At 67.7% G+C, this 56,043-nt stretch carries 54 protein-coding genes and 2 pseudogenes (2 of these 56 running past the window's edge); 25 read left to right on the top strand and 31 right to left on the bottom strand.

Translation table 11 applies throughout. From position 1 onward, the window contains the following. Positions 1-119 carry the 3' portion of a cation diffusion facilitator family transporter gene (locus ABD882_RS08510; protein ID WP_345186068.1) on the top strand. 916 nt of this gene lie to the left of the window's left edge, so 119 of the gene's 1,035 nt are visible here — the last part of the coding sequence; its start codon lies beyond the left edge, outside the window; its stop codon occupies positions 117-119. Positions 120-132: 13 nt separating this feature from the next. Here the strand turns inward: ABD882_RS08510 and ABD882_RS08505 are convergent, their stop codons facing one another. The 4 genes from ABD882_RS08505 to ABD882_RS08490 form a co-directional block, all read right to left on the bottom strand. Beyond that, complete coding sequence (locus ABD882_RS08505) at positions 133-699, bottom strand: hypothetical protein (protein WP_345186066.1); 567 nt, start codon at positions 697-699, stop codon at positions 133-135. A gap of 4 nt (positions 700-703) precedes the next feature. Further along, complete coding sequence (locus tag ABD882_RS08500; protein WP_345186065.1) at positions 704-1,972, bottom strand: ammonium transporter; 1,269 nt, start codon at positions 1,970-1,972, stop codon at positions 704-706. A gap of 189 nt (positions 1,973-2,161) precedes the next feature. Further along, complete coding sequence (locus tag ABD882_RS08495) at positions 2,162-2,599, bottom strand: VOC family protein (protein WP_345186063.1); 438 nt, start codon at positions 2,597-2,599, stop codon at positions 2,162-2,164. Between the two features lie 10 nt (positions 2,600-2,609). After that, the gene (locus tag ABD882_RS08490; RefSeq protein WP_345186061.1) at positions 2,610-3,911 is read right to left on the bottom strand and encodes an MFS transporter; all 1,302 of its coding nucleotides are present in this window, start codon (positions 3,909-3,911) and stop codon (positions 2,610-2,612) included. Between the two features lie 102 nt (positions 3,912-4,013). Between ABD882_RS08490 and ABD882_RS08485 the strand changes: the two genes are divergently transcribed. Next, positions 4,014-4,892, top strand: a complete 879-nt coding sequence (locus ABD882_RS08485; protein ID WP_345186059.1) for a LysR substrate-binding domain-containing protein — start codon at positions 4,014-4,016, stop codon at positions 4,890-4,892. A gap of 24 nt (positions 4,893-4,916) precedes the next feature. Here the strand turns inward: ABD882_RS08485 and ABD882_RS08480 are convergent, their stop codons facing one another. Next, positions 4,917-5,825 (bottom strand): CPBP family intramembrane glutamic endopeptidase, encoded by a 909-nt coding sequence (locus tag ABD882_RS08480; RefSeq protein WP_345186058.1) that lies wholly within the window; start codon positions 5,823-5,825, stop codon positions 4,917-4,919. 467 nt (positions 5,826-6,292) lie between these two features. Continuing rightward, a complete protein-coding gene (locus tag ABD882_RS08475) occupies positions 6,293-6,868 on the bottom strand; it encodes a TetR/AcrR family transcriptional regulator (RefSeq protein ID WP_345186056.1) in 576 nt (191 codons plus the stop codon). A gap of 81 nt (positions 6,869-6,949) precedes the next feature. On the opposite strand from ABD882_RS08475, the gene ABD882_RS08470 reads away from it, so the two are divergent. After that, positions 6,950-9,442, top strand: a complete 2,493-nt coding sequence (locus ABD882_RS08470) for an MMPL family transporter (protein ID WP_345186054.1) — start codon at positions 6,950-6,952, stop codon at positions 9,440-9,442. A gap of 27 nt (positions 9,443-9,469) precedes the next feature. Then, positions 9,470-10,300 (top strand): SDR family NAD(P)-dependent oxidoreductase, encoded by an 831-nt coding sequence (locus ABD882_RS08465; RefSeq protein ID WP_345186053.1) that lies wholly within the window; start codon positions 9,470-9,472, stop codon positions 10,298-10,300. A 72-nt stretch (positions 10,301-10,372) separates the two neighbouring features. On the opposite strand, the gene ABD882_RS08460 is transcribed toward ABD882_RS08465, so the two are convergent. Genes ABD882_RS08460 through ABD882_RS08435 form a run of 6 tightly spaced genes read right to left on the bottom strand, consistent with a single transcriptional unit; the run spans position 10,373 to position 16,229 of the window. Then, the gene (locus tag ABD882_RS08460; RefSeq protein WP_345186051.1) at positions 10,373-10,933 is read right to left on the bottom strand and encodes a HutD/Ves family protein; all 561 of its coding nucleotides are present in this window, start codon (positions 10,931-10,933) and stop codon (positions 10,373-10,375) included. A 10-nt stretch (positions 10,934-10,943) separates the two neighbouring features. Continuing rightward, a complete protein-coding gene (locus ABD882_RS08455) occupies positions 10,944-11,285 on the bottom strand; it encodes a P-II family nitrogen regulator (RefSeq protein WP_345186049.1) in 342 nt (113 codons plus the stop codon). 28 nt (positions 11,286-11,313) lie between these two features. Next, positions 11,314-12,585, bottom strand: a complete 1,272-nt coding sequence (locus ABD882_RS08450; RefSeq protein WP_345186047.1) for an ammonium transporter — start codon at positions 12,583-12,585, stop codon at positions 11,314-11,316. A 50-nt stretch (positions 12,586-12,635) separates the two neighbouring features. Beyond that, the gene (locus ABD882_RS08445; RefSeq protein WP_345186046.1) at positions 12,636-13,877 is read right to left on the bottom strand and encodes an allantoate amidohydrolase; all 1,242 of its coding nucleotides are present in this window, start codon (positions 13,875-13,877) and stop codon (positions 12,636-12,638) included. 1 nt (position 13,878) lies between these two features. After that, on the bottom strand, positions 13,879-15,072 hold the full coding sequence (locus tag ABD882_RS08440; RefSeq protein WP_345186044.1) for an FAD-dependent oxidoreductase: 1,194 nt from the start codon (positions 15,070-15,072) through the stop codon (positions 13,879-13,881). Between the two features lie 2 nt (positions 15,073-15,074). Next, entirely contained in the window at positions 15,075-16,229 is a 1,155-nt protein-coding gene (locus tag ABD882_RS08435; RefSeq protein WP_345186042.1) for a tyramine oxidase subunit B, read from the bottom strand. Between the two features lie 148 nt (positions 16,230-16,377). Here ABD882_RS08435 and ABD882_RS08430 point away from each other — a divergent pair, with 148 nt between their 5' ends. After that, positions 16,378-17,316, top strand: coding sequence for a LysR family transcriptional regulator (locus ABD882_RS08430; RefSeq protein ID WP_345186041.1), 939 nt, complete (start codon positions 16,378-16,380; stop codon positions 17,314-17,316). Here ABD882_RS08430 and ABD882_RS08425 read toward each other — a convergent pair. After that, entirely contained in the window at positions 17,288-17,878 is a 591-nt protein-coding gene (locus ABD882_RS08425; protein WP_345186039.1) for a TetR/AcrR family transcriptional regulator, read from the bottom strand. The genes ABD882_RS08430 and ABD882_RS08425 overlap by 29 nt on opposite strands. Positions 17,879-17,995: 117 nt before the next feature. On the opposite strand from ABD882_RS08425, the gene ABD882_RS08420 reads away from it, so the two are divergent. From ABD882_RS08420 to ABD882_RS08390, 7 genes are read left to right on the top strand one after another with little or no spacing between them, the layout of a single operon-like run. After that, positions 17,996-19,423, top strand: coding sequence for an APC family permease (locus tag ABD882_RS08420; RefSeq protein WP_345186037.1), 1,428 nt, complete (start codon positions 17,996-17,998; stop codon positions 19,421-19,423). A gap of 43 nt (positions 19,424-19,466) precedes the next feature. Beyond that, positions 19,467-20,279: a MoaF C-terminal domain-containing protein gene (locus ABD882_RS08415; protein WP_345186035.1), complete on the top strand. Its 813-nt coding sequence runs from the start codon at positions 19,467-19,469 to the stop codon at positions 20,277-20,279. A gap of 25 nt (positions 20,280-20,304) precedes the next feature. Next, positions 20,305-20,643 carry a cupin domain-containing protein gene (locus ABD882_RS08410; protein ID WP_345186034.1) on the top strand — a complete coding sequence of 113 codons (339 nt, stop codon included), beginning with the start codon at positions 20,305-20,307 and terminating at the stop codon, positions 20,641-20,643. A gap of 10 nt (positions 20,644-20,653) precedes the next feature. Then, complete coding sequence (locus tag ABD882_RS08405) at positions 20,654-22,006, top strand: flavin monoamine oxidase family protein (RefSeq protein WP_345186032.1); 1,353 nt, start codon at positions 20,654-20,656, stop codon at positions 22,004-22,006. Further along, positions 22,003-23,412, top strand: coding sequence for an aldehyde dehydrogenase family protein (locus ABD882_RS08400; protein WP_345186031.1), 1,410 nt, complete (start codon positions 22,003-22,005; stop codon positions 23,410-23,412). The genes ABD882_RS08405 and ABD882_RS08400 overlap by 4 nt, the downstream gene beginning before the upstream one ends. After that, positions 23,409-24,221 carry an SDR family NAD(P)-dependent oxidoreductase gene (locus ABD882_RS08395; protein ID WP_345186029.1) on the top strand — a complete coding sequence of 271 codons (813 nt, stop codon included), beginning with the start codon at positions 23,409-23,411 and terminating at the stop codon, positions 24,219-24,221. The genes ABD882_RS08400 and ABD882_RS08395 overlap by 4 nt, the downstream gene beginning before the upstream one ends. Beyond that, entirely contained in the window at positions 24,221-24,880 is a 660-nt protein-coding gene (locus ABD882_RS08390; protein ID WP_345186028.1) for an SDR family NAD(P)-dependent oxidoreductase, read from the top strand. Before ABD882_RS08395 ends, ABD882_RS08390 begins: the two co-directional genes overlap by 1 nt. 172 nt (positions 24,881-25,052) lie before the next feature. Here ABD882_RS08390 and ABD882_RS08385 read toward each other — a convergent pair whose 3' ends face one another. The 4 genes from ABD882_RS08385 to ABD882_RS08370 form a co-directional block, all read right to left on the bottom strand. Next, positions 25,053-26,447, bottom strand: a complete 1,395-nt coding sequence (locus ABD882_RS08385; RefSeq protein ID WP_345186026.1) for an IS1380 family transposase — start codon at positions 26,445-26,447, stop codon at positions 25,053-25,055. 121 nt (positions 26,448-26,568) lie between these two features. Continuing rightward, complete coding sequence (locus ABD882_RS08380) at positions 26,569-27,381, bottom strand: AAA family ATPase (protein ID WP_345186025.1); 813 nt, start codon at positions 27,379-27,381, stop codon at positions 26,569-26,571. Further along, the gene (locus ABD882_RS08375) at positions 27,381-28,514 is read right to left on the bottom strand and encodes a Mu transposase C-terminal domain-containing protein (protein ID WP_345186023.1); all 1,134 of its coding nucleotides are present in this window, start codon (positions 28,512-28,514) and stop codon (positions 27,381-27,383) included. Before ABD882_RS08375 ends, ABD882_RS08380 begins: the two co-directional genes overlap by 1 nt. A gap of 258 nt (positions 28,515-28,772) precedes the next feature. Next, positions 28,773-29,369 (bottom strand): recombinase family protein, encoded by a 597-nt coding sequence (locus ABD882_RS08370; RefSeq protein ID WP_345186021.1) that lies wholly within the window; start codon positions 29,367-29,369, stop codon positions 28,773-28,775. A gap of 208 nt (positions 29,370-29,577) precedes the next feature. Between ABD882_RS08370 and ABD882_RS08365 the strand changes: the two genes are divergently transcribed. From ABD882_RS08365 to ABD882_RS08335, 7 genes are all read left to right on the top strand, one after another. Further along, positions 29,578-30,495, top strand: a complete 918-nt coding sequence (locus ABD882_RS08365; protein ID WP_345186020.1) for an SPFH domain-containing protein — start codon at positions 29,578-29,580, stop codon at positions 30,493-30,495. Next, on the top strand, positions 30,492-30,689 hold the full coding sequence (locus tag ABD882_RS08360; RefSeq protein ID WP_345186018.1) for a type II toxin-antitoxin system antitoxin: 198 nt from the start codon (positions 30,492-30,494) through the stop codon (positions 30,687-30,689). The genes ABD882_RS08365 and ABD882_RS08360 overlap by 4 nt, the downstream gene beginning before the upstream one ends. 72 nt (positions 30,690-30,761) lie before the next feature. Next, positions 30,762-31,550 (top strand): ABC transporter ATP-binding protein, encoded by a 789-nt coding sequence (locus ABD882_RS08355; RefSeq protein WP_345186016.1) that lies wholly within the window; start codon positions 30,762-30,764, stop codon positions 31,548-31,550. Next, positions 31,543-32,343: an ABC transporter permease gene (locus ABD882_RS08350; RefSeq protein ID WP_345186015.1), complete on the top strand. Its 801-nt coding sequence runs from the start codon at positions 31,543-31,545 to the stop codon at positions 32,341-32,343. The genes ABD882_RS08355 and ABD882_RS08350 overlap by 8 nt, the downstream gene beginning before the upstream one ends. A gap of 20 nt (positions 32,344-32,363) precedes the next feature. After that, on the top strand, positions 32,364-32,555 hold the full coding sequence (locus tag ABD882_RS08345; RefSeq protein WP_345186013.1) for a hypothetical protein: 192 nt from the start codon (positions 32,364-32,366) through the stop codon (positions 32,553-32,555). A 13-nt stretch (positions 32,556-32,568) separates the two neighbouring features. Beyond that, positions 32,569-33,177 carry a DUF1214 domain-containing protein gene (locus tag ABD882_RS08340; RefSeq protein WP_345186012.1) on the top strand — a complete coding sequence of 203 codons (609 nt, stop codon included), beginning with the start codon at positions 32,569-32,571 and terminating at the stop codon, positions 33,175-33,177. Next, on the top strand, positions 33,174-33,860 hold the full coding sequence (locus ABD882_RS08335; protein WP_345186011.1) for a DUF1254 domain-containing protein: 687 nt from the start codon (positions 33,174-33,176) through the stop codon (positions 33,858-33,860). The genes ABD882_RS08340 and ABD882_RS08335 overlap by 4 nt, the downstream gene beginning before the upstream one ends. A gap of 176 nt (positions 33,861-34,036) precedes the next feature. Here ABD882_RS08335 and ABD882_RS08330 read toward each other — a convergent pair whose 3' ends face one another. After that, positions 34,037-35,272 (bottom strand): epoxide hydrolase family protein, encoded by a 1,236-nt coding sequence (locus tag ABD882_RS08330; RefSeq protein ID WP_345186010.1) that lies wholly within the window; start codon positions 35,270-35,272, stop codon positions 34,037-34,039. 88 nt (positions 35,273-35,360) lie between these two features. Here ABD882_RS08330 and ABD882_RS08325 point away from each other — a divergent pair, with 88 nt between their 5' ends. Both ABD882_RS08325 and ABD882_RS08320 read left to right on the top strand, forming a co-directional pair. Beyond that, entirely contained in the window at positions 35,361-35,807 is a 447-nt protein-coding gene (locus tag ABD882_RS08325) for a MarR family winged helix-turn-helix transcriptional regulator (RefSeq protein WP_345186008.1), read from the top strand. Positions 35,808-35,815: 8 nt separating this feature from the next. Next, positions 35,816-35,974: pseudogene (locus ABD882_RS08320) on the top strand (AAA family ATPase); the annotation flags it as partial. A 533-nt stretch (positions 35,975-36,507) separates the two neighbouring features. Here the strand turns inward: ABD882_RS08320 and ABD882_RS08315 are convergent. Both ABD882_RS08315 and ABD882_RS08310 read right to left on the bottom strand, forming a co-directional pair. Further along, positions 36,508-37,266: pseudogene (locus ABD882_RS08315) on the bottom strand (TniB family NTP-binding protein); the annotation flags it as partial. A 31-nt stretch (positions 37,267-37,297) separates the two neighbouring features. Next, entirely contained in the window at positions 37,298-38,041 is a 744-nt protein-coding gene (locus tag ABD882_RS08310; RefSeq protein WP_345186007.1) for a TnsA-like heteromeric transposase endonuclease subunit, read from the bottom strand. Between the two features lie 410 nt (positions 38,042-38,451). On the opposite strand from ABD882_RS08310, the gene ABD882_RS08305 reads away from it, so the two are divergent. Together ABD882_RS08305 and hrpB are read left to right on the top strand one after the other, a co-directional pair. Beyond that, entirely contained in the window at positions 38,452-38,880 is a 429-nt protein-coding gene (locus ABD882_RS08305; protein ID WP_345186006.1) for a MarR family winged helix-turn-helix transcriptional regulator, read from the top strand. 77 nt (positions 38,881-38,957) lie between these two features. Next, on the top strand, positions 38,958-41,525 hold the full coding sequence (gene hrpB / locus ABD882_RS08300; RefSeq protein WP_345186004.1) for an ATP-dependent helicase HrpB: 2,568 nt from the start codon (positions 38,958-38,960) through the stop codon (positions 41,523-41,525). Here hrpB and ABD882_RS08295 read toward each other — a convergent pair. From ABD882_RS08295 to mmuM, 9 genes are all read right to left on the bottom strand, one after another. Beyond that, entirely contained in the window at positions 41,522-42,256 is a 735-nt protein-coding gene (locus ABD882_RS08295) for an ABC transporter permease (RefSeq protein WP_345186003.1), read from the bottom strand. The two genes, hrpB and ABD882_RS08295, sit on opposite strands and share 4 nt — an antisense overlap. Then, positions 42,253-43,026: an ABC transporter ATP-binding protein gene (locus ABD882_RS08290; RefSeq protein WP_345186002.1), complete on the bottom strand. Its 774-nt coding sequence runs from the start codon at positions 43,024-43,026 to the stop codon at positions 42,253-42,255. Before ABD882_RS08290 ends, ABD882_RS08295 begins: the two co-directional genes overlap by 4 nt. 64 nt (positions 43,027-43,090) lie before the next feature. Next, positions 43,091-43,678 carry a TetR/AcrR family transcriptional regulator gene (locus tag ABD882_RS08285; protein ID WP_345186000.1) on the bottom strand — a complete coding sequence of 196 codons (588 nt, stop codon included), beginning with the start codon at positions 43,676-43,678 and terminating at the stop codon, positions 43,091-43,093. A 62-nt stretch (positions 43,679-43,740) separates the two neighbouring features. Continuing rightward, on the bottom strand, positions 43,741-45,237 hold the full coding sequence (locus tag ABD882_RS08280; protein ID WP_345185999.1) for an L-serine ammonia-lyase, iron-sulfur-dependent, subunit alpha: 1,497 nt from the start codon (positions 45,235-45,237) through the stop codon (positions 43,741-43,743). Next, on the bottom strand, positions 45,234-46,850 hold the full coding sequence (locus ABD882_RS08275) for a sensor histidine kinase (protein ID WP_345185997.1): 1,617 nt from the start codon (positions 46,848-46,850) through the stop codon (positions 45,234-45,236). Before ABD882_RS08275 ends, ABD882_RS08280 begins: the two co-directional genes overlap by 4 nt. Then, positions 46,847-47,698 (bottom strand): response regulator transcription factor, encoded by an 852-nt coding sequence (locus ABD882_RS08270; RefSeq protein ID WP_345185995.1) that lies wholly within the window; start codon positions 47,696-47,698, stop codon positions 46,847-46,849. The genes ABD882_RS08275 and ABD882_RS08270 overlap by 4 nt, the downstream gene beginning before the upstream one ends. 25 nt (positions 47,699-47,723) lie before the next feature. Continuing rightward, on the bottom strand, positions 47,724-49,847 hold the full coding sequence (locus ABD882_RS08265) for a glycosyltransferase family 39 protein (RefSeq protein ID WP_345185994.1): 2,124 nt from the start codon (positions 49,845-49,847) through the stop codon (positions 47,724-47,726). Next, a complete protein-coding gene (locus tag ABD882_RS08260) occupies positions 49,844-51,106 on the bottom strand; it encodes a bifunctional glycosyltransferase family 2/GtrA family protein (protein ID WP_345185993.1) in 1,263 nt (420 codons plus the stop codon). The genes ABD882_RS08265 and ABD882_RS08260 overlap by 4 nt, the downstream gene beginning before the upstream one ends. A gap of 44 nt (positions 51,107-51,150) precedes the next feature. Next, complete coding sequence (gene mmuM, locus ABD882_RS08255; protein ID WP_345185990.1) at positions 51,151-52,098, bottom strand: homocysteine S-methyltransferase; 948 nt, start codon at positions 52,096-52,098, stop codon at positions 51,151-51,153. A gap of 65 nt (positions 52,099-52,163) precedes the next feature. Between mmuM and ABD882_RS08250 the strand changes: the two genes are divergently transcribed. After that, positions 52,164-52,973: an IclR family transcriptional regulator gene (locus ABD882_RS08250; RefSeq protein ID WP_345185988.1), complete on the top strand. Its 810-nt coding sequence runs from the start codon at positions 52,164-52,166 to the stop codon at positions 52,971-52,973. Here ABD882_RS08250 and ABD882_RS08245 read toward each other — a convergent pair. Further along, entirely contained in the window at positions 52,967-53,719 is a 753-nt protein-coding gene (locus tag ABD882_RS08245; protein ID WP_345185985.1) for an IclR family transcriptional regulator, read from the bottom strand. The genes ABD882_RS08250 and ABD882_RS08245 overlap by 7 nt on opposite strands. Positions 53,720-53,837: 118 nt before the next feature. Beyond that, complete coding sequence (locus tag ABD882_RS08240) at positions 53,838-55,361, bottom strand: amino acid permease (protein ID WP_425563349.1); 1,524 nt, start codon at positions 55,359-55,361, stop codon at positions 53,838-53,840. A 293-nt stretch (positions 55,362-55,654) separates the two neighbouring features. Here ABD882_RS08240 and ABD882_RS08235 point away from each other — a divergent pair, with 293 nt between their 5' ends. Further along, a protein-coding gene (locus tag ABD882_RS08235) for a homoserine dehydrogenase (RefSeq protein WP_345185984.1) crosses the window boundary here: on the top strand, positions 55,655-56,043 show its 5' portion. Its footprint extends 667 nt past the window's final position; the window shows 389 of its 1,056 coding nt (coding positions 1-389); it begins with the start codon at positions 55,655-55,657; its stop codon lies beyond the right edge, outside the window.

Raw genomic sequence — 56,043 nt, 5'->3', positions numbered from 1 at the left:
TCGTCAGCACCGCGGGCGATCCTGCGCTCGTCTCGGCCGCGGCCGAGGCGAGCGCCCGAGGACACCTGCACAACCTCGACGAGTTCCTCGTGGCGGTGCGTCCGATCACGGGAGGCTGAGCCGCGGCGTCCGTCACCCGACCAGCAGGAGCACGCGGGCATCCTCGGCTTCGGCCACCAGCTCGGTGGCGGTCGGCAGCACGAGCGCGTCCAGGGCCCCGGCGGTCTCGCCACCGACCCGCACGCGCCCCGAGCGCACCACCACCGCCCGCACCCGCCCCTCCTCGAGCGTCACCGAGCCGTGCAGATCCGCGAACACGAGGGACGGGGTCGCACCTGTCCCCGCGACCGAGAGCACCGCGATCCGGCTGAGCTCCGCCGCCCGCAGTCTCGGACGGCGGAACTCGATGTGGGACCCGGAGTAGGCGAGCACCCGTTCCTTGCGCAGGCCCGTCGACAGGCCCGGCCCCACCTCGACCTGCGGCCCGCCGATCCCCGCGATCGAATGCGCGGAGTCCGGGGGAAGAGTGAGCAGCCCGTTCGCGCCTCTCAGCTCGACGATCTGGAACACCCATTCCAGTTGGTTGCGTGCGCCCCAGGATCCGCAGATCTCGCGCACGTGCCCGCCTCCCGCGGCGAGGGCCCGCCGCGGGAGGTCGCGCACGTTCGAGAGCTGAGGCACCAGGGGCGCAGGGCGCATCCGCTCAGACCCTCGCACCGATGAGGACGTAGCCCTCTTCGCCGTGCACCACGGTGTCGAGCCCGGCGATCTCGTCCTCGTCCTTGACGCGGAACCCGATCGCCTTCTCGATGACGAAGCCGATCACGAACGCGAGCACGAACGAGTACACGAGCACCGACAGCGCCGCGATCGCCTGCGCCGCGAGCTGCGCGAGGCTGCCGCTGTAGATGAGGCCCGTGCCGTTGGCGAAGAAGCCCAGATAGAGCGTGCCGATGATGCCGCCGATGAGGTGGATGCCGACCACGTCGAGCGAGTCGTCGAAGCCGAGCTTGTACTTCAGGTCGACGGCCAGCTGGCAGACCGCACCGGCCAGCAGTCCGAGCACGACCGCCCAGATGGGCGTGAGAGCGGCACAGGCCGGGGTGATCGCGACGAGACCGGCGACCGCGCCGGACGCGGCGCCCACCGAGGTGGGCTTGCCGTTGCGGATCTTCTCCATGACCAGCCAGCTGAGCAGCGCCGCCGCGGGGGCGGCGAGGGTGTTGATGAACGCGACAGAGGCCGTGCCGTCGGCGCCGAGCTCGGAACCGGCGTTGAACCCGAACCAACCGAACCACAGCAGGCCCGCGCCGAGGAGCACGAACGGCGGGTTGTGCGGCACGTCAGCGCCCTTCTGGAACCCGATGCGGCGGCCGAGCACGAGAGCGAGGGCGAGACCTGCCGCGCCCGCGTTGATGTGCACGGCCGTGCCGCCCGCGAAGTCGATCGCACCGACCCCCAACAGGTCCTGCAGGCCCTTGGTGATCCAGCCGCCGTAGGCGTAGCTGCCGTCCTTGTTCAGGCCGAAGTTGAACACCCAGCTCGCGACCGGGAAATAGACGACGGTCGCCCAGATGCCGGCGAAGATCATCCAGGATCCGAACTTCGCCCGGTCGGCGATCGCGCCGGAGACGAGGGCGACGGTGATGATCGCGAACGTGGCCTGGAAGGCGACGAACGCGAGCGGCGGGTAGGCGGCGCCCTTGGGCACCTCGAGCAGGCTGTTCAGGCCGATGGCCGACCAGTCGATCGTCCACGGGGCGATGAGGCCCTTGCCGCTGGGGAACGCGATCGCATAGCCGTAGACGACCCACAGCACGCCGATCAGGCCGATCGCGCCGAAGCTCATCATCATCATGCTGATCACGCTCTTGGCCTTCACGAGGCCGCCGTAGAAGAAGGCCAGACCGGGCGTCATCAGCAGCACGAGGGCTGCCGAGATCAGCACGAAGGCCGTGTTTCCTTGATCCATGCTCGAACCGTTCTCTCGGGTGGGGACGCACCCACGGCGTCCGGTGCCGCTCAGCCTGGCACCGGCCGGTTGCGCGCCGGTTCGTCGTATGTTTCGGATCCGTTTCGCACGGCCCCGAGCCCGTGAACACGGTGTTACATCTGGCGCAGCGGCGCTTCGCGCGCCGGTCGACACCGACAATCGCGGCACTCAGCTCTTGCGCAGATCCTGGGCGAACATCACCAGGATCCCGCTGGGTCCGCGCAGATAGGTGAGCTTGTAGACGCCCTCGTAGTCGGCGACCCCGCGCAGCGGGTGGCAGCCGTGCTTCGCCGCGATCGCGAGGGACTCATCGATGTCGTCGACGGAGAACGCGACCCGGTGCATGCCGATGTCGTTCGGGCGGGCGGGCTCGGTCTCGATCGCGTCCGGATGGATGTACTCGAACAGCTCGAGCTGCCCGCGCCCGTCGGGGGTCTGCAGCACTGCGATTCTGGCGTGGTTGCCGTCGAGGCCCACCGCGGTGTCGGCCCACTCGCCACTGACCGTGTCGCGGCCGAGCACCGTCAGTCCGAGATCGGTGAAGAATGCGATCGTGGCCTCCAGGTCGCGGACGGCGATCCCGACGTTCTCGAGCGTGATGGGCATACCCCGGATGCTACGCGGGCCGGGCCGGGAGCACGATCCGCCGCCGCGCCCGCGCGCGCACCGTGAGCAACAGGGCGACGGCGAGCGCCACGAGCGCGGGCACCCCGCCGGCCAGGAGGAACGTGACCTCGCCGCCGAGCGCATGCACCGACCACCCCGCGGCGAGCGCGCCCAGCGCCTGGGCGCCGGTCATGCACATCACGTACAGCGACACCACGCGCCCGCGGATCGCGCCGTTGGCGGAGAGCTGCGTGAGGGAGTCGTTCCCGATGACGAAGCCGGTGCGCAGCAGCATCGATGCGACCAGCCCGATGATGAATACGAGCGGGATCGGCGCCAGGCCGGTGACGGCCCAGATCAGTCCGGATCCTGCCAGCAGCAGTGCACTGTCGCGCAGCCGCAGCTCGCGCCTCCGCGCGGCGAGCAGACTGCCGAGGAGCGCCCCGACCGAGCCCGCCATCTGGAAAAGGCTGTACCCAACGGTCCCCCAGCCGTACTTCTCGTTCGCGGCCCACGCCATCAGGATCGACGCGGTGAGCGCGAAGAACGCGAGCGTGGAGATCAGCAGCAGCGCGGTGCGGATCTCGGCCTTGCCGCGCACATATCGCAGCGCCTCGCGGATCTGCCCGCGCTGCGGCGGCACCTTGACCGCGGGATAGAGCGCGGCACGGCGGATGCCGATCAGCGCGGCGATGCCGATGAGCGGTCCGACCGGGGCGGCGACCAGCGCCCACCCGGATCCGATGACCGCGACCAGCGTTGCGGTCAGCAGGGCGCCGACGATCCCCGCGAGCTGTTGCACGGCGGCGTTGAGGCTCATCGCGTTCGGCAGCGCGCGGGTGCCGACCACCTGCACGAGCAGCACCGCTCGGGACGGGGCCTCGAAGGCCGCAGAGACGCCGAGCACGAGCGAGGAGGCGATGATCAGCGGCACGCCGGCCGTTCCGAGCAGCGCCGGGACGCCGAGGCCGAGCGCCGCCAGGATCGTGAGCACGTGCGTCACGAGCACCGTCCCGCGCGCCGCGAACCGATCGCTGATCACGCCGCCCCAGGGGCCGAGGACGATGGAGGGGATCAGCTGGAAGACGACCACCAGCGACACGAGTCCGACGTCGCCGGTGAGCTCGATCATCAGTGAATCCGTGGCGAGGCGGGCGAGCCACGCGGTCGCGGAAGCGGCGGCGAGTCCGGTGAAGTAGAGGCGATAGTTCGCCATGCGCAGCGTCGAGAACATGTCTTGGAAGGTCGGTCGGATCGTGAGTACCGGCAGCGGCTCTGTGACCGGATGGTCCACGCCCGACACGGATGACATACGTCCACCGTACGGAGGCATCGTCGATCCAGCGCAATAATGGCTGGCATAACTGCTATTGGATCTGTGAATGAATCGGGATCCGGGCCCGGAGGAGCGCACATGTACGAACCGGATCTGCTGCGCTGCTTCGTCGCGGTGGCCGAGACGCGCAGCTTCTCGGAGGCGGGCCGGCAGCTCGGGATCAGCCAGCCGACCGTGAGCCAGCGGGTGCGACGGCTCGAGGAGCAGACCGCCCGCTCGCTAATCGCCCGCGACACCCGCAACGTCGCGCTCACCGACGGCGGGGAGGCCATGCTCGCGTTCGCCCGACGGACGCTGGCCGTGCTGGACGAGGCGCAGGCGTACTTCTCCGGCCCGGCGGAACGCGCCACCGTGCGCTTCGGAACCGCCGACGACCTCGCCCTCACCCACCTGCCCGGCATCCTCCGCGACTTCCGCCGCAAGAACCCGCGCGTCGACGTCGAGATCACCGTCGGGCAGTCCGCGGCCGTCATGCGGCGGCTGCGCGCGGGCGCCCTCGATCTCGTCTACGTGCGCCAGGAGCCCGGCATCGCCGAGGGCCGGATCGTGCGCCGCGAACAGCTCATCTGGGGCGCGCACCCCACGCTCCGCCTCGACCCGGCCGAGATGGTCCCGCTGGTCACCTACCCGCGCCCCAGCCCTTCCCGGGCCGAGGCCGTGGCGGCGCTCGAGGCCGCGGGCCGCCGCTGGAAGGCGACCTGCACGGTCCGCGACATCACCGGGATCCTCGCGGGCGTGCGCGCCGGGCTCGGCGTCGCGGTGTTCGCCGGCGGGATGATGCCGCCGGACCTGGTCCGCGCGGACGCCTCACTCGGACTGCCCCCGCTCGGCACGCTGGACTTCGCCCTGATCGACGATCCCGCGGCTCCGCGCGCGCCGATCGCCGCCCTGAGCGCCGCCATCATCGACTCGCATACCCGCGAAGCCCGTCAGCTGCCCGGCACGCCGGAGGCGTGAGCGGGAAGACACCCGCATGGCCGATCACTGTCGGCAAGGATCCGCTCCCGCCGGAGTCGCGCGGACAGCGGCGCCGTAGCCCAGCCGTCCACGAGTGACGATAATCAGCACGATGGCAGTGCCGGTGAAGCCGATCAGGACGGGCAGCAGACCGTAGTCGTTGAAGATCGGGGCCGGGAAGAGCGGCGACGCCACCTTGTTCGCGAACGTGTTGAACGACGCGTGCATCAGCATCGTGATGAGCACGCTGCCCGCGGCGTGGTTGAACACCCAACTCATCATGATGGTCAGCGCCGTGATCATGATCACGAACATGACCATGTTCGAGATTGCGGGAGGCGTCCAGACGCCGCTCCAGAAGAGCGGGAAATGCCACAGCGCCCACAGCACGCCGAGGATCACACTGCCCAGCAGCGGCCCGTGACGCTCCTGTAGTCGCGGCAGTGCGAATCCTCGCCATCCCGGCTCCTCGCCCAGCGGTCCGCCGAGGAAGAAGGTCAGCAGGAACGCGAACGGATAGCCGAGCAGCAGCGTTCCGAGGATCGGCTGGTACGTCGCCAGCGCACCGGGGACGACGATCGTGCCCAGCACGATGATGAGCGGCACGCCGACCAGCAGGAACAGGTACCAGATGAGGCCCACGCGCCACTGCACGTACCGACGCAGCAGGTGGCGAACTCCGCCCTTGCCCTCCGTCACGCCGGTCATCACGAACGCTCCCACGGTGGGGCCGAAGGTCGCCAACGGGATGAGGATCGCCACCACCACCTTGGGCATCGCCGGCAGCACGCCCTGCGCCGCGAGCACCACCGGCAGCTCGACGAGCCAGGCGAAGAGATAGGCGATCACGAAGAAAGCGGTGAGCGGGTGTCTGGCGAGCAGGCCGCCGCGTGCCGCACGGGAAGAACGACGGGCTCCGTCTGTGGCAGTCATGCGTCCAGCCTTTCCGGCCCCCGACATCCCCACGACGATGTGGATCAGGTGCGCGTCATGGCTCAGTGTTCCACTCGACCGGTCCCGCCACCATAGGAGCGACAGGGGCGCCGTGGCCGCGACACTGATCGAGCAGCTCGAGGCGTGGGTGCGTGTGCGGATCCAGTACCCATGCCGTCTCAACGCTCGCCAGCGCCGAACTGTCCGATCTCACGAGAGTTGTCATCAGGTGAGACGTGGTTCCCGCGGAAATCCGCGGGAACCACGATCGTTCCGTGGAGCGATCTGTCTCACGAGAGGTGTCAGAATTTCGCGGAGTGCTTTTCTCGCGAGCCGTCGAGCGACCAAATTCTCGGCCTTGAGGACGTTCATCAACATGAAGATCGAGGGTGGGTCCAGTTTTCGCGAGCCCGCCATCACTGCCCCGATGCTTGCACCGTCCCACTGCGGTCTCGATCTGCCTGCGCTCATCCTGCCGGGCGGACCAGGTGGTCGAGGAGGCGCCGCAATTCGTCAGGACTAATGGGTCGACGGGCCAAGACCGGCACGATGATCGCCCCAACGATCGCGAGTCCGAGCAGATCGACCGGAGCATCCTCGGACAACTGGTCCATCCGGACGGCGCTGGCAAACCGGAGCGACAGCGCCTGATCCATTCCGAGCATCTCCGCAAGACGGTCACCCACCGCGCCGTCTTCTGCAGCAGCGGCGACCAGAGAGCGCAACAGCGCAGCGCCCCCCGGATCTGAGACGACCGCGATGACCGATTCGAGCCACACGTTCAGGTCAGCCCGCAAATGCCCCGTGTCGGGTATCTCGATCTCGATCGGCATGAGCCGACCTTCGCTCATGCAATCGGTGATCAGGGCGCCGCGAGACGGCCACCACCGATAGATGGTCTGCTTTCCGACGCCCGCTTCTTTCGCGATGCCCTCCATCGTGAGGTTGTCGTAGCCCTGCTTCGCGAGCAGGCGGGCCGTCGCGTCGAGGATCGCGTCTCGTGCCGCTGCGCTCCGTACCGGGCCATTTCGATGTTCCGACATGTTTCCAGCCTAGCGTCAGACTCTAGACGAGACGTACCGTATGCTCTACGTATTCCCACTCCTCGACCGGAAGTCTTCCTCGTGGCATCTCTGCTCTCTCGCTTGGCCTTGTTCGCAGCTCGACGCGCCTGGGCGGTGATCATCGCCTGGATCCTGATCCTCGGAGTCTCGATCGGAGCATTCCTCGCGGCATCAGCACCACTGACGAACAGCTTCGACATCCCGGGTACAGCTTCGGGTGCGGTCACGGATCAGCTGGCCAAGAAGCTTCCTGATGCCGCCGGCGGCACCGGCACCGTGGTCTACCGCACGGATGACGGTTCCGCTCTCACTGCCGATCAGCGGAAGCGGATCTCTGACCTCACGGCGTCTGCTGCGAACCTCGATGGTGTCGCCGCCGTCGTCGACCCGTTCGACGCGCAGCAATCCGTCGCAGACCAGAAGAAGAAGCTCGACGACGGCCGCGCGCAGCTCGCATCGGGCCGCGCAGACCTCACAACCGGTCAGGAACAGCTCGACGCCGGTCGCGCTCAGCTCGACGCAGCTCAGCAGCAGCTCACCTCGGCTCGCGAGGAGGCCGTCGCCGGCGGTGCTCCCGCGGACCAGATCGCGGCGATCGATGCCCAGCAGGCGCAGCTCGACGCACAGACCGCCGCCCTGCAGCAGCAGCAAGCCACCCTCGACTCGTCACGTGCCAAGCTCGAGTCCGGCGCCGAGCCCCTCGACCTCGGCGAGGAACTGCTCGGCTTCGCCGACGGGATCAGCGTCGTCTCGGAAGACGGCTCGACCGCGATCGTGAACATCTCCTTCACACAGCCGCGCCTCGAACTGAGCACGGAAGTCAAGCAGAGCGTCATCGACCACTTCGATAAGACGCCCGTCGACGGAACTGACGTCTCTTTCGCGACCGACATTGCCCAGGGCGCCCCCCAGCTCTTCGGCGTCGGCGAGGCTCTCGGTCTCGTCTTCGCCGCGATCGTTCTGATCGTCCTGCTCGGCTCCCTCGTCGCCGCATCGCTCCCGATCGTCACTGCGCTGGTCGGCGTTGGCGTCGGCGTCACCGCTTCACTCGCGTTCTCGGGCGTGATCAGCATGGCGTCCCCCACGCCGGTGCTCGGTCTGATGCTCGGGCTCGCGGTCGGCATCGACTACGCGCTGTTCATCATCAACCGGCACCGCAAGCAACTGCTCGCAGGAGTCGAAGTCCGCGAATCGATCGGCCTCGCCAACGGCACGGCCGGCACCGCGGTCGTCTTCGCAGGCTCGACCGTAATCGTCGCACTGCTGGCCCTGAACGTCACCGGCATCCCGTTCCTGGGTCTGATGGGAACCGTCGGTGCGGTCTGCGTCGCGGTCGCCGTCCTCATCGCGATCACGCTCGCCCCCGCCATGCTGGCCCTGCTGGGCGAACGACTGCTCCGCCGCAAAGCACGCACACGCATCGGTCGCCAAGTCGCCGTGAAGCCCGCACGGCCGATGTCGACCGTGCGCGCCATCGTGACGGTCGCCGTGTCAGTCATCGCTCTGCTGATCATCGCCCTCCCCGCCCTGTCAATGCGGCTCGGCCTGCCCGACGGCGCCAGCGAACCGGAAGGTTCCACCGCCGCACACGCGTTCCAGATCGTCGGCGACGAATTCGGCGCCGGCGCGAACGGCCCTCTCCTCGTCACCGCGTCCGTCCCTGGCGGCGTCTCGGACGACGATCTCCTCGCCACCCAGGTCGACATCGCCCGCACACTCGCTGATCAGGACGACGTCGTCGCCGTGGCCCCCATCGCCGCCTCCGATGACGGCACGCTCCTCGCGTTCCAGGTACTCCCGAAAGCGGGCCCGAACAGCGCGTCCACTGCGGAACTCGTTCAGGATCTCCGCTCACTGCCGCCCGTCGATGGAAACATAACGCTCGGCGTCGCCGGTCAGGCAGCCACCAACATCGACATCTCCGACGGACTCAGCGCGGTACTGCCGCTGTACCTCACCGTCGTCGTCGGGTTGTCCCTGCTCATCATGATCGTCGTCTTCCGCTCGATCCTGGTGCCGATCATCGCTACGGGCGGGTTCATCCTGTCGCTGTTCGCGACCTACGGGCTGGTCACCGCGGTGTTCCAGTTCGGGTGGGGTGCCGATCTGATCGGCCTGCATGCGGTCGGTCCGATCCTCAGTTTCCTTCCGGTCATCCTCGTCGGCATCCTGTTCGGACTCGCGATGGATTACCAGCTGTTCCTCACCTCGGGGATGCGGGAGGCGTACGCGCACGGCGCGAACGCCCGCCTCGCCGTCGCACAGGGCTTCCAGTCCGGGAAGTCGGTCGTCATCGCGGCGGCACTGATCATGATCGCCGTGTTCGGCGGGTTCGTCTTCTCGGAGTCCACGATCATCCGGGCGATCGGCTTCGGTCTTGCGTTCGGCGTGCTCCTCGACGCGTTCGTCGTGAGGATGCTGCTCATGCCCGCCCTGATGCACCTCCTCGGTCGCGCCGCGTGGTGGCTGCCGCGTAGGCTCGACCGCATCCTGCCTGACGTCGACATTGAGGGCGCAGCGCTCGAGCGCACGCACCCGCACCCGCACGCCTGATCCGCAAGACGAACGCAAGGAGCAACGATGAACACGGCAGTCATCACCGGCGGCGCCGGCGGAATGGGCCTGGCGACCGCGAAGCTGCTCGGCCACGACCACCGGATCGTGATCGCCGACCTCGGCCAGGACCGCATCGACGACGCGGTCAAAGAGTTGACCGGCCTCGGCATCGCAGTGTCCGGGGTTGTGTGCGACGTCACCGACGACCAGTCCGTCCGCGACCTCCTGACCGCGGCCGCGGCCAGCGGAAACCGCGTACGCACCGTCGTGCACACGGCCGGCGTCAGCCCGCAGATGGGCAAGCCCGACCTCATCGTGCGGATCAACGCGCTCGGCACAGTGAACATCGCGCGAGCCTTCCTCCCCCTCGCGCAGGAAGGCGACGTCCTCGTCAACGTCGCCTCCTACGCGGGTCACGCCCTTCCTGCGATCCTCATCCCTACCCGAACGTTCCCGCTCGCGGAGACCGACCCGGCACGGTTCGTGCGCAGCCTGGTCCGTCGAGCAGCTCTCGTCGGACGCAAGCAGCACGCCGGATTCGCGTACGCCCTGAGCAAGGCATACGTGATCTGGTACAGCGAACAACTCGCCGCGCGCTTCGGAGCGCGAGGAGCGCGGGTCGTCTCAGTATCACCCGGAAGCTTCGAAACGGCTATGGGCCGCCTCGAAGCCGACCACGGCGCCGCGGACCTCCTCAAAACTGCCGCCCTGAAACGCTTCGGCAAACCCGAGGAGATCGCCGCAGTCCTCGCCTTCTGCGCGAACGAGGCTCCCGGCTACCTCACCGGCACCGATGTCCTCGTCGACGGCGGAACACGCGCCGGCAAGCGCAAAGGGCAGAGGATCTCAGCGTGACCGATTTCACGATGCTCCTGGCTCCCGTACGCACTTCGGCTGCTCTGCCGCAGCGGGACGAGCCGTGTGTGTTTAGAACCTGCTCGTGAGGCCCCGTCGCGGCTCCACCCAGAGCAGAGCGACGATTCCGTCTCTGCCTACGGATACACGCGACGTCCCAGCGGAAAGAACCACAGCTCCCGGAGGCAGCCGCTCTGCGGCCGCTCGCACCTCTCCGCCGAGCACGACGACAGCATCCATCCCCGCTTCTATCTGGTCGGCGCCGCGACGGATCTCCCACCGCAAAAGCCCGCTCGACCGACGGGACATGAGGTTCACCACCGTGACGCGATGGCCACCGGTGTCGGCGGAGACGTGATCCTCGCCACGGAACGCAACCCCGGTGCGCGGCAGCACGCGCCGCTGGAGGCCGTCGATTTCGAGCGTCACCCCTTCGGAGCTGAGTGGAATAAGGACTCGGTCAGATCCGAGGAACGGTGAGAACGGCATGCGTCCTTCGATCTCGGCGAGGCTGATGCGCCACGCGGGTCGTGCGGCGAGCACCCGCGTGACCCCGAGTCCGTTGGCCCAGGGTTCGGGTTCGATGTCGCCAGGACGGACGATCTCGAGGTCAGCGCGGGTGCGGTGCAGCATGGCGTTCGTCTCAGCGGATCGCGGTGGGACCGGTTTCGCCGGTGCGGACGCGGATCACCTGGAGCACATCCGTCACCCAGATCTTGCCGTCGCCGATCGCGCCGGTGCGTGCCGCCTCCTGGATGGCATCGAGCGCGGTCTCGAGCTCGTCGTCGTTGACCACGGTCTCGATGTAGATCTTCGGGAGGAAGTCGACCTTGATGCGCTGGGAGCGGTAGACCTCGACCTTGCCGGTCTGGGCGCCGTGTCCTTTCGCGTCGAGGATCGTCATGCCCGCGATGCCGACCTCGGCGAGCGCTGTCTTGACGGGTTCGAGAGCACTGGGCTGCACGACGGCGGTGATGAGCTTCATGATGATGTCCTTTCTCGGTGGGCGGCGCTCAGGAGCGCACGTCGTCCAGGTCGTAGGCGGTCTCGGCGTGGAGGGTCGTGTCGAGGCCGGTGACCTCGGTGCCGTCGGCGACCCGCAGGCCGACCGTGACCTTCAGCAGCCACGAGATGAGTGCGGTCACGACGAACGTGTAGACGAACACCGCCACGATCGCGAGAGCCTGCGTGCCGAGCAGGCCCCAGTCCCCGCCGAAGAAGATGCCTGTGGCGCCCGCGGGCGAGGCGGGATCGGCGAGGAACCCGATCGCGAGAGTTCCGAAGATGCCGGGGAACATGTGGATAGCGACGGCGTCGAGCGCGTCGTCGTAGCCCACCTTTTCCTTCAGGCTCAGTGCGGCGAACGCGACGACACCGGCGAGAAGGCCGATGATGATCGCGCCGACGGGCGAGACCGAGTTTGCGGCGGGTGTGATGGCGACGAGTCCGGCGAGCACGCCCGATATCGCACCCAGGGAGGTCGCTGCCTTCCGCACGATCTGCTCGACGATCAGCCAGCCGAGCAGTCCGGCGCACGCGGCGATGAGGGTGTTTGTGACGGCGACGCCCGCGCTGTCGTTGATGCCGCCGGAGGATCCGCCGTTGAAGCCGTACCAGCCGACGAGCAGGAGCCCGCCGCCGACGATCGCGATCGGCAGGTTTCCGGGGCGGCCCACGTGCGGGAAGTCCCGGCGCTTGCCGAGGAAGAACGCGAGCACGAGGGCTGCGACGCCCGCGTTCATGTGCACGGCCGTGCCGCCAGCGAAGTCGATCGCGTGCAGCTGGTTGGCGATCCAGCCGCCGACGGTCGAGCCGTCAGCCGAGTCGAACGCGAACACCCAGTGAGCGACCGGGAAGTAGACGAACGTGGCCCACAGGCCGCTGAAGATCAGCCAGGTCGAGAACTTCATGCGACCCTCGACGGCGCCGCCGATGATGCCCACCGTGAGTCCGGCGAAGATCAGCTGGAACACGGCGATGAGGATCGCGGGCACGGTGCCCTCCGGCGTCTCCGCGCCGAGGAGCGACTGGATGCCGAACAGGCCGATCGGGTCGCCGATGATGCCGGCACCGCCGACGGAGTTCCCGAGGGTCAGACCGTAGCCGTACAGGACCCAGAGCACGGCCGTGACGGCGAAGCCGCCGAACACGATCATCATCGTGTTGAGGATGTTCTTCGTGCGCGACAGCCCGCCGTAGTACAGGGCGAGTCCGGGCAGCATGAGGGTGACGGCGACGGTGGCGGTCAGCATCCATCCCGTGTTCACCTGCGAGGTGATATCCATGTCGATCTCCTTTCGGGTAGGGGGTCTAGCGGGTGAGACGGTGGGGTCGGTCAGCGCGTGAGAAGGTCTTGGAGCACGTCCGCCAGTGCCTCCACTCCGGCGCTGACATCGTCGGATTCAGCTGTCTCGGCGGGAGTGTGCGAGGCCCCGGTGGGGTTGCGGACGAAGAGCATTCCGGTGGGGATGATGTCGGCGAGCACACCGGCGTCGTGACCCGCCCCCGTGTCGAGAACCGGAGCAGCTGGTAGCACGGCCTGCAGGCGATCACGCAACGACGCGTCGAACTCGACCGTCGGCGAGAACGACTGTTCGACCACGGTGACGCTGCATCCCTCTGCGTCCGCCGCCTTGTCGGTCATCGTCGTCACGACATCGACGATGCGGCGCACGGCATTGCCATCCCGATGCCGCACGTCCATCCACAGGTCGACCGAGGAGGCGATGACGTTCGTGCCCCCTGGAGTGACCTTCACTCGCCCGACGGTTCCGCGAGCGTCGTCGACTGCCAGTGTCTGCTCACGCAAGCTTCGGATCGTCTCAGCGGCGACGACCACGGGATCCTGTCTGTCGGCCATCCGTGTGGCACCGGCATGGTCCCCTCGTCCTTCGATCCGCACGTGCCACCGGCCGTGCGCGATGATCGCGCCTGCGAGCGCGACCGGCTGCGCAAGGTCGACGAGCCCGCGTCCCTGTTCGACATGCAGTTCAACGAATGCCGCAATGTCCGCGAGACGTGCAGGGTCAGGACCAATGAGTGCGGGATCGAGCCCGGCAGCTGAGGAAGCGTCGGCGAACGAGTGCCCTGCGTCGTCGACCAGTGCGCGAACCTGATCCGGATCCACGACGCCGGCGAGCAATCGGGAGCCCAGGCAGGCGATGCCGAACCGCGATCCCTCCTCCTCGGGGAACACGGCGACGGCGAGCGGACGCACCGGCGTCACGCCGCGGTCCCGAAGGACATCGACCGCAGCGAGAGCACTCGCGACACCAAGAGGGCCGTCGAAGTTGCCGCCGCCGGGGACGGAATCGAGGTGCGAGCCGGTGACGATCACGTCACGGCGCCGCCCGGCGTCCTGTGGGCGCTCCGCCTCCCACCAGGCCCAGATGATGCCGTTGCCGTCAGTCTCCACGGTCAGCCCGCGCTCCTCGGCGCGAGCTTTGAACCACGCGCGCAGTTCCATCTCGGCGGGTGAGAAGACCGGACGCGAGTACCCGCCGCGCTCCGTATCCACGCCGATGCCGAGGATTTCGGCCAGAAGGGCGTTGGCATCGGCGTAGGTCGTCGATCCCATGTCACACCCCCGCGAATCGCTGGCCAACGGCGCGGAACCGCTCGGATGCGCGCTGCGAACCCGCCACCAGGTCGAGGACGAGCTCACCGAGGAGAGGAGCGAACTTCGCGCCCTGTCCCGAGCATGGCGAGAGGACCGTGATGCCATCGACACGGTCGATGATCATGTCGTCGCGCGGCACGTTTGTGAACAGGCACGTGGATTCGGCATAGGGCGTCGTCAGCAGCCCCGGTGCGAAGCGTTCGACGAAGTCGACGACGCGGCCGCGGTTGCCGGGATCGATCTGGCCGTCTTGATCGCGCGCTGACGGGATCACGCGTCCGCCGTTGTACTCGGCAACCTTCTGGCCGCAGAACTGCGCATCGCGTCCGCCGGGCAGACTGTAGGTCTGGATGTCTTCGCCCTTGTAGATGAACGTCGGCCACGATGTGGCAGCCCCCAGAAGGCCCTCTCCGCAATCCCTGGCGTCACGGTAGAGGAAGTGGAACGCGTTCTCCTGCCGAACCTCGAACTGGGGGAGCGCATCCGCGAATCCGCTGGGCAGGTCAAGCTCGCCGAGCAGTGCCGGCAGCCAGCCGCCGGCGGCGACGACGACCTGCTCGGCATGCACCGTGTCGCCGTTCGTCGAGGTGACCAGGTAGCCGGATCTCGCGTGGTGCACCGATACGGCCTCCCAGCCCAGGCGCACCTCGGCGCCGGCGGCTCGGGCGAGGGCTACCATCGCCTCGACGGCGGACTCAGCGTCGATGACTCCGGCCGAGGGGTGCCACAGCACGTCACTGTCGAAGTTCAGCTGCGGCCATCGTGCCTTGGCGCTTCCGGCGGCGAGGAGCTCGTGTTCGATGTCGTTCGTCTCGAGGGCGTTGGCGAGTCCGCGCGGGTCGCGCACGATGCCGCAGTCGAGTGCCCCGCTCGGGGTGATCAACTGAGCCCCACTCGATGCCTCGAGCTCTGCCCAGCCACGCTGCGCCTGCACGACCAGATCGACGTAGAACGGGTCATGGTAGGCGTAGCGGAAGATCCGCGCCGACCCGTGAGAGCTGCCGAGATGGGATGCCGGCACATCACGTTCCAGCAGGACCACCTCAGCGCCCGACTGAGCCAGGCGCCACGCGGCGGATGCTCCGCTCAGACCGGCGCCGATGATCGCATATCTCGCAGATTCGGCGACTGCTTCCGCGCCTCTCTCTCCCATGGTCAGGCCAGGTCCGGCGCGTCCCAGAGGTTCAGCTTCGTGCCGATCCCCTGCGCGACGGCGTTCTCGTAGACGGTCTTCGCCCAGGCGACGTCTTCGACACCCATACCGCCGACGCTGAACAGCACCGGCTGCTCGTCGAACTCGCGCCCGGGCACCGTGCCCTCGAACACGTCACCGATGTTCACGACGCGGGACTCGTCGAGCTCGCCCGCCTCGATCAGGTCTTGCCAGTAGAGGCCGATCATGCCGAACGCGGTCTCGTGCGAGGGAGCCGGGTACTCCTCGGCCCACGCCTCATAGATCTTCTTGGCGTCGGCGATCAGTCGCGCCTTGCCCGACAGTGTGTATTCCTTGTCCATGCGCAGGTTCGCGGGAAGGCTCAGGAACGCGCCGGGCTTGATCCAGTCCCCGTCGATGTAGGGATAATTCTCCGAGCCGACGAGTCCGGTCACGGCCTCGGAGACGATGTCGGAGTCGCGCACCGCGGCCTCGACGGTCTCGGCGATCTCGATGGTCGTGAACTGGGGGTAGTGCTCGCGCACGTAGTCGGCGAATGCCTCCGAGGTCGAGCGGCGGCGGCCGTTGATCCGGATCGTGTCGAGGGTGGGCCTCGCCGTCGTCATGGCGTGCAGGGCGCTCTTGTTCATCGCGCCAGGGCCGATGATGCCCAGAGACTTCGCGTTCACCGGCGCGAGCTTCTTCGCGGCCGCGCCGGGAACAGCGGCCGTTCGGTACGCGCTCTCGAGGTTGCCGGACATGATCGCGAAAGGGGCGCCAGTCTCCTTGTCGTTCAACACGATGAGGTGGATCGAACGGGGCAGGCCCTTCTCGCGGTTGTCGATGTTCGACCCGTACCATTTGACCCCGGCTGTGTCGAAGCGCCCACCGAGGTACCCCGGCATCGCCATGAAGCGGCGATCGGCCGCATCGAGCGGCATGGCCGGGAAGGGCGAGTTCGCAGGGAACCCGATCTGTGCGCCGTGCGAGTTCGCCGAGCTGCCCGCCATCCGGTAGTCGCCCTTGGCGACCAGGATCAGCACCTCCTCCATCACCTCCATGCAGCGGGCCATGTCCTTCATGCCCGCTGCGATCACCTCGGGCTCGCTCAGGTAGAGCATGTCGATGCGGGTGCGGGGCTCGCTGTCAGCAGTCATGGTGAATCCTCCGGGTCGGGGTGCGTGCTGACCAGAGAACAGCTGTTCACAACCCCAGGTCAAATACCGTTTCTGAGCCGGATTGATAGCATTTCGCTCGCAATCCCCCGGAAACGACGCGGTAATACGAAACCCGTATCGTGCCTGCATGGAACTCCGTCAATTGCGCTACTTCATGGCTGTGGCCGACGAGCTCCACTTCGGCCGAGCAGCACAGAAGCTGCACATGTCGCAGCCGCCGCTCAGCGTTCAGATCGGGCGCCTCGAGCGCGAATTCGGCACCACTCTCTTCGACCGCAGCACCCGGCGCGTGCAGCTCACACCGGCCGGACGTCACCTCCAGGAGTCGGCACGCAGGATCCTCGCCGAGGTCGACTCCGCGCGAGCCGACATGCGCGATTACGTGGACGGCCTGACGGGCCAGCTCAGCGTGGGATTCGTCAGCTCGGCGAACTACACCGTGCTCCCCGATGTCGTCCGGCTGTTCCGTGCGAGAAGTGCGAAGGTCGCGCTCACTCTGGTACCTCTCACCTCGGGTGAGCAGATGGAGCGTTTGAGGGACGGAAGACTAGACGTGGGCATCGTGCGCGACGAGAACCCGGCGGCCGACCACGTTTCGTCCGTTCCCCTCACCGCGGAAGTGGTGTTCGAAGAGCGTCTCGTCGCCTGCCTGCCGATCGGACATCCGCTTGCTCAGCGAATCGAGGTGACCGTCGACGAGATCGTCGCAGTGCCGATGATCTCCTATCCTCGATTGCTCATGCCCGGCTTCGTCGATCGCGTGACAGAGGTGCTCTCCGCTGCCCCTCACGCTGCGAACGTGATCCAAGAGGTCGTGCATCAGGAGACCGCGCTGGGCTTCGTCGCCGCCGGCGTCGGCGCGAGCATCCTGCCCGCGTCCGTCCGTCAGCTCATTCCGGCATCCATCGCCGTCGTCCCCCTCGCCGGCGCCCCGACGACGCGACTGCTGGCCGTGCGCCAGACGAGAACGATGGACGATGTGCGGGGCACCGCCTTCATCGAGTGCCTGCGCGACGCGGCAGCATCGTCACGGGTGCTCACTGGCTCGCAGACCTCGAAGCGGTAGCCAGGGCCGCAAGATTCCACAGGGCAGCGACAGACGAGTCGACCTGCTCGCGACCGATGGCGCCGCTCACGAACTGCAGCACGAGTCCGTCAAGCGCTGCGAAGACGGCGCGCGCAAGGGCGTTGTCCTCATCGTTGGCCGAATCCCCGAACATGCTGCGCGAGACTTCGGAGGTGTACTGGTCGTACATCGCCATGATGTGATCGCGGATCGCCTCGTCGCGACTGGCTTCGAGGATCATCTCGAACTGATAGACGTGCAGGTCCCTCTCTTCACTGAGAGTGGACCACAGCGCCGACCTGTAGTCCTCAGCCGAGTCGAGGAACCCGGCCAGGTGCGAATCGTTCAGGGCGGTCGACGCAGACCACTCGAGGGCGGCGGATGCCAGCGATGACAGCGAGCCGAAGTGGTGGGCGACCAGAGAATTGTTCACTCCAGCCTCCTGCGCCACCTTGCGGAACGTCATACCGTGCAGGCCGTGGCGGGCGACGACGCGCACCGCGGCTTCGATAAGAGCCTCGCGGCCGGTGCCGTATTTGATGCGCTGCGGTTCCTCGGCCATGTTGGCACCTTACCTTCCTCGACCGCCGGCAGGCACCAGAATTGAGCAAATGCTTGACATTGAATTCAGCACCTGCTCAAATGACTTCACCATCCGCCTTGTTCAAGGGAGAACGCCATGGCGTTGACCAGTACAGAACCCGCCGCCGAGCAGACCACCGCACTGAAGCGCAACAGTCTCGGCGTGGTCGGCGTCGCGTTCTTCGTTATCGCCGCCGCCGCCCCCATGGCGGCCTTCGTAGGAGCCGCCCCAGTCGTCTTCTCCATCGTCGGGAGCGGCGCACCTGCCGTCTACATCATCGTCGCCGCCATCATCGCCGTGTTCGCCGTCGGGTACTTGAAGATGAGCCGTCACATCACCAACGCCGGAGGCTTCGTCGCCTACATCGCCCGAGGGCTCGGCTCGCGCGCCGCAACGGGCTCTGCGGGCATCGTAGTGGTGACCTACCTCGCGCTGCAGATCGGACTCGTCGCCCAGTTCGGAGTCTTCGCGCAGCAGCTGGCAGCAAGCGCCGGACTCGACGTCCCGGTGTGGGTGTGGGTGATGCTCGCGATCGCCATCACGACGGTCCTGGTCATCCGCGGCGTCGATCTCAACATGCGCGTCCTCGGCTTCATCATCGCGCTCGAGGTGATCGTCGTGGCCGTACTCATCGTCGGCATCCTCATCGCCTTTCCCGGGAAGGATCCGTCTTTGGTGAGCTTCAGCCCTGCGGTCCTTGCGAACCCTGGGGTGGGCGTCGCCGGCCTATTCGTATTCACCTGCTTCACGACATTCGAGGCGACGACGGTTTTCGCCGAAGAAGCGAGGAACCCTCGCCGGACGATCCCCATCGCCTTGTTCGTCGTCATCGGCTTCGTCGCCGTCTACTACACCCTCGCCACCTGGGCCGTGAGCTATGGGCTCGGCGCTGACAACGTCCAGAAGGCCTCGGCCCACAACCTCTCCGGTGTCATCTTCGACCTCGCCGCGCGAGCTGTGGGTCCCTGGCTCTCGCTTGTGATGCAGATCCTGGTGCTGACGAGCTTCCTCGCGATGCTGATCGGTGTGCAGAACATGTTCGCGCGATATTGCTTCGCCCTCGGACGCGCACGCGTGCTCCCTCAGGTGTTCGCGCGAGTCTCACGGGTCAAGCGCGCACCACATGTCGCCGCACTGGTGGATGCCGCCCTCTGCGTGATCGTCCTCGCGATCTTCTTCGCCGCAGGCGCCGACCCCATCGTCGTCATCTACGCGTGGTTCGTCGCGCTGGGAACCATCGGCTTCATCACCATGATGACTCTCGCCTCGGTCGCCATCCTCACGTTCTTCATCCGCGAACGCCTCGAGACCGGATTCTGGAGCACGAAGTTCGCTCCGATCCTCGCGCTCCTGTTGAACGGAGCGGTGCTGGTGATCGCGCTGTCGAATTTCGACGTCCTCCTGTTCGGCGACGGCACCGTGGCGAAAGCGATGCTCTGGCTCATTCCCATCGCCTTCATCATCGGGTTCATCATCCCGAGCTTCCGCAAGGACATCGATTTCAAGGTCGTCGCGATCGCCTGACCGACGCCCGCCCTCACTCCTCGCCCCGAAAGGAATCCCCACAGTGAACTCCACCGACTCGAAGGTCCACGCACAGGGCTTCATCGCCCAGGACGACTGGCCTGACGTCTCCGCGATGATCGACGGCTTCGGCGAGCCCAGTCTGCCGGCGAGCACGGCACTTGTCGGCCAGACGATCGACATCCGTTTTGACGATGGCCGGACGATCCGGCACGACTTCCACTCCGCGCAGGAACTCACGAGGACCGTCATCGTCGGCCCGCACATCGGCTCCTCCGCAACGCTCGCCTATCGCGCCGTGGAAGTGCGTCCGGGAATCCAGATCATCGATGTGGTCGAGGGCGCAGGCGCCGACACCCGTGCTGTCACGTTCGTGATCGATCTCACGGATGGCAGAGTCACCGCCGCCGAGAGCGGCATCACGCTCACCGATGGTGCAGGACGCACAGACACGCTCTTCCTCTCCGGGCGAATCCGAGGGAAGGGCGAGATCGAGCCGCGGCCCAGCAGCGACGAACTCGTCGGCAAACGGATCTACTACCGATACAGCGAGACAGAGCGATACGAGCACATCTACCTCAACGGAGGAACCTTCGTCTGGCATTGCATCTCTGGTGCCGAGTCCGGTCTCGCGGATGTGGACCAGACGAAGACCTTCGAACTGGCAGACGGGCTTGTCATCTTCTTCTGGAAGGAGAGCGTGATGCCCGTGGAGAGCTTCCTGGTCGTGGATCTGTATGAGAAGCGTTCCATTGGACGGATGTTCTGCTGGGAGAACTCCACGCAGAGCGTTGTCCACATTCCCTTCGACAGCCGTTTCACGATCCTCAACGAGACCACTTACCCGAACGACTGATCCGCTCACGGATCAGAAAGGCACGATGATGTCCGATTTCACCAGCAATTCCAGTTTTGACCGTTCCGCGGCCGAGCCATTCGAGGTGGGGACGGTCCAGTGGACCCGCCGGCCGGGAGAAGGAGACCGCGAGGCGCTTGCGTCCGGATTCTGGTTCATCACCCCCGAGGAGACTCCCGGTCCGATGCGCGTGGTCGGACATGCCGACGAGACGGTCTACATCATCGAGGGCCATCTGCGTGTCGAGCCTGAGAACGGCGACGCATTCGAGCTGACCCCCGGATCTGTCGCGACGTTCAACAAGGACACAGCCGCCCTCTGGACCGTGCTTGCGCCGACCGTCGAGTTCTTCGTCTACTCCTGAAGGCTCGGTCATGACAGCGCAGGACTACGACGTCGTCGTCGTGGGAGCTGGCTTCGCGGGTCTCACAGCCGCCCGTGAGCTCACGTGGAGCGGCAGACGCGTCCTCCTCCTTGAGGCGCGGGACCGCATCGGCGGTCGCACATGGCTCGACCGACACCTCGGCCTCGACATCGAGCTGGGCGGCACATGGGTCCATTGGATCCAGCCCTTCGTCTGGGCGGAGCTGCACCGATACGGGCTCGGACTGGTTCCCAGTCCGGAGCCGGTGGCGGCGTGGCGGCCGGTCGATGGGCGTCCCGCGCCCATCACACCCGATGCCCTGCTCGACCTGCTCGACGCGCCGAACCAGGAACTCGGGCGCGCAGCACGGGAAGTCTTCCCTCAACCCTTCTCGCCTCTCCAGTCGGAGCAGGGCGCACTCCTGGACGACGCGCTACTGATCGACCGTCTCGATGCGCTGGACCTCGACGAGGAACGGCGCTCTCTTCTTCGGTCCTTCTGGGCATTGAACTTCAACGGACGACTCGACGACGCCGCGTACACGCAGGCCCTGCGCTGGCTGGCGGTGGCGAACGGCGATTGGCGTGTGCTGTTCGAGGCGTGCGCGAGCTACAAGATCGCCGGAGGTACGCGCGCGCTCGTGGAGGCGATCCTCTCGGATACGAATGCTGATCTTCGGCTCGGCGCCGACGTCGCATCGATCACAGATCGTCCTGACAGTCTGATCGTCGGCCTCGCGGATGGCTCCTCTGTCAGCACCGCATCAGTGATCGTGACAGCGCCACTGCACGCCCTCGGACGCATCCGCTTCGAGCCGGAGCTCCCCGTCGATACCGTGCGCACGCTCGACACCGGACAGGTGGGACTCGGAACCAAGATCTGGTTCTCCGTCGATGGCGAGCAACCGCATTTCGTCGCGTTCGGGGAGCACGACGCGCCCCTGAACTTCCTGCAATCGGAGTATCACATCGACGGGCGCACCATCGTCATCGGATTCGGTCCTGACGCTCATGCCATCGATGCCAGCGACCGGTCGACCGTGCAACAAGCCGTCGACCGGCTCGTAGACGGCCTCACCGTCATCGAGGTCGCCGGACACGACTGGACGAGCGATCCGCTCTCCGGGGAGACCTGGCCGATGCACCGCGCCGGCTACCTGAAGTCCGGGCTGCCTGCCATGCGAACAGCGCACGGACGGATCGTTTTCGCGGGCTCAGACTTCGCCGACGGATGGGGCGGATTCATCGACGGGGCCATCGAAAGCGGTCTCACCGCGGCGCGCAGCATCCTCAATCTCCAGCCATCCGGGTCCGCCGCCGCGCGGGTCCCGAACTCGACCTCACACGATCAGGAGTCATCATGACAAGCGCAATCAGCATCCTCGACGCCATCACTGTGCCCCAGTCCGCCGGTCGGGCGATCCCCGACGCCGCGACCCGTGAGACCATTGGTCACGCGCCGGTCCACACGCTCGCAGACCTCGAGGAGGCGATCGCGTCGGCTCGAACCGCGCAGCCGGCATGGGAAGCGCTCGGTCACGGGGAACGCAGCCGCATCCTGCATGCCGTCGCCGACGACCTCGATGCCAATGCCGAGGAACTCGCCGTGCTTCTGTCCCGGGAGCAGGGGAAGCCGCTCAACGGTCCCAACGCCCGCTTCGAGGTCGGCGCCTGCGCGGTGTGGACCCGTAACGCAGCCGACACCGTCCTGGAGCCGGAGGTCGTGTTCGAGGCGGGGACTGCGCGGGCGGACGTTCATTACGGTGCTCTCGGCGTCGTCGGCGCCATCGGTCCCTGGAACTGGCCGATGATGATATCCGTCTGGCAGATCGCACCGTCTCTGCGCATGGGCAACGCCGTGGTCGTGAAGCCCAGCGGTTTCACGCCGCTCAGCGTGCTCGCGCTCGTCGAGATCTTCAACCGGCACCTCCCGGACGGCGTCCTCACCGCCGTGACCGGCGACCGCGAGATCGGTTCCACTCTCGCCGCTCACCCCGATGTGGACAAGATCATGTTCACCGGTTCCACTCCGACCGGGCGCAAGATCGTCGAAGCATCTGCGAACAACCTCGCGCGACTCACTCTCGAGCTCGGCGGCAACGACGCCGGCATTGTCCTGCCTGGAACGAACGTCGCCGCGCACGCGGAGGATCTGTTCTGGGGATGCTTCATCAACACCGGGCAGACCTGCGCGGCCTTGAAGCGTCTCTATGTGCACGACTCCGTCTATGACGAGACCGTCGATGCACTCGCACAGCTCGCGCGCACGATGCCGATGGGTCACGGCCTCGAAGAGACGAACGTGCTCGGCCCGCTGCAGAACCAGAACCAATTCGATATCGTCCAGCGCCTCGTCGATGACGCCCGTGCGGCCGGTGCCAGGATCGTGGCGGGAGGCGAGGCGGCGGCGCACCTAGGACCGCTGTTCTACCAGCCGACCGTCGTCGCCGACATCACCGACGGCGCGTCACTCGTCGACGAGGAACAGTTCGGTCCCGCCATCCCCGTCATCCGCTACACCGACGTCGACGACGCCATCGCTCGCGCGAACGCCAGCGAGCAGGGCCTCGGGGCATCAGTCTGGTCCGACGATCCCGAGGCGGCTCTCGCTGTGGCCCACCGACTCCAGGCTGGAACGGTGTGGATCAACCAGCACGGCGCACTCAACCCTCAGGTCCCGTTCGGAGGCACCAAGGCCTCCGGCTACGGACAGGAGTTCGGCGCTGCAGGCCTGAAAGCCGTCGCCGCGCCGAAGGTCATCAGCCGATGACTTTCGCCGGTGCCAGCATCGAGAACGACGTCGTCGTCATCACTGGTGGCGGCACTGGGATCGGTGCCGCCATCGCCGACAGGTTCGCGGCCGAAGGAGCCCGCGTCGCGCTGCTGGGCCGGCGCCTTGGGCCGCTCGAGGACGTCGCGCGAGGCACGGGTGGTTTGCCGATCGTCGCCGACGCCGGCGATGCGGAATCGGTGAAGGCCGCCGTGGACAGCATCATCGCGACCTACGGACGCGTCGACACACTGGTGTGCAACGCGGGCGGGGGTGGGTTCGCGACTGTCGGGAACACCGATGACGCCGACTGGACGGCGTCTATGCACGCCAACCTCCACACTGCTTTCACGGCCTCGCGGGCGTTCCTTCCCTCCCTGGCGCTCTCTCGCGGTCGCATCGTGATGATCGCTTCACTCTCGGGCCTTTTCGCGGGCCCGGCCATGGCGGGGTACACGACCGCGAAGCACGCCGTCATCGGGCTGACGAAATCTCTCGCACGGGACTACGGATCCTCAGGTATCCGCGTGAACGCGATCTGCCCCGGGTGGGTCCGCACGCCGCTGGCCGACGAGGAGATGGACGAACTCGTAGAGCATCTCGAACTCGGCAACCGCGACGAAGCGTACAACCTGGTGACGACAGACCTTCCACTGCGCCGAGTGGCCGAGCCGTCAGACGTTGCGGCCGCCGTGCGGTTCCTCGGTTCCAATGAGTCGGCTTACATCACAGGAGCAACTCTGGTCGTGGACGGCGGGGCGCACATCGTCGATGTGCCAACACTCGCCTTCGAGAAGGCAAGGGCCTAGTGGACCTCGGTATCAATGGGCGGGTTGCTGTCGTCACCGGAGGCGCATCCGGCATCGGTCAGGCGTGCGTCACAGCTCTGGCTGACGAGGGCGTCAGCGTCGCGATATTCGACCGAGATCCACGAGGAGCGGCGGTGGCAGCCGACCTCGCCCGCAAGGGGAAATCGGTCACCTCGCATGAGGTGGATATCACCGACGAGGAAAAGGTCAGCTCAGCGGTCGCGGACGTGATCGCGCATCACCGCGGACTCGACATCCTGATCGGCTGCGCCGGCATCTCCGGTCCCGTCGGCGTCAAGCTGGCGGAGACGGATGCGGCCGAGTTCGACCGTGTCCTCGCGATCAACGTGCGCGGAAACTACCTGATGGCCAAGCACACGATGCCGCATCTCGAGAGAAGCGAGATAGGCACGATCGTCATGGTGGCATCTGATGCAGCATTGGTTGCCTTTGAGGGCATGGCGGCATACAGCACGTCGAAAGCGGCGGTCGTGATGCTCGCTAAGTCGATTGCCGTCGACCACCCGCGCGTCCGAGTCAACGCACTCTGCCCCGGAATCGTCGACACCCCGATGTCCCGAGCCGACCTTGGCCGAGTCGAGCACGGTTTCGAGGGCACTGGACTGTGGAGTTTGACGCTCTTTGGCGGTGTTCTGTGATCGCTTTGTGTCGCTAGCCTCGATCTTTCGTCGGCCGCTTGAGCTCGAGCGATCGAGCGTCGACGCGCCCGCTTGGGCCTGATTCTGGCATGGCGGTGCGACAGTGCGCCGCGTTGCGCTGCGGTGGCGGTTCTCCAGGTCCTCGGTCGTGACGGTCAGCAGGTCAGTGGGCTCAGCCGCTGGGTGCCGGGAGCGTGCGGAGTCGGCTGATCGCGGTGAGGGCGATCGTTGCCCAGTGGGACCGGTTGGAGAGGTGCAGGATCGTGCGGCGGCCGTGGCGGGCGATGGCTGCGGGGATCGTGAAGAGTCGGTGCCGGAGTCGTTTCGGTTCCCAGCGCCTGGCCTCGTGTTCGGGGTGGGCGAGGAGGCCGGCCCAGGCGGTGATCTCGGACGCGAGGGCGACGATCTGGGTCCAGATCCGGTTCTGATCGAACCCGTGTAACGGGAGGTTGCGGAGGCCTTGGTCTTTCGCGTTCCGGATGCGGTCCTCGCAGCGTGCCCGACGCCGGTGGCGCAGCTCGAGCTGTTGCAACTGGCCTCGCTTGCTGTTGGTCGCGAACGCGGTGAGCCGGTAGCCGTCGACGTCGCCGAAGCGGAGCTGCGCGCCGGGGTGGGGGCGTTCCCGCCGGACGATGACCCGCATCCCGTCGGGCCACCCGGTCATGTCGAGCAGTCCGGTGAGTTCGGCGACGGCGGCGCCGTCGCGGACGTCCCCGTCGGCGTCGAGCGCGGCCTCCCAGGCTTTGTGGTCGGTGATGAGTTTGTAGAGCTCAGGGGTGTGGAACGGGAGCGTGTAACCGACCGAGTACGACAGGCGGCGTTTGGTGAGCCAGGAGAGAAACTCTTTCGTGCCGCCGGCGCCGTCCGTGCGGATCAGGATGCTCTTGCCCGGCCGCGGGTTTCCGCTCGGCAGCTGGGCGAGCGCGGCGCAGGTGACGGCGATGTGGTCCGCTGCGGTGTTCGACCCCGCGTTCCCCGGCCGGAGCTTCACGGCCAGCATCTCCCCGGACCCTGCGGGCCCGTGGTCAGCGAATGCGATCAACGGATGGAAGCCGAACCCGCGTTTGAACGTCGCGGCTGCTTGCTCCTTCTCCGAGTGCGCGGTCAGCAGCGTCGCGTCCAGATCGATCACCAATGGCGACTCTGGCGATCGATCTGTGTCCGGCGCGTGCATGCCCGCCAGCGCCCACGCCGTCTCCCTCGCCGCCTGTCGGGCGGTGTCGATTGCGGCGAGGACCCGGTCGGCGTCCGCGGCCAACGCGGTGATCGTGCGGGACACCGTCGCATCCGACGCGACCAGACCGTAGACGCCCGGCTCGGCGCGGACCGTCGCGATGTCGCTGAGCGCGTCACCCCCGAGGGCGAGCGTGACCGCGAGATCGAGGATCACCTTGCCCGGGTCATGGGTTGCGAGCGGTTTCCTCCACGGCCCGAGCGCCCCAGACAGGGCCCGGTCCAGGCCCGTCGCGCGGATCGTTTCGGTCAACAGCACCCCGCCCGCATGACCGACCGCGGGCACGTCCGCAGTATCAACATCCACACGCGGATAGGCTCCGGTATTCTTCACCTTGAAGGTGCTCCTTGAACTGAGCGAACTGGTTTCTCGACAATTCCAATTCTCCCAGATCAGGAGCACTTTTCCCATCTACGACATGACCCTCGCGCCACTCAACGATGAAAGCCCGAGGCTAGTTGCCGATGACGAGGATGCTGGCGGCGGCTTCGATGACGTCGTCCGTGATCGTGTCCAGCTGGTTGATCTTCAGCACCCGATTGATCTGTGGGAAGAGGCGTTCGAGGAGGCGGAAGTTGCCGCGGGTGATGCGTTCGATCGCAGCAATTGCTTGCGCGTCGGTGAAGTCGTCAGGGTCGAGGGTTCTGCCGAGGCGTTTCCAGTGACGGTCGAGAACAAACAGGAGTTCTTCGCGGCCGAGGGCTCGGTAGTGGTGTGAGAATCCGAGGCGGCTGTAGAGCTGGGGGTAGTGGCGGAAGCGTTCGTCGACGCCGGGCATGCCGATCAGGATCATCGCGCGGTGGGTGCGGTCGTGCTGGTCGCGGAGCAGCTCGAGTGCGGTGGGGGTGAGTCGTTCGGCTTCGTCAATGATGAGCAGTTCGACGAGGCGGGTGACGTCGTGCTGTCTAACCCGTTCCGGCTCGGGCATGAGGGAGCGGAGGTGCTCGTCGGCGCAGATGCCGACTTTCATCTGCCAGTGCTCGATGTCGTGCATGAGGTCTTTGGGTCGGCAGAGGACTTCGGGTGTGTAGAAGACGGTGCGGGATCGGTTCGCCAATGCGTAGTGCTTCGCGTCGTGGTCTCCGCGGGGTCCCCACTCGTTGATGTAGGGCTCGAGGGCGTCCCAGTTCGCGTAGCGACGGGCGGAGTTGGTCTTCCCGACGCCGGCGGCGCCGTGGCAGATTCCGATCGTCTTCTCTTTCCGGACGGCGTTAGCGAACTCGGTGAAGCGTCGGTGTTCTTTGGTGACGATGAATGCTTGGTTCATCACTCGTCCTCTTCGTAGGTGCGCAGCTTCGGCCGCCGCTTCGTGGGTTCGGGGGTGCGAGGTTCCTCGCGAGCGGCAACGGTCGGGATGCGATCGTTGATCGCGCGGCGCAGCTGTTTGCGGCGGGCGCGCCGGGCGGTTTCGATGTCGCGGAGGCTGAGGCGGAGATTGGGGTGGGCTTCGTCGATGGCGGTGCAGATGAACGTGTCCCGGTCGTAGACCCGGATCTCGGAGATGTCGCGCGGGTCATACCGGATGGTGATGGTGTGCCCGACGAACGGCGCCAGGGTCGGGGAGAGGTAGCGCTGACCTTGGAAGTGGATGCCGTCGCGCTGCACGACCCGGTTCTTCGGAACAGTAAGAAGTAGTCCGTCGAGTTCTTGAAGGCTGTCGGGCATCCGGGGCAGCCAGCCGTCCGCGACCCACGCATCCCGGGGCGAGATCCCCAGCTCGCTGTGGGTCCGGTCGTTGTAGGTGCCAATGAATTCGACGATCGCCCGGTCGAGGCCGGCAAGGTCGAGGACCGGTGTTGGGGTGCGGCTGCCGGGTCCGAGGTGGCCGGGGAGCGTGGCCAGGAGTTCGGTGTTAATGGTGCGGAAGAACCGCTCGATCTTCCCGCGTCCCTGGGGTCGTCCGACAGTCGAATGGATGACCCTGATGTGCAGGGCGATGGCGGTCTGCTCGAGGTGGTGGCTGATGAAGTCGGAGCCGTGGTCCACGTGCAGGATGTCCGGGATGCCGCACATCGCCCACGCCGGATCCGTTTTCCGCCAGATCGCCTGGCGGAGAGCCAAAGCGGTGTTGATAGCTGACGGTGCGCCGGTGAAGACCATGTATCCGCAGATGGCGCGGGAGTAATCGTCCATCACGGTGGTCAACCAGGGCCGGTCGGGTTTCCCGTCGGCGCCGACGATGAGAATGTCGAGCTCGGTGTGGTCGGACTGCCACGTCTGGTTCGGGTGTTCCGCGCGTCGCCGGAAGACGAGCTCATGCTTATCCCGGTACGAGGCCGGCCCCTCAAGCGCCAGGGTCACCAGGGCCGGATCGAGGGCCCGCACGATCTGCCGCACCGTCGCGTAGCTCGGCGGCAACAGCTCACGTGCCTTCGCATCGGCGCCGGCAAGGCGGTGCAAGGTGGCGATGCTCGGGCGTGGCCGAGTAAGCGCCAGCCGTTCGATGAACGCGACCGTCTCCAGTGACGTTCGGCGGACGCCTTTGTCGGTGCGGTCATGAGGGTCGAGGGCTGCGACGCCTCCTACTTGGTAGAGCTGGTGCCAGCGTTGCAGGGTCCGGGCGGAGATCCCGGTCTCCCGGGCGAGGACCGCGAGCGGGATCTGGTCTTCGACATGCAGCCGAGAACACGCCACAGCTCGGCCGCGTCCACGAGGCACCTACACGGTCGTGCTCTCGCGAGCCGCGACGGCCTTCTGATGCCGGTACAGGGTGGCCCGGCTCCACCCGACGAGCCGCGCCGCATCCTGCGCGGTCCGGCCTTTTGCCCTGGCCTCGGTGACGAGCTTGAGCTTGTCGGCGACGACGACGGGATCGGACAGGGGCCGGCCGAACTTGGTGCCGCCTTCCCGGGCGGCCGTGATCCCGGCGTTCACACGTTCCGCGATCAGTTCACGTTCGTACTCAGCCAAGGTGGCGAGCATGTTGAGCATCAGCCGACCTGACGTCGTCGATGGGTCGATCCCGTCCGAGATGCTCTTGACCTCCACGTCTCGTTCCCGGAGCAGCTTCACCGTGTTCAGCACATCAATCAAGGACCGTCCGAGGCGGTCAACCCGCCAGACGACGACCGTATCGCCAGGCTTGGCGTAGTCGAGGAGCTTCTTCATCCCAGGCCGCGAGACCGCGGTCCGGCTGCCCGAGGTGACGTCAGTGAAAATATCCCGCTCCTGCACACCCGACTTGACCAGGGCGTCGACCTGCAACTTCGCGTCTTGGCTTCTCGTGCTGACCCGTGTGTACCCAAGATGTCTCACCAGTCCATTGTGCCTCAGAAACCGCTAGAAGCGGCCGAGCAAAGACGCTTCACGGTAAGACATGTTTCCGAGACAAATTGTCTCCCGGAAGTCCGCCACTCTCTCGCCCGACTAGGGACCCGTTTCGCGTGCCTCGGAAAGCTTTACGTTTCCGAGACGGGTCCGTTAACGTGATATCGCTTTATAGTGGAGTGAGCTGGGAGGCTGGATGAGTGGCGACAAGTCATCACCGCTGTTGGATGCTGCGCCGTTTGGGCATTCCGGAGCACGCGTCGAGGTCACGGAGCGTAAGGCGAGAGCGGCCCCTGGGGGATTCGGCATAGCGGCATTGGTTCTCTGTGTGGTGATTGCGGTCTGGTTGCTTCGTACCGGGCACGCGCAGTTCGTCGAGTGGCCGACGCTGGTATTTGTCCTCGTGTTGTCGTCTCTTGTGATCGTTCAGCCGGGGCAGACCCGTGTGGTGCAATTCTTCGGGCGTTACACCGGTACTGTGCGTCGCACCGGGCTGTCCTGGGTGGTGCCGCTTGCCGCTCGGCGCAGAGTCAGTGTCCGGGTGCGCAACTTCGAGACCAATCATTTGCGTGTCAATGATGCGCTGGGTAATCCGATCGAGATTGCCGCGATCGTTGTTTGGCAGGTGGCCGACACTGCCAAGGCACTGTACGCGGTCGATGACTACACCGACTTCGTGTCGGTGCAGGCCGAGTCCGCGATCCGTCATGTCGCCGCAATCCACCCCTACGACAGCGCCGATACGGAAGGGACGTCGTTGCGCGGCTCGACCGATGTCGTCGCGAATGAACTGTCGCATGAGGTGACGGCGAGGGTCGCGTTGGCCGGGGTGGAGATCATCGAGGTTCGCATAAGCCACCTGGCCTACGCACCGGAGATCGCGCAGGCGATGCTGCGTCGGCAACAGGCCAACGCTGTCGTGGATGCGCGGTCGCGAATCGTCGAAGGTGCGGTCGGCATGGTGGAGATGGCGCTCGACCGCCTCAACGAAAGCAACTATGTGACCCTCGACGATGAGCGCAAGGCGGCCATGGCAAGCAACCTCATGGTTGTACTGTGCAGCGATCAACCCGCGTCTCCCGTGGTCAACACCGGAACCCTGTATTCGTCATGAGCGGCGAACGAAAACAGGTCCTGCTGCGGCTCGATCCCGCGGTGCACGACGCGATCGCGCGCTGGGCCGCCGGCGAGTTGCGCAGTGTGAACTCCCAGATCGAAATCCTCTTGCGCGACGCCCTTGCCAAGGCGGGCAGGCTACCGAAGGAGGTTGGACCGCTCCCGCGACGTGGACGACCGCCACTGGCGTGAACTGTGGATCGGGGATCGGTCCCGGCCTGCCGATTAAAGTGATAGCTTTTAAATACGGACGGGGAGTGATTTATGACGAACGATGCCGGAACGAGCTCCGCTGCCATTCTCGACGTCGAGCAGCTGGTGGTGACGTATGGCACTCGCACTGCGGTCGATGGCGTGACCTTCCAGGTGAAGCGGGGCGAGATCTTCGGACTTCTCGGTCCGAACGGTGCCGGCAAGACGAGCACGCTCAGTGCGATCGAGGGCTTGCTGAAGCCACACGCTGGCACGGTGCGAGTGGATGACATCGATATCCAGCACGATCCGATCGAGGCCAAGACACACCTGGGCGTGCAATTGCAGGCATCCAGCTTCCAGTCCGAACTCACGATCGAAGAAATTGCCCGCTTGTACGCCGGGCTGTACGGGCTGCGAATCACGAAAAATGGCATCGCGGATCGGATTCGCGATGTCGGGCTGGGCGACGAGCTGGGCAAACGGTACAAGTCGCTCTCAGGGGGGCAGCAGCAGCGACTGTCACTGCTGATCGCGGTCATCCACCAACCCGCTCTGCTTTTGCTTGATGAGCCGACGTCTGGCCTTGATCCGCAGTCGAGGCGCCAGCTGTGGACCCGGATCGAAAACCTGCGCACCGGCGGCGGGAGCATCCTGCTCACCACCCATTCGATGGAAGAAGCCCAAGCGGTCTGCGATCGCGTCGCGATCATCGACCACGGAAAGCTGATCACGGTTGACACGCCAGCTGGACTGATCGCCACCCATCGCGACGACCCGCGTGTGGTCAACGTCGCTCGGGGCGAGGTCACCCTCGAAGATGTGTTCATCGGTCTGACAGGGAGCGAAATCCGTGGCTAATGCAACCTCCGCCCCTCCGGCAGGCGAGACCGCACGCACTCCAATCGGACTGATCTACGGGTCGCTACTGCGCGCCGACTTCACAGTCCTGCTGCGCAGCGGCAGGACGCTGCTGCTGAACGTCGCGGTGCCCATCGCGATCCTCGTCATCATCGGCTTACGGCTTGGTAACAAGACAAACGCCCTCACGCAGGGTGGACCGGGTTTCGTCATCGGCCTGGCCTTGACCTACGGCCTCATGGCTTCCAGCCTGATGGGGTACTCGATCACGGTCGCGCGGGACCGAGATGCCGGGGTATTCCAGCGACTGCGCGTCACCCCGGCTCCGACCTGGGCGATCATGACCAGCCGGCTGCTGGTTCAGATCGTCGTCGACATCATCATGACGATCGTCGTGGCGATCATCGCGGTCTTCGTGTTCGGCAAGGCGTTCAGTCCGGGCGATTACGCGCTCATCTTCTGCGTATCGGTCCTGGGTGGGGCGATGTTCCTCGCCATCGCCCAGGCGGTCGTGGGGCTGGTCAGGTCCGCGACTGTGGTGAACGCGATAGGCCGCATCCTTTACATTGTCCTTTTGCTGCTTGGGCTCCTGGGCTCGAGCGGGGTTCTCGGGTCCACGATGAAGGGCATCGCTGACTGGTCACCGGTCGGTGCGATGATCAACCTCTACGGCGGTGTCCTCAACCTCTCCAGCTGGGACTGGACCGACACCAACGGGCTCATCGCCACCGTCGGCTACATCGTCGTCGGAGCATTCATCGGCATTCGCTGGTTCCGCTGGGAATCACGGTAGACAGAGCAGCGAGACGCCACATGTCCAATGAACAGCACGAACCTCCCGCCGGTTCCGAACAACCGGGCGGGAAGAACCGGAAGCCGTGGTTCCGGCCGAACCGGTCCGGCCCGGGCTGGCACCCAAGTTCCTGGCAAGGCGTGCTGATCATCGTGGCCATCGTCGCCGCAATCACTACCGTCGTCGTGTTATTCAGAACCGGCGTGCTGTGATGCCGAAGTTATCGTGAGCGGCTTCCTCGCCTGGATCGCGGGCTCCGGGGTCGTGCAAGGCCTGATCATCGGACTGACCTTCGCGTACCTGACCACCGTCCTGGTTCTGAACGCTGTCGCGAAGACCGAAACAAAGACCGTCAACGGCTGGAGCGCGATTCGCAAAGCCGGCCAGCCCGGCAACGGCTTACTTGTGCGGGCGGCACTGCAGAAAGCCCTACCGGTTGTCAACGTGTTCGAGGAGGCGGCCTACTGGACGGCAACCCGAAGCGATGACAGCCATCAGCGGCTTACCGGTGATCATGCCTATCGCCTACACTTCGCGGCAGGTCAGCTGCCCCCAACCGACGCCTTCTGGTCGCTCACCGCCACGGACACCGTCGGCTACAAGATCAGCACGAACGGCGGCCGATCCAGCGTAGACAGTCACTCCGGTTTGGCGACCAACGCTGACGGGTCGGTCGACATCCTGCTGCAGCCAGACCAGCCCTCCGGCGCCTCACAGAACTGGATAGCGACACCATCCGGGCGGTTCAAGCTCATGCTCCGCGCCTACCTCCCCGGGCCGGCGATCGTTGACGGCAGCTACCAGATCCCGCCGGTCCTCGAGGTGCGGCCATGAATCGCCTCATCCTGAAACATGGCACACCGGTCACGATCGTCATCCTCGCGATCTTCGCCTGGGTGATCTACTCACGAGTCGCCGGGGGCGGGGTTAATGCGATCATCCTTCTCGTTGCAACGGCTGTGGCCGTGTGGGTGGTCACTACGTTCGCGTTCATTTACTTCTGGCCGCGGATCACAGTGGGTGGCTTCAAGCGAATATTCGTCAAACGCGGGTTGGGCGGAGGTCCGATCCCGGTCAACACAATCTATGCCGTGCCGGAAAGCCCATCCCAGTCCGCGTTGACCGGAAGCGTCATCGCAACCGGCACCGACGACATCCTCTACCTCGGCGGCTGGTTGGACGTGAAGGCCAGCCCACGCGTGCTGCACGTGCCTGACATGGGCGACCGCTACTACAGCGTGCAGTTCACCGACCCAACCAACGGCGCCAACTTCGCCTACGTCGGCAAACGCACCACCGGAACCGCCGCCGGCGATTTCTTCCTCTGCGCACCCAGATGGGTCGGCGCCACGCCAGACCGCATGACCCGGATCGACGTACCGCACCATGCCGCCCTGCTCATCGGACGCGTGTTCGTCGCCAACGAAGACGACCGACCTGCCGCATACGCACTCGCGAAGCAGATCCAGCTCACGCCACTGGAACTCGAGCCCAAGGGTGCGGCCCGCGCAACGTGACGGGTTCGCAGTTTACGGACCGCGCCGGAAGCACGCCTTCCGCAATGGCCGGCCCTCCTGCGTCAAAACCCCTCGAAAAGTCGCTGCCGAGCGATCACAGAACGCCGCCCCTTACCGCAGCGAACACCCCCACCGATGGCAATAGCAGGCGAACGGGTCGTATGCGGTGGCGACAGTCAGCGGACACTGTCGAAGAAGCTGCGCATGTCGGTGATGAGCAGTTGAGGGCGCTCCATCGCAGCGAAATGGCCGCCATCGTCGAAGTCGCTCCAGTGCGTGATATCGAGACCTTGCTCGCCATATCGTCGGATCGCGATGTCCTCGGCGAATGCCGCAACGCCCACCGGGACACGGGGCCGTGACCTGCCCCAGTTGGGTTGGGCGTGCATGTTCTCGTAATACATCCGCGCGGACGACGTCGCCGTGCGGGTGAGCCAGTAGAACATCACGTTGGTGAGGATCCGGTCGGGGCTGAGCGCTTCTTCATCAATCGGGCCGTGCACCCAAGCGGCCATCCGATCGACGATCCAGGTCAGCTGGCCGACCGGTGAGTCCGTCAGGGCGTAGCCGATCATCTGGGGGCGACTGGCCTGGATGTTGAAGTACGCGTTGCCGTTTGCCATGAATCCTTTGAGCTTGTCGAGTCGTCCCTTCTCGACATCCGTGAAGGAGGCGAGTTCTGATTCGGGAACCTCGCCCCATGGGATGAAGCCGACGGTGGCCGCGTTGAGGTGGACTCCGGCCACGTGTTCGGGATCGGCGTGGGCCAGCTCAGGTCCGATCAGCGCGCCCATATCGCCGCCCTGGACGCCGTAACGTTCATAGCCCAGGCGCTCCATCAGCTCCGCGAACGCACGCGCGGTGCGGGCAACATCCCACCCCTTGTCGTGGGTCGGCCCGGAAAAGCCGAACCCCGGCAGTGAGGGGATCACCAGGTGGAACGCGTCGGCCGCGGAGCCGCCATGGGCCGTCGGGTCGCAGAGCGGCCCGATCACATCGAGGAATTCGGCGATCGAACCGGGCCAGCCGTGCAACAGCAACAACGGCAGCGCATCCTCGCGTGGAGATCGGATGTGCAGGAAGTGGATTCGCTGACCGTCGATCGTGGTGAGGAACTGCGGATAGTCGTTGAAGATCTTCTCCTGGTCACGCCAGTCGTAACCGCTTTGCCAGTAGTCGACGAGACTGCGCACGTAAGTGAGGGGAACGCCGTAATCCCAGCCGCCGTCGGGCAGTTCATCTGGCCACCGGGTCTGCTCGAGCCTGCGGCGCAGGTCCAGCAGATCGGACTCCGGCACATCGATCGTGAACGGTTCGACCGCCGCGGCGGCCGCTACAGCGGGTGCTGGTGCCCGCCTGCCAGACGGCGTGAGGCCAGTTGCGGCTTGCGGAGTGGAAATCTTGTCAGACACGGGAACCTCCTCGATGTTTTGACATTACGGTGTCATAGTCAAGTGTGATGGCTATGACACCATAGTGTCAATATGGCAAGGGGTTCAGATGGAGCGCACGGAGGCAGGCGAGGCCTTCACCTCGTTCGTCGTCGAGGTGGCCGCGCTTGGACACTTCATGACGGCTGCCGGTGAGGCGATCGCCCGACACGGCGGACTGACACTCGCCCGCTGGGTGGTGTTGGACGCGGTGGCCGAGCAGCCACAAACGGTCGCGCAGGTCGGCCGGTTGCGGGGAATGGCCCGCCAACCGGTGCAGCGGGTCGCCGATCTGCTTGCCGAGGAGGGGCTTGCCGAATTCAATGAAAACCCACGGCATCGCCGTGCCAAGCTGCTCGCGCCGACCGCTCGCGGGCGGCAGGTGCTGGGGACGATCAATGCATACCAGGCGGCGTGGGCGAACGACCACGGTGGCCGCCTTGGTATCGCCCGGCTCGAAAACGCGCATGCGCTCATCGCGGAAATCCGGCCGCTCGTCGAGATGCCATCGCCGTAGTATCTCCCCCCAGCCTCTACAGCCGGCTTGGGTTCTCGCACCACTACCGAGCCCTCGGCCGCGAAGAGCTCCTGCTCATCCTCGATCGCCACTGGAAGCGACTCGGCAAAACACTCGACCCTGACGACTTCACCGACGCGCAAGCCATCGCCGCGATCGAACGCATAGGGTCGGTGTACCGTCAGGAACAAGTCCCCACGGCGCCGGACATCACGTACCAGAGTCTTCGTTGCACTCCGGCGAGACCCAGCGACTTGTTTGAAGAGAGGTGACAAAAGTGGGAATCACCCCAGGCGCCCTGGTCGCAGTCTTTGTCACCTTGCTCGTGGTCCTTGTCGCTCTGTACGTCGTGCGCCGAAGGAAGTGACCACTCGGCGGCCAAACCCCTCAGCCCGCGTTCACAACCTCACCGGGAACGGCCAAGGAAGCTGACTATCCGTAAATTCACTACCGACAGTTTGACCACGATAGCGAGGTCCTCGCTGTCGCGGTCGCAATCGCTGCGAACTCGTTCTCTTTCTGGGCTCAATGGAGCGTCGAGTGCCCAAGGATCCTTGACGGGCTGCACCATGCGCCAAATAGCGCTGTGATAATACCGTCATTTACCGCTGAGGGTCACAGGAATTGCGTTCGACGAGCCTGCTGTAAAGGCTCCGCACGGTTTCGCCCGGGAACGGGCTGACCGTCGCCGGCAGCACTCTCATCGGCCAGCCTTCACCCGTCGACCTCGTGGTCGTCGTGTGCTCTGTGCCGCTTCATCGGCTACGCGATCTTCGAGTCGCCGTATCGTCTCGAGAACCACCAGGAGATGATCCAGGTCGAGTTGTTCGGAACGATCACGAATCGCATCGCGAGCGCAACGCCGAATCGCCTTGGCCATGCGCCCCAGCGATCCTCGCGAGATCTCGCGAAGCTCCGCGGCGATCCTCAGAATGTCGCCTTCAGGCTGACGGATGAGGCAGAGCGAGTCTTCAAGTTCAGTGAGGACCCTCCCCCAGACCGCAGCTCCCTCGTTTGTTGCGACGTCATACTCGTCGAACTGGACAGTCTCAAATCTGGCCATGATCTGTTCTCCCCGGGACCCCCAGAAGAGCCCGTTCTGCGCGACGTTCACTCCGGCGTAGATCATCGTTCCGGGGCAGCGTTCCGAGAGTTCCTTGAGCGCGTCCGCCGCTTGTTCGCTCGCGCGATAGCGCAGATCGAGGCGATGGATATCGTCGATGATGACGATCTCCGTCTCACATGCCCGCATCACGTTGCTCACCCGACTCAGCAGCGTCTCGTAGGACGCTGTCTGAGAGAACGGAAGCGCGTAGAACTCCGCGAGCTTCTTCATCATCGTCTTCTCGGTCGCGTGCGTGGGCACCTGAGCGAAGGCGACGGGGATCAGGTCCTTTCTTCGAGTACTCGCACGTTCTCGCCGCGCTCGTTCATATGCTCGCCCGAACTCTTGGACGGCCGTCGTCTCACCAAGTCACCGGGATGGACGATCATCGGTCCGCTCCGAATCGGATCACTGCGGACATGCTCAGTGGGCGGCTGAGATCGCATCGAGCGACGTCGGACCAGATGAGGGCGTATGCCGCTCCAAGTGCGCTGTTTGGCGGGTCGCCCAGGAGCGCGACGAGGTCAACGAGTCGAATTTCTCCGGAATCGGGCAGGTCCCTGAGAACCACGCCATCAAGCCACTGCGGGTCGCGGTAACGCAACAGGAACCTCAGGTTCTGTTGCGTTGCTCCGGGTAGGTCGTCGAACACGAGGTAGTCCCATCCCAGAGCGGCCGCCATCCGCCGAGTGAGCTCGAACTTCGCCGCATCCTCCGGTTCGATCTCTGACCTCTCCCTCACGTCGACGAGAAGAGCGGTGCCGTCCTTGCGGCGAACGAAATAGTCGGGGGCATGCCGGCGCTTCGGGTTGCGCCAATGAATCCACATCGGCTGACTCGACACCGCCTCAGCACTCCGGGTTCGATCGAGGCTCATCAAGAACGCCCGCTCCCAAAAGGACTCGAAGGGCACGTGCTGGCCCGTCGAGGCAAGCCAGAAGCGTCCCTCGACGTTCCGCTTGTGTGGGTAGTCCGGAAATTTCCGGACTGGCGCCGTCTCCTCGAAAGCGACCGACCCGGCGTCTGACGGTGTCGCCTCTCGCGCGAACCCGTGAAGCGAGTATCGAATCGTGGCTGCCAGCGCGTTCGTTCCATCGATCGCCTGCAGCCAGTTGGTCGTCAGCGTCATTGCGGACTCCGTTCGGGCGCCGGTGTCCGCGGAGGTCTTCCGCGGTGCGGGTCCCAACTTGACGTGAAAGCTACTCCGCTGTCGGGCGCGGCACGGACACCACGCCGCCGAGCGACAACTCCGATGAGAATCTGCAACTCCGGTGAGACGATCTGCAGGTAGGTGAGATTTCGGCAGATCCGGTGAGACAGGACAACGAACCTATGAATTCCATAAGACCGTGATCTAACCGTTGCATTCGTTACCCCGCCGTTATACAGTGATCACACGGTGAAAGTTTGCTGTGGCTCTCATCGCATGTGATTGCAGGACACTCTTGGTGCAAGGGACAAAGGGCCGGTCGGAAGCCTCTCCGACCGGCCCTTACTGCACCACGCCCCACCCGCGCCACGGGTGGATAGGCTGGGGCGATGAGTGATCGGAAGCTGGCGCTGGCGGCGTGGGAGAGCCTCTTCCGCGCGCAGCACGAGATCTTCACGGACATGTCGGCAGACTTCGAGAGCACCGACCTGTCCACTGCCGAATACGACGTGCTGCTCACCGTGACCCGCTGCGCGAGCCGCACCGCCCGGCTGCGCGACGTGACCGCGAACATGCTCATCAGCCAGCCCAGCGTCTCCCGCCTCGTGGACAGGATGGTCGCGCGCGGGCTGCTTGAGAAGTGCCCCGATCCGGAGGACGGACGCGGATCCCTCGTGCACGCGACCGACACGGGCACCCGGGCGTTCCGGCAGATCGCCACCGTGCACGGCCGCTCGATCGCCGAGCGCATGTCTCGCCTCGACGAGGACGAGCTGCGCGCGCTCACGGCCCTGACGGAGAAGCTGCGCGGATCCTGACCCGCGCGCGACGCACGGGTTCTCGCATCGCTCTTCCCGGAGAGCTCGGCAGCGGGTGCGCAGGGCAGACTGGACGGATGACGCCCGCCGCCTTCGACCTCGTCTCGATCGGCGCCGGGCTGTCTTTCGCCGCCGCGCTCGACGACGTCGCGGCGGCCCTCGACACCCGCACGTCGCTCGTCATCAGTGCGCCGCCGGGTACCGGCAAGACCACGCTCGTCCCTCCCCTGCTGGCATTGCGGAGCGAGGGCCGCGTGATCGTCACGCAACCGCGCCGGGTCGCCGCCCGCGCCGCCGCGCGCCGGCTCGCCGAGCTCGACGGGTCGCCGCTCGGCGCCCGGGTCGGCTTCACGGTCCGTGGGGAGCACGTCCTGGGCCCGCACGCCCGCGTGGAGTTCGTGACGGCGGGCGTGCTGCTGCGCCGGATGCTCGCGGATCCCGGTCTGGACGGCGTCGACGCCGTCGTCATCGACGAGGTGCACGAGCGCGCGCTCGAGACCGACCTGCTGATCGGCCTGCTCGGCGAGGTGCGCGAACTGCGCGACGATCTGACGCTGGTCGCGATGTCGGCCACCCTCGACGCCCAGCGCATCGCGGCGGTGATCGGATCCGTCGACACCGCGGCGCCGATCGTCGCGCACACAGTGCCCGCTCATCCGCTCACCGAGCTCTGGGCGCCGAGTCCGGTGCCGAGGCTCGACGAGCGCGGTGTCACCCGGGGCTTCCTCGACCACGTGGCCCGCACGGCCGCCTCCGCCGCCCGGAATCTCGTCCGTGCGGATCCCGCGGCCGACGTGCTGGTCTTCGCGCCGGGGGCTCGCGAGGTCGCCGAGATCGCACGCCGGCTCAGAGGCGAGGACAGCGGCGACGAGCCCGGCGGGTTCGATGTCCGCGAGCTGCACGGACAGATGTCGGCGCCGACCCAGGATGCGGTGATCCGCGGCCGCGGTCCGTCTGATCCGCCCCGCATCATCGTCACCACCTCGCTGGCCGAGTCGTCGCTCACCGTGCCGGGCGTGCGCCTCGTGATCGACAGCTGCCTGTCCCGCTTCCCGCGGCGCGATGCGGCGCGCGGGATGAGCGGGCTCGTGACGGCGGGATCCGCCCGGTCGTCCGCCGTGCAGCGCGCTGGACGCGCCACCCGTCAAGGGCCCGGCACCGTCATCCGCTGCGTCGATGAGCGCACCTTCGCTGCGGCGCCGGCACGGCCGGCCCCCGAGATCGCGACGGCGGATCTCGCCGATGCCGCGCTGCTGCTCGCGTGCTGGGGTACTCCGGGCGCAGCCGGGCTGCGGCTCATCGATCCTCCGCCGGCCGATTCCCTCGCCGAGGCGCAGACCGTCCTGCACGATCTCGGCGCCACCGACGCCCATGGGCACGCCACAGCCGAGGGCCGCGCGCTCGCCCGTATCCCGGTCGACCCCCGCCTCGCCCGCGCGCTGATCGAGGGCAGCCCGCTCGTCGGAGCCCGGCTGGCGGCCGAAGTCGTCGCCCTGCTCGGCGGTGACCTGCGCGTCGCAGATGCGGATGTCGCCGGCGCGATCGTCGCGCTGCGCCATGGTCGCGGCCCGGACACTCAGCGCTGGTCGCGGGAGACCGAGCGGCTGCTGCGCTTCGTCCCGCCGTCGCACGGACGGGGCGGCGTCGACGATGCCGGACTCGTGATCGCCCTCGCCTTCCCCGCGCGCATCGCCCGGCGGGTCGAGCACGCGACCGACGGCGCCACGTTCCTGCTCGCATCGGGAACCCGCGCCGGCGTGCGCGGGCCGCTCGCCGGCGTCGAATGGCTCGCCGTCGCCGACGTGGCTCGCGCCTCAGGGCAGGCGGCGCGCGGCTCCGGAGCCATCATCCGGGCCGCCGCCGCGATCACGGAGGCGCACGCGGAGCGTGCCGCCGACCACCTCCTCACCGATCGCGTCGAGGCCGAGTTCACCGGCGGCCGAATCACCGCACGGCGGGAGCGCCGGCTCGGCGCGATCGTGCGCGCATCGGTCCCAGTTCGGCCGACGGCCCCGGAGGGTCGCGACGCCGTGCGACGGGCGCTGGAGGCGCGGGGCCTCGACGTCTTCACGTGGTCGGATCCGGCAGACCAGCTGCGCCGCCGGCTGGCGCTGCTGCACCACGCGCTCGGCGCGCCCTGGCCGGACGTCTCGGACGCCGCCCTGACCGCCACGCTCGCCGACTGGCTCGGACCGGAGATCGACGCCCTCGCGAACGGCACTCCGACGACGCGGATCGACCTCGCCCCGGCGCTGCGCCGACTGCTGCCCTGGCCCGCCGCCACAGAGTTCGACGCCCTCGCGCCGGAGCGCCTGGAGGTGCCGACCGGATCCCGGATCCGCATCGCCTACCCGCCGCACGACGATCCTGCCACCCGTCCCGTGGTCGCGGTGAAGCTGCAGGAGTGCTTCGGCTGGGCCCAGACGCCGCGTCTGGCCGGCGGCCGCGTGCCCGTGCTCTTCCACCTGCTCTCCCCCGCCGGTCGCCCGCTCGCCGTCACCGACGACCTCGCGTCGTTCTGGTCGGGTCCCTACGCGCAGGTGCGCGCCGAGATGCGCGGGCGCTACCCGCGGCATCCGTGGCCGGAGGACCCCTGGCAGGCCGCGCCGACCCGACACACGAAGAACCGGGCCGCGCGCGGTTAGGACGTGCGCCGGCGCAGCGTGAGCGGGGCGAGGATCAGGAACGCCACCGCGAACGCCGCGACGATGAGCACGGGACGCCACAGATCCCAGCCGTCGGTGCCCGCGGCGACGGCCTGGATCGCGTCGATCGCGTGGCTGAGCGGCAGCCAGTCCGAGATCGCGTGCAGCACATCGGGCATCTTGTCGCGCGGCATGAACAGGCCGCCCAGGATGATCTGCGGGAACACCAGCACCGGCATGAACTGCACCGCCTGGAACTCGGTCTGCGCGAACGCGCTCGCCAGCAGTCCGAGCGAGGTGCCCAGCAGCGCGTCGATGACGGCGACCAGGCCGAGCTGCCAGAGCGGGCCGTCCACGGTCAGCCCGCACACGTACACCGCGAACGCCACGGTGACGATGGCCTGCAGCACCGCCATGAGACCGAACGCCAGCGCGTAGCCGAGGACGAAGTCGGCCTTGCCGAGGGGCGTGGTCATGAGGCGTTCGAGTGTGCCCGAGCGGCGCTCCCGCAGCGTCGTGATCGAGCTCACCAGGAACATCACGATGAACGGGAACAGCGCCAGGATCGCCCCGCCGAAGGTGTCGAAGACGCCCTTGGTGTCGGTGAACAGCCAGGCGAACAGCCCGACCAGCAGGCTCGGCGCCACGACCATGAGCGCGATCGAGCGCGGGTCGTGCCGCAGCTGCGCGAGCACCCGGCCCGCGGTCGCGAACGTGCGGCGCGGGTTCATGATCCGACCTCCTCGCGCCGTTCCCGGCGGGTATGCGGATGGGTGGCGGCCTCGTCGGCCGTGTCGCGCGCGATGAGCTCGAGGAACGCCTGTTCCGGATCCGTCTTCCCGGTGTCGGCGAGGAGCTCCGCCGGGGTCGTGTCGGCCACGATCCGCCCCTCGCGCATGAGCAGCAGCCGGTCGCAGCGCAGCGCCTCGTCCATGACGTGGCTCGACACGATCATCGTCGTGCCGTCGTCGGCGATCCGGCGGAACAGACCCCACAGCTCGGCCCGCAGCACCGGATCCAGCCCCACGGTCGGCTCGTCGAGCACGACCACCTCGGGAGATCCCAGCAGCGCGACCCCGAGCGAGACCCGGTTCGCCTGGCCTCCGCTGAGGGCGGCGACGGTCTGCGCGGCGAAGGGCGTCAGCCCGACCTGCTCCATGACCCGGTCGGCGTCGGCGCGACCGACGCCGAGCACCGACGCGAAGTAGCGCAGATTCTGCCGCACGGTGAGATCGGAGTACACGGCGGCGCCCTGCGTGCCGTACGCGACCCGGTGCCGGAGCGACGCGGATCCGGCCGGCTCCCCCAGCACCTCCACCGTGCCGGAACGCACCCGCTGCACGCCGACGATCGCGCGCATCAGGGTGGTCTTGCCGCAGCCGGACGGGCCGAGCAGCCCCGTCACCTCACCGCGCGGGATGGTCAGCGCGAGGCCGTCGAACACGTCGTGCCGGCCGCGCCGCACCCGCAGCCCGTCGATCACCACCGCGTTATTCATCATGTGATGAATTATGGATCCGTCCGAGGGCGCCGGTCAAGAGCCTCCCGAAAGAAGCGCCGGCTGCCTAGTCGAACAGGTAGCGCTGGATCGTCGGACCGATCCGATCGACGAGCTCGTCGATCGGAGCGTCGGCGATCGGCTGCAGCCGCACCACGTACCGGGTCACGATCATTCCGGCGATCTGAGAGGCGACGAGGTTCGCGCGCAGGGCGGCGTCGGGCGACTCCAGCAACCCGGTGATACGCCCGATCAGCTCCCGGGCGAGAAACCCGACCAGCACCGGCGACATGGCCTTCGATCCGACCGCGACCCGGATCATGGTCACCCCGCGCCGGCGCACGTCCGGCTGCTCGAACGCCTCCAGCACGTACCGTACGAGCCGTTGGCCGACTTCGTCGCGCGGCCCCTTCAGGATCGCGGGGACATCGACGTCCGGACGCAGCGGGATCCCGATGACGTCGGCGAACAGGTCGGCCTTCGTCCCGAAGTAGTGATGCACGAGTGCGGAGTCGACGCCGGCGCGCGCCGCGATCGCCCGGACGGTCGCCCCGTCGTAGCCGTGCTCGCCGAACTCGTATTCAGCCGCGGCGACGATCAGGTCCCGAGATCCGGACTCCCCCTTGGGGCGCCCGCGACGGCGCGTCGTGCTCATCTGCTCACCCTACGCGCGGGCCGCGTCGCCCGTGCTCCTCAGCACACGACTCAGCCCTCGCCTCAGCACTCGATGACGTTCACCGCGAGGCCGCCCTCGCTCGTCTCCTTGTACTTCGTAGACATGTCCAGGCCCGTCTGCCGCATGGTCTCGACGACGGCGTCGAGCGAGACGTAGTGCTGGCCGTCGCCGCGCAGCGCGAGCCGGGCCGCGGTCACGGCCGTGGAGGCAGCGATCGCATTGCGCTCGATGCACGGGATCTGCACGAGTCCGCCGATCGGGTCGCAGGTGAGTCCGAGGTGGTGCTCCATCGCGATCTCGGCCGCGTTCTCGATCTGCCGGTTCGTGCCGCCCATGACGGCGGTGAGCCCACCCGCGGCCATCGCGCACGCGGATCCGACCTCCGCCTGGCAGCCGCCCTCGGCCCCGGAGATCGACGCGTTCGCCTTGAACAGGGATCCGAGCGCCGTCGCGGTCAGCAGGAATCGGCGGATGCCGCGTCGGCGGTTGGCCTCGGCGAGCTCTTCGGGATCCTCGAGCGCGCCGACCGCGACGAGCGAGGCCTCCGCGCCGAAGCCGAGCAGCGCGCTGCCGACCAGCTCGCCGTACGGGGTCACGGCGTTGCCCGCTCCCAGACCGGAGTCGGCGAGGAAGCGCCACCAGTACATCCCCACGGCGGGGAGGATCCCGGCGGCGCCGTTCGTGGGCGCGGTCACCACCCGCCCGCCCGCGGCGTTCTCCTCGTTCACGGCGAGCGCGAACGCGCCGAGCCATTCCCCGGGCACGGCGGGGTGCCCGTCGGCCTCGACCTCGTCGAGCTGCGCGCGGATCGTGCCGGCACGACGCTTGACCTTCAGCATGCCGGGCAGCGTGCCCTCGGCGTGCAGGCCGGCGTCGACGCAGGAGGACATCGCGTTCCAGATCGCATCGAGGCCGGCGGCGACGTCTTCTTCGGATCGCAGGGCGGTCTCGTTGCGCCGGGCGAGCTCGGCGATGGTCAGCCCGTGCTCGTCGCACAGCTCGAGCAGCGAGGCCGCGTCGCGGTACGCGAACGGGAACCCGGCGGCCCCGATCCGCGCCTCTTCGCCGTCGCGACGGATGAAGCCGCCGCCGATCGAGTAATAGGTCTCCTGGGCGAGGTGGGTCCCGGTGGCGTCGAGCGCCCGCAGGGTCATCGCGTTGGGGTGCCCGGGCAGGCGCGTGCGCGGCTCGAAGGTGATGTCGTCCTTGTCGAAGACGACGTCGTGCGTGCCGTTCAGCGCCAGTGCGGATCCGTCAGTCCAATCCGCCCAGGCCCGGCGCACGTCGTCGGGCTCGCACGCCTCCGGGGTGAGGCCCCGCAGGCCCGCGACGACCGCGTCAGGCGTGCCGTGGCCGAGACCGGTGGCGCCGAGGGATCCGTACAGCGAGCAGGTGACCCGGGCGACCTGGTCCAGGATCCCCGCGGCGGCCAGCCGGGCGGCGAAGTCGACGCCCGCGCGCATCGGGCCCACGGTATGGGAGCTCGACGGTCCCACACCGATGGAGAACAGATCGAAAGCCGAGACGTACGCTGTCACCCATCCAGCGTAGTCCGCGCCGCGGGCCGTGGATCCGGTTCCGGGTCCGGAACGGCACCGGTCGGACCCTCCACGGGCAGGGTGACCACAAACGTCGCGCCGGGTCCGGGGCCGATCGTGATCGTGCCGCCGTGCGCCTCGACGACGGCGCGGGCGATCGCCATGCCGAGACCCGTGCCGCCGCCCTCCCGCGAGCGCGAGGTCTCGCCGCGGGCGAACCGTTCGAACACGGTCTCGCGCACGGCGTCGGGGAGGCCGGGGCCGTCGTCCGCGACGGTGAGCCGGACGGACGGGCCCACGGACGCCGCCTGCACCTCCTCCAGCCGCACCCGCACCGTCGTGCCGCTCGGGGTGTGCAGCCGGGCGTTGCCGAGCAGGTTGTCGACCACCCGGCGCAGATCGGCCGCATCGCCGCGCACCACGGCAGGATCCTCGCCCAGTTCCATCACCCAGGTGTGGTCCCGGCCGGAGAGGCGCGCGGCGAGCACCGCCTCCGCGACGAGCAGGCGCAGATCCACGTCTTCCCTGGCCACCTCGGGCAGCGCATCGAGGCGCGCGAGCAGGAGCAGCTGATCGATCAGCGCGCTCATCCGCACGCCCTCGCCATCGATGAGGGCGGCGTTGCCGCGGATCTCTCCCGCGTCGGCGTCTGCGCGGTCGGACAACTGCGCATAGGCGCGGATCGTCGCGAGCGGGGTGCGCAGCTCATGGCTCGCGTCGGCGACGAATCGGCGCATGGTCGACTCGCTCTGCTCACGCTGCGACAGCGCCTGCTCGACGTGATCGAGCAGGTCGTTCAGCGCGGTGCCGACCTGGCCGACCTCGGCGGTCGAGGCGATGTCCGTGGCATGCACGCGCTCGGCGAGCGTGACCTCACCGCGATCGAGCGGAACGGCCGTCACCGCCGCCGCCGTGCTCGCGACCCGACGCAGCGGGCGCAGCGCCCGGCCCATCGCGAGGGCCGCGGCAAGGATCGCCAGCACGATGCAGGCGATGCCGACCAGCGTCACGACCAGCAGCAGCCGCCCGGTCGCCGACGACACCGGATCGAGCGGGAGCCCCGTGACGACCACCGCGCCGGTCGCCGCCGTGCGCGCGGCGACCCGGTACGAGCCGAGGGATCCGCCGAGGTCGACCGTGATCGGCACAGCGTCCGCACCTGCGGCCGAGGGCGTCAGCGCGGCGAGGGTCTGCTGCTGCGCGGCGGTGAGATCGTGTCGCGTTCCGGATGCGGCGATCCATCCGCCGACCGCGAAGGATCCGTCTCGGAAGATCGCCGTCACGGTGCCGGGAGACTGTCCCGGGGCGCCGACGATGTCATCGCGGGCCGGCGGCGTCGATCCGTGCGACCCGGATCCGGAAGACCCCGATCCGGAAGACCCCGATCCGGCGCTGCCCGGGGTGCCGGAGATCCCCGGCCGCCCGTTCGGCAGCGTGCCGCCCACGATCTCGGCGCCGCGATGCGCGGCCCCGACCACGCGGCCGTCGAGCTGGCCGAGCAGATAGTCGTTCAGGGAGACCACGGAGACGACGCCCACGACGATGCTCACAGCGGCGACCAGGGCCGACGCGATGAGCACCACCTGCAGACGCAGACTGCGCGCGTGTCTCATGAACCCCCTTCGGCGAGCGCCACCGCGGCGCCGGCGGCGTCAGCGGCGCCGAACGGGTCGCTCTCCTCGCGCTTCTCATCCGCCACCCGCAGCACGTACCCGACCAGCCGCACGGTCTCAAGGCTCAGCACGCTGCTCGGCGCGAGCTTGCGGCGCAGGCTCGACACGTACACCTCGACCACGTTCGACTCGGTGCCGAAGTCGTATCCCCACACCGTCTCCAGGATCTGCGAGCGGCGCAGCACCCGGCCTGCGTTGTTGGCGAGCAGCAGCAGCAGCTCGAACTCGGTCGGGGTGAGCTCGAGCGGGAGGCCGGCGAGCGCGGCGGCAGAGTCCGCCTTGTCCAGCACGACGTCGCCCACGTGCAGCACGGACGCGGCGGGGCGCGCGATCGCGGCGGCCGTCCTGGCCAGCACCCGCACGCGCGCCTGCAGCTCGGCGATCGCGAACGGCTTGGTGAGGTAGTCGTCACCACCGGCGTGCAGGCCTGCGATCCGGTCGTCGTGGCCGTCGAGGGCGGTGAGGAAGAGCACGCGGATCTCCGGACGGATCGCGCGGATCCGATCCAGGGTCTCCAGTCCGTCGATGTCGGGCATCATGATGTCCAGCACCACCACGTCGGGCTGGAACTCGCGCACCGCGATGAGCGCGCCGCGTCCGCGGTGCTCGATCCGCACCTCCCAGCCGTCGGCCTCGAGGGATCCGCCCACGGCCCGGGCCAGCGCCTGCTCGTCGTCGACGACCAGGGCCCTGGCCGGGGTCCCGTCGGCGCGCAGGAGCGGGGGGAGCCCGAGGGGCGTGCCGCGGGCGGCCCCCCGGGTGTCGGCGTCGTGCTGCGGATCCGTCATGATCGTGCCCCGTTTCGCTGTCGGATCAATTCTGCGCTGTCAGGTCGTAGATCGTCACGCCGTCCACGGTTTGAGCCGTGAAGTGCGCGCTGACCCACGTCGAGATCTGCGAAGAGACGTCGCTGCCGCCGTTGGATCCGCCCATCCTGCCACCGGCGATGAAGTAGTGGATCCGGCCCGCCGCGACGTCCGCCTGGAACTGCGCGAGCGTGGGGGACGGATCGCTGCCGTTGAAGCCGCCGATCGGCATCACCGCCCCGCCCGTGCCCAGCTGGTAGCCGGCCGCGGTCTGCGAGCCGATCGAGGCCGCCACCCAGGTGTACTGCGACGCGTTCGCGGTGAGCAGAGTCTTCAGCTGCGCGCTCACTGTGGACGCCTGGAGCAGGCCGCCCGCCCCGCCCGCGCCGCGCCGTGCGCCGCCCTGGGGGAAGGTCCCGGTGCCGCCCTGCGTGCCCTGGCCCGTCGTGCCCTGGCCACCTCCGGTCCCGCCTTGCGCCTGCCGCCCGCCGAACCCGCCCGTGCCGCCTTGCCCGGCGCCCGTCCCGCCGCGTGGCAGCGCTCCGGGTGCACCGCCGGCGAACCCGCCGCGGAACCCACCGCCGAAGCCACCCGACCCGCCCGCGACCGCGGGTCCCGCGGTGACGATGGAGCCCGAGTGCGCACTGCCCACGGTCTCCAGCGTGTATGCGGCGGGCGCCAGCAGCGCGCCGACGAGCAGGGCCGAGACGGTCGAGGCGGTGAGGATCCGGGACCGCGGCGGGATCAGCACGAGCGCGGCGCCGAGCAGCGAGACCACGAGCACGACGACCTTGAGCCACGGCAGCCACCCCGTCGCCCGATCCAGCAGCACCCACGCCCAGATCGCGGTGAGCACCGCGGTCGCGGCGAGCAGGATCCGCACCCAGAGCCGGTCGCGATGCCGGAAGACGACGACGCCCGCGGCGCCCAGGAGCCCGGCCAGCGGAGCCGCGAGCGCGACCGTGTAATAGGCGTGGAAGATGCCGGCCATGAAGCTGAACGCGAGCAGCGTGACCACCAGCCAGGATGCGAAGGCGACGATCAGGATCCGCCGCGGATCGCGACGCGGGGCACGGCCGATGAGCACCAGGGCCGCCGTGCCGAGGATCAGCGCGGTCGGGATCAGCCAGGAGATCTGCCCGCCGATGTCGTTCTCGAAGAGGCGGAACAGGCCCGTGGATCCCCACATCCCTCCGCCCGCGGTCGCCCGGGCGCCGCCACCGGTGACGCTCCCCGTCTCCGCGCCGGTGATGCGGCCGAAGCCGTTGTAGCCGAAGGTCAGCTCGAGGAAGCTGTTCGTCTGCGAGCCGCCGATGTACGGCCGGGCAGAGGCCGGCACGAGCTCGACCACGGCGACCCACCATCCCGCCGAGACGATCACCGCGCCGAGCGCGGCGAGCAGATGCCAGATCCGCTTCAGGATCGTCGTGCCGGCGAACGCGAAGTACACCCCGGCGAGCACCGGCAGCACCAGGAAGGCCTGCAGCTGCTTGGTGAGGAACCCGAAGCCGACGGCGACGCCGGCGAGCAGCAGCCAGCGCAGCTGCTGCCGATCCAGCGCCCGCAGCGTCAGCGCGACCGAGGCGGTCAGCAGCAGGAGCAGCAGCGCATCGGGGTTGTTGAAGCGGAACATCAGGGCCGCGACCGGCGTCAGCGCGAACGCACCGGCCGAGATCAGTCCGGCCGTGGCGCCGAACCGACGGCGCACCGTGAACAGGATGATCGCCGCGGTCGCCACACCCATCAGCGCCTCGGGGACGAGGATGCTCCACGAGCTGAGCCCGAACACCCGCGCCGACAGCTCCATGATCCACAGGCTGGCCGGGGGTTTGTCGACCGTGATCGAGTTGCCCGCATCGCTGGAGCCGTAGAAGAACGCGACCCAGTTCTGCGTGCCGGCCTGCACCGCGGCGGAGTAGAACGCGTTCGCCCAGCCGCTCGCCGCGAGGTTCCAGACGTAGAGGATGCCGGTGAGCAGGAGTACGCCCAGCGAGGCCGGCACCTCCCAGCGCGCCCGTGCGAGGGTGAGCTCGCCCGGCCCGTGCGGCACGGCGGCGCGCGATCCGGTCGACGGCGACGCTCCCGGAGGGTGCGCGGGCAGGTCGTGGGTGAGGGCTGCGGATGCGGTCATGATCGATTCGCCTCCTGAGCGAGCATCGTGAGGTGGTGCCGGGTGGACAGGAGTTCGGCCGCGGGTTCGGCCGGTGGTTCGTCGGTGCGATCGCGGAACACCCACAGCCGCAGCAGCGCGAAGCGCAGCAGCGTCGCGATGAGGTTCGCGGCCGTGAGCACGCCGACCTCGACGAAGGCGCCCGGATGCGGATCCGTGGCATGCAGGATCACGAGGGATCCCGAGGTCAGCGCCCAGGCGATCCCGAACACGACCAGGCCCTGCAGATGGTGCCGGGACGCGCCGGCCCGGCCGCGGATGCCGAACGTGAAGCGGCGGTTGGCCGCCGTGTTCGCGACGGCGGTGACCAGCAGCGCGAGGAAGTTGGCGACCTGCGCGGGCATCATCAGCTGGAACAGCAGGTAGACCAGCGCGTAGGCGACGGTCGACATCACCCCGATCACGCCGAAGCGCACGACCTGGGCGAGCAACGGCACCGCGGGGCGGGCGAACGGATGCCGGCCGATGTCGCGGTAGATGTCGTCGACGGGGATGCGCCCGGCCGTGAGCCCCCGGCCGACCCGCAGCATGCCCTTGAGGTCGGCGACGGCGGTGCCGACGACGTCGACCGAGCTGTGCGGGTCGTCGATCCAGTCCACCGGCACCTCGTGGATGCGCAGTCCCGAACGCTCCGCGAGGATCAGCAGCTCCGTGTCGAAGAACCACTCCGTGTCCTGCACGTACGGGAGTAGGCGACGGGCGACGTCGGCGCGGATGGCCTTGAACCCGCACTGCGCATCGCTGAATCGCACGCCGAACGCGCCGCGCAGCAGCAGGTTGTACGAGCGCGAGACGAACTCGCGCTTGCCTCCCCGGACGATGCGCGAGGCGGGCGCGAGGCGCGATCCGATCGCGAGGTCGGAGTGGCCGGAGAGCAGCGGCGCGACCAGCGGACCGAGCGCCCGCAGGTCGGTCGAGAGGTCCTCGTCCAGGTACACCAGGACCCGTGCGGGCGATGCCGACCAGACCGCGCTGAGCGCGCGGCCCCGGCCCTTCTCCGGAAGGTGCACGGCGACGACGCCGTCGAGCCGTGCGGCGAGCTCGTCGGCGATCCGGGCCGTGCCGTCCGTGCTCGCGTTGTCGGCGATCGTGATGCGCCAGCTGGCCGGCCCCTCCGCGCGGAGATGCTCGTGCAGCAGCGCGATGCTCTGCTCGAGGGTGTCCTGCTCGTTGTGCACGGGGACGACGACATCGAGGTCGAGGGGCGGATCCGGGGTCATGGATCCATGCTGTGCAGAGCGCCGGGACAGGGGCTTTGGTGCGGCTATGGAACCGCTAAGGACGGGTCGCGCCCGTGCACACGCCGCGCGAGCGCTCGGATGTCATCGGGGCCGCAGCCGCAGCAGCCTCCGATGAGACGCGCCCCGGCGCCGATCCAGGCGTCGACGAGATCGAGATCGAAGGCCCGCGCCCTCGACCAGGTCTTGGTGACGCTGTCCCAGCGTCCGCCCCGGTTGGGATATGCGACACCGGGAAGACCGGTCTCACGCACGGCGATTTCCACGGCGCTGCGCACGTCGGCCTCGTCTGAGCAGTTGACGCCTGCCGCGATGAGCGCCCGCGATCCGGCGAGCACCGCATAGGCCTCGGCGAGCGGCTGTCCGGCGCAGGTCGTATCCCCGCGTACGGAGTAGCTGAACCAGAACGGAAGGCCGATCTCGTCGAGCAGGTCCGAGAGCACCACCGCTTCCTCGACGTCGGGAATCGTCTCGACGGCGAACAGATCGGGGCTGGCTGCGGCGAGAGTCTCGAGCCGCGGGGCGTGAAAGTCTCGCAGCCGGGCCGCCGAGATGCCGTATCGACCGCGGTACTCGGAACCGTCGCCGAGAACGGCGCCGTACGGACCGACCGACGCGGCGACCCGCAGTCCGGGGCGGACGGACGCGAACTCGTCGCGCACATCGCGGGCTATCGTCACCCCGCGACCGATCAGGGCACGAGCCTGGGCCGCGTCGAATCCCGCGGAGACGAAGCCGCGCTCGCTGGCCTGATACGTCGCGGTGGTCGCGACGTCCGCCCCTGCCGCGAAGAAGTCGCGGTGCGCTCGCGCAATCCGCTGCGGCTCGTCCGCGAGCAGCCGCGCCGTCCACAGCGCGCCGTCGACGGTGATCCCCTGCTGCTCCAGGGCCGTCGACAGGCCACCGTCCAGGATCGTGACGGGCAGCATCGGATCGGAGCCGCCCGCGCCCGCCGCCGTGGTCGTCCCCGTCATCGCGGATCCTTCCTCCGGGCCGGTCCCGCGCAGGACGCGGGACGGCAGTCGAGTACGCTCGTGCCATGCCGACCGCCGAGGATCTCGACCAGGTCAGGACGAGTATGGGTCGCGGATTCGACGTCCTCTCCGCGCTCGCCGAGCTCCTGCCCGACTCCCCCGCAGGGGCCACCGTCCAGGACGTCGCGCATGCTCTCGACCGCGAGCGCTCCCAGGTCTCCCGCACGCTGTCCGCGCTCGCCGACCAGCATCTCGTGGTGCGCGGCGACGACCACCGCTACCGCCTCAGCTGGGGCTGGTACGCGGCAGCACAGGATCTCACCGCCCGCCGGATGCGCACCACGGGACTCGAGGTGCTCGACGAGCTGGCGTCGTCGGTGGGTGAGGCGTGCTTCCTCGGCATCCTCCAGGGCGACAGCACGCTGACGATCGTGGAGAGCATCCCGGCAGGATCGCGCATGATCGGGTCCTGGGTCGGCCGCGCCTACCCCGCGTTCTGCAGCGACGCGGGTCAGGCCGTGCTGTGGGACGCGAGCGACGACGAGGTGCGCACCGTGTTCGCGCAGACCTCGTTCACCAGCCCGGGTCCGAACGCACCCAGGTCCGTGGAGGACTTCCTCGTTCGGCTGCAGAAGGCCAGGGACCGCGGATACGCGATCGTGGATCAGGAAGCCGAGCCCGGTCTCTACTCCGTGTCGGCGCCGGTGTGGGACTTCCGAGGCGATGCTGCGGCTGGCATCCAGATCGTCGGCGAGCGGCGGACACTGCAACCACGCACGGCGGAACTCGCGCAGGCCTGCGTCGCGGCGGCGGAGGCGCTTTCGGACGCGCTGGGAGCGCCGGACGGACGCCCGGGACGGCACGGGGCTCACTGACCGCTCGCGGATGCGCTGAGACGGTCGCGGACCTCGTGCAGGGCTGTCAGCGCTGCCCGTGTCCGGCGGGCACCCTGCGGGGAGCCGCTGATCGAGATCGATGCCACGATCCCGGAGCGCCCGAGGATCGGCAGTGCGAACTCGGCGACGCCTTCCGCATACTCATCGACGGCAGCGATCACCCCGATGGCCCTGTCGCGCTCGAGAAGCGCCTGCACCTCCCCGACCGTGCGCGCCGCCGCGGGTCCTCCGACACCGACGAACTGCACGTCCTGGAGGAGTCGTCCGAGCTGCTCCGGGGAATGGTCCCAGAGCAGCGCGCGGCCGGCACCGGTGCACCAGATCGGGGTCACCATCCCGTATCGGGTGGACAGGTCGGTCGCTCCGACGCCGGCCTCGGTGCGCAGTACGAGCGCTGCCGCGCCGTCGGCGGCGCAGACGCGCGCCGTCATGCGCAGTGTCGATGCCAGCTTCCGCAACTCCTGCCGTGCCGCCCTCAGCCAGGGTGCGTCGAGGGCGGCGGCGATACGGAAGTAGGCGTCGCCCGCACGGAAGACCGCGTCCTCGTCGCGCTGCAGGAATCGCAGCGCACGCAGCTCCCGGGTGAGCCGCGACACCCGGCTGCGCTCGATCCCCGTGGCATCGGCGAGGCGGGACGCGCTGTACCCCGACCGCCCGGCCTGTTCCCGCGCAACGGCGGATCCGAGCAGTGCGAGGCCCTGCGACAGCGATGAAGGAGCCGACACCGTGCCTCCCCGAGTCCTGCGCCACTCGCCGGATCCGGCGGCTCCGGATGCGGGTTCAGCCAGACTATCCGGCGCCTTCGCGATCATCACGCCCCCTCGGTCCATCCCGGCCCGCGGGTCATCGTCCTGGGCCGGCGATCTGCCCCTCGACGGCCGGATCCTCGGCGCGATCGACGCGCGCCTCTTCCGAGAACACGACCGCCTGCCGCGCACCGCGACGTCCATACCGCCACCAGAAGAACAGGTAGCAGAGGCCTACGAAAGGAATGCCGAAGTACAGCGCCGCGATCTGGTTGGGGTCGAAGGCGATCGCGATCACCGAGATGAGCAGGAGCACGAAGGCGAGGATCGGCACGAGCGGGAAGAACGGCGTGCGGTACGGCAGCGTCGAGAGGTCGCCACCCCGGCGAAGGAAAGCCCGGCGGTGGAAGAACTGCGACGCCACGATCGACATCCAGACGGCGACGACCGCGAAGCCCGCGATCGAGACCAGGGCGAGGTAGACAGTGGACGCGGCGATGACGCTGGACACCAGCGAGACCATCCCGAGCGCCATGCTGACGCTGAGGGCGACGATCGGGATCCCCCGATGGGTGAGGCGCATGAACGACTTGGGGGCGTGCCCCTCCTCCGCCAGCGAGAACAGCATCCGCGCGCAGGAGAACAGTCCGCTGTTTCCCGCCGACAGCAACGCCGTGATGATGACGAAGTTCATGATGTCGGGAGCGAAAGGCACTCCCACGTACTGGAACACGTCCACGAACGGGCTGCTCGTGACGCTCGCCTTGTCGTACGGCAGGATCGCGGCGATCACGGTGATGGAACCGACGAACAGGACCAGCAGACGCAGGACCGTGGACCGCAGCGCGCGCGGGATGTTGGTGCCGGGGTCCTTCGTCTCGCCCGCCGCGACGCCGATGAGCTCGGATCCGCTGAACGCGTAGAACACGGCGAGCGAGGTCATCATGACGCCGCCGAACCCGCCGGGGAACAGTCCCTTGGGCGTGGAGAAGTTCTCGAACAGCAGGGCGCCGGCGTGCGAGCTCGACAACGGCGTGAATCCGAAGATCGCAGCCCCGCCGAGCACGATCAGCGCGACGATCGCGACGACCTTGATCAGGGAGAACCAGAACTCGGTCTCACCGAACACGCGAGCCGAGATCGCGTTGATCGTGAACAGCACCGCGGCGAAGATGAGACACCAGACCCAGACCTGCACACCGGGGAACCAGCGCTGCATGAGGATGCCCGCGGCGGTGAACTCGGAGCCGAGCGCCACCACCCAGCACAGCCAGTAGAGCCAAGCGGTCGTGAAGCCCGTGGCCGGTCCGATCGAGCGGGCGGCGTAGATGTGGAACGCGCCCGAGACCGGGTACGCGGTGGCGAGCTCGCCCAGGCACGCCATCACCAGATACACCACGAGTGCTCCGATGAGGTAGGCGATGATCGCGCCGAGCGGCCCCGCCTGGCTGATCGTATAGCCGGAGCTGAGGAACAAGCCCGAGCCGATCACCCCGCCGAGAGCGATCATCACCAGATGGCGCGCGTCCATGGAGCGCTGCAGCCGGCGCAGCGGCACCTGCGTGGCGGTGGTGTGGGGAAGCGCATTGGGCAGCACTTTGTCCCCGGGAAATGGGCTCATGATGTCTCGCATTCGAAGGGTGAGAGGGGAGAGACGAACTCATCGTGCTATATCGCCACTTCAATGTGTTGATATCGCACAGATTGTTTCCGGAGATTACCGCCGGGATCCCCGTCGCACAAGAGCCCGAGGGAACGCGACGGCCGGTTCCGTCCGCTTCGGGCAGAACGCCCTGCCGACCGCCCGAATGGCAGTGCGGTCAGGCGATCCGGAAGGCGCACACCGACACACGAGGCGCACAGGATGTATCGCGGTCCCCCATCCACCCCTCCCCGCATCCAAGGAGCACCGACGTGAACCGTCATGACATCGCCCTCATCGGCTTCGGCGGCGTGAACCGCGCCCTCGCCGAGATCATCCACACCCGCGGGCAGGATCTGTCCGACGAGATCGGGTTCGAACTGAGGGTCGTAGCGATCACCGACCTGCGCCTCGGCTCGCTCATGCGGACGGAGGGGATCGACCTGGGCACCGCTCTCACGCTTCCGGACGGCGTGACGTTCGCCTCGATGCCCGGCGGCGCGGCCGTGCCGCAGAACGACTTCGTCATCCGCAGCACCACGGCGGACATCGTCGTCGAGGCCACGTACACCAACCCCGTGGACGGCGAACCGGCGGTGTCGCACGTGCGCGCAGCCCTGCAGAGCGGCAAGAGCGTGACCACCACCAACAAGGGTCCGGT

Source organism: Microbacterium panaciterrae (assembly GCF_039541635.1).
In the GTDB taxonomy this organism is placed as follows: Bacteria; Actinomycetota; Actinomycetes; order Actinomycetales; family Microbacteriaceae; genus Microbacterium; species Microbacterium panaciterrae.
This window is presented reverse-complemented; position numbering and strand designations above follow the sequence as displayed.

Excerpts from the sequence above, each read along its gene's own strand:
- ABD882_RS08400 (WP_345186031.1), top strand. The coding sequence starts at position 22,003 with ATGACAAGCGCAATCAGCATCCTCGACGCCATCACTGTGCCCCAGTCC.
- ABD882_RS08420 (WP_345186037.1), top strand. The coding sequence starts at position 17,996 with ATGGCGTTGACCAGTACAGAACCCGCCGCCGAGCAGACCACCGCACTG.
- ABD882_RS08485 (WP_345186059.1), top strand. The coding sequence starts at position 4,014 with ATGTACGAACCGGATCTGCTGCGCTGCTTCGTCGCGGTGGCCGAGACG.
- ABD882_RS08435 (WP_345186042.1), bottom strand. The coding sequence starts at position 16,229 with ATGACTGCTGACAGCGAGCCCCGCACCCGCATCGACATGCTCTACCTG.
- ABD882_RS08425 (WP_345186039.1), bottom strand. The coding sequence starts at position 17,878 with ATGGCCGAGGAACCGCAGCGCATCAAATACGGCACCGGCCGCGAGGCT.
- ABD882_RS08365 (WP_345186020.1), top strand. The coding sequence starts at position 29,578 with ATGAGTGGCGACAAGTCATCACCGCTGTTGGATGCTGCGCCGTTTGGG.
- ABD882_RS08455 (WP_345186049.1), bottom strand. The coding sequence starts at position 11,285 with ATGAAGCTCATCACCGCCGTCGTGCAGCCCAGTGCTCTCGAACCCGTC.
- hrpB (WP_345186004.1), top strand. The coding sequence starts at position 38,958 with ATGACGCCCGCCGCCTTCGACCTCGTCTCGATCGGCGCCGGGCTGTCT.
- ABD882_RS08500 (WP_345186065.1), bottom strand. The coding sequence starts at position 1,972 with ATGGATCAAGGAAACACGGCCTTCGTGCTGATCTCGGCAGCCCTCGTG.
- ABD882_RS08480 (WP_345186058.1), bottom strand. The coding sequence starts at position 5,825 with ATGACTGCCACAGACGGAGCCCGTCGTTCTTCCCGTGCGGCACGCGGC.
- ABD882_RS08325 (WP_345186008.1), top strand. The coding sequence starts at position 35,361 with ATGGAGCGCACGGAGGCAGGCGAGGCCTTCACCTCGTTCGTCGTCGAG.
- ABD882_RS08440 (WP_345186044.1), bottom strand. The coding sequence starts at position 15,072 with ATGGGAGAGAGAGGCGCGGAAGCAGTCGCCGAATCTGCGAGATATGCG.
- ABD882_RS08265 (WP_345185994.1), bottom strand. The coding sequence starts at position 49,847 with ATGACCGCATCCGCAGCCCTCACCCACGACCTGCCCGCGCACCCTCCG.
- ABD882_RS08450 (WP_345186047.1), bottom strand. The coding sequence starts at position 12,585 with ATGGATATCACCTCGCAGGTGAACACGGGATGGATGCTGACCGCCACC.
- ABD882_RS08445 (WP_345186046.1), bottom strand. The coding sequence starts at position 13,877 with ATGGGATCGACGACCTACGCCGATGCCAACGCCCTTCTGGCCGAAATC.
- ABD882_RS08295 (WP_345186003.1), bottom strand. The coding sequence starts at position 42,256 with ATGAACCCGCGCCGCACGTTCGCGACCGCGGGCCGGGTGCTCGCGCAG.
- ABD882_RS08430 (WP_345186041.1), top strand. The coding sequence starts at position 16,378 with ATGGAACTCCGTCAATTGCGCTACTTCATGGCTGTGGCCGACGAGCTC.
- ABD882_RS08240 (WP_425563349.1), bottom strand. The coding sequence starts at position 55,361 with ATGAGCCCATTTCCCGGGGACAAAGTGCTGCCCAATGCGCTTCCCCAC.
- ABD882_RS08250 (WP_345185988.1), top strand. The coding sequence starts at position 52,164 with ATGCCGACCGCCGAGGATCTCGACCAGGTCAGGACGAGTATGGGTCGC.
- ABD882_RS08275 (WP_345185997.1), bottom strand. The coding sequence starts at position 46,850 with ATGAGACACGCGCGCAGTCTGCGTCTGCAGGTGGTGCTCATCGCGTCG.
- ABD882_RS08490 (WP_345186061.1), bottom strand. The coding sequence starts at position 3,911 with ATGTCATCCGTGTCGGGCGTGGACCATCCGGTCACAGAGCCGCTGCCG.
- ABD882_RS08305 (WP_345186006.1), top strand. The coding sequence starts at position 38,452 with ATGAGTGATCGGAAGCTGGCGCTGGCGGCGTGGGAGAGCCTCTTCCGC.
- ABD882_RS08465 (WP_345186053.1), top strand. The coding sequence starts at position 9,470 with ATGAACACGGCAGTCATCACCGGCGGCGCCGGCGGAATGGGCCTGGCG.
- ABD882_RS08380 (WP_345186025.1), bottom strand. The coding sequence starts at position 27,381 with ATGAACCAAGCATTCATCGTCACCAAAGAACACCGACGCTTCACCGAG.
- ABD882_RS08460 (WP_345186051.1), bottom strand. The coding sequence starts at position 10,933 with ATGCTGCACCGCACCCGCGCTGACCTCGAGATCGTCCGTCCTGGCGAC.
- ABD882_RS08410 (WP_345186034.1), top strand. The coding sequence starts at position 20,305 with ATGATGTCCGATTTCACCAGCAATTCCAGTTTTGACCGTTCCGCGGCC.
- ABD882_RS08395 (WP_345186029.1), top strand. The coding sequence starts at position 23,409 with ATGACTTTCGCCGGTGCCAGCATCGAGAACGACGTCGTCGTCATCACT.
- ABD882_RS08475 (WP_345186056.1), bottom strand. The coding sequence starts at position 6,868 with ATGTCGGAACATCGAAATGGCCCGGTACGGAGCGCAGCGGCACGAGAC.
- ABD882_RS08335 (WP_345186011.1), top strand. The coding sequence starts at position 33,174 with ATGAATCGCCTCATCCTGAAACATGGCACACCGGTCACGATCGTCATC.
- ABD882_RS08310 (WP_345186007.1), bottom strand. The coding sequence starts at position 38,041 with ATGACGCTGACGACCAACTGGCTGCAGGCGATCGATGGAACGAACGCG.
- mmuM (WP_345185990.1), bottom strand. The coding sequence starts at position 52,098 with ATGACGGGGACGACCACGGCGGCGGGCGCGGGCGGCTCCGATCCGATG.
- ABD882_RS08260 (WP_345185993.1), bottom strand. The coding sequence starts at position 51,106 with ATGACCCCGGATCCGCCCCTCGACCTCGATGTCGTCGTCCCCGTGCAC.
- ABD882_RS08270 (WP_345185995.1), bottom strand. The coding sequence starts at position 47,698 with ATGACGGATCCGCAGCACGACGCCGACACCCGGGGGGCCGCCCGCGGC.
- ABD882_RS08405 (WP_345186032.1), top strand. The coding sequence starts at position 20,654 with ATGACAGCGCAGGACTACGACGTCGTCGTCGTGGGAGCTGGCTTCGCG.
- ABD882_RS08345 (WP_345186013.1), top strand. The coding sequence starts at position 32,364 with ATGTCCAATGAACAGCACGAACCTCCCGCCGGTTCCGAACAACCGGGC.
- ABD882_RS08505 (WP_345186066.1), bottom strand. The coding sequence starts at position 699 with ATGCGCCCTGCGCCCCTGGTGCCTCAGCTCTCGAACGTGCGCGACCTC.
- ABD882_RS08290 (WP_345186002.1), bottom strand. The coding sequence starts at position 43,026 with ATGATGAATAACGCGGTGGTGATCGACGGGCTGCGGGTGCGGCGCGGC.
- ABD882_RS08360 (WP_345186018.1), top strand. The coding sequence starts at position 30,492 with ATGAGCGGCGAACGAAAACAGGTCCTGCTGCGGCTCGATCCCGCGGTG.
- ABD882_RS08355 (WP_345186016.1), top strand. The coding sequence starts at position 30,762 with ATGACGAACGATGCCGGAACGAGCTCCGCTGCCATTCTCGACGTCGAG.
- ABD882_RS08285 (WP_345186000.1), bottom strand. The coding sequence starts at position 43,678 with ATGAGCACGACGCGCCGTCGCGGGCGCCCCAAGGGGGAGTCCGGATCT.
- ABD882_RS08495 (WP_345186063.1), bottom strand. The coding sequence starts at position 2,599 with ATGCCCATCACGCTCGAGAACGTCGGGATCGCCGTCCGCGACCTGGAG.